Below are 57671 nucleotides of genomic sequence, written 5' to 3' on the forward strand. Positions count from 1 at the left end.
CCGGTAATACCTGCATCTCTTACTCTTTTTAAAGCTTCTTCTTTTGTGCATGTAAAAGGATCGAGGGGCGGCATAAATTCTTCTCTGTTTTCTTCATCTATTTCGATTAAAAAACAAAGATTTTCCGTATTGCCCGTAACAAGATGCGGCTCTATCTTTTTTACTTTTCCTGATACGGAAGAATGCACAGGAGCCGACATAAATTTATCCGTTTCTGCTATTTTTTGTCCGCGCGCTACTTGATCACCTATTTGTACAAGAGGTGTATTAGGCACTCCTCCCTGAGTAACAGGAATCCAAACCGTATTATTTGCAGGTTTAACGGCGATAACTTCATCGCTCGATAAGACTGCTTTTCGCTCAGGCGGATGAACTCCGCCTTTAAATGATTTTATACCCATGTAATCATTTTATACATAAGTAATGAAACTTTCAAGAGGATAACAATTAAATTCCTCTTTCAAAGATGATAGGTTCATCTCCTGTTGGAATTACATCGTTTATGCTTAATTTAATTTTTGTCCAAATCATTTTTTGTGCACCGTTTTTTTCGGTTAATTCAATCATGTAGAATTTATTTAGATCCTTATTCGATTTCATTTGCAGTATTATTTTATCATTTATTTCCAATATGTTAAAATATCCTGTTTCAATATCTTCCGATTTTTGAAAAGTATATGAATTTCCTAAAATGTCTAAAAGATTATTATTTACGGATTTCCATTGGTTTGAAGATTTCGATAAAAGTTTTTTTATCTTTTCCGCATTGTTTTCTTTTTGATTGGAATTATTTAAAAGCAAATTAGTATTTTTTTTGTAATTGCCGTTCCAAAGAGAAGCTGTTCCGAATTTAATTCTTAAAACGTCTTCAATTACGCGTACCTGTATTTCATCAACACCTTTAATTTCGACCTCGACACGTCTTATAATATTCGGAATGGATTTATTGTTTGTTGTAAAAAATAAACCGTATCTGCGCGGCAAGGTTGTTTTTATTTCGTATATTTCTTCTACGTTGTCTAAATTGAAAATAATATGGCTGTCGTTTTTATCAAAATAAACACTTCTGCCTGTTTCTTTGTTTTGATCTTGTTGAAACCATAATCCCGATAAAAAATCTATAAAAGATTCCATATTTCCGCTTTGAAGTTTTCTTAAAAGCTGAATTTCTATTTTTTCTCCCGGAATTGTTTTTTGTAAACCTTCTTCATATTTTTTTGTTTTGGCATTCCATGTATATTCCGTTTCAATCTGATTGAGAGTATTCGGTGCCGAAGGGTCGGAGTTGTAAGTGTATACACGATATGAAGATAGGCTTGATGTGTTTTCTTCCCTAAATTCGATTTCTTTGATTTGAATTTGCATATCCGCATGTAAATCCGCTATTTGTGAAAACAGAACTTTTCCGTTATCGTCTTTTTGAATTGTATGTATAGACAATATTTGTCTATTATCCGACGTCATTCCCGAATAAACAAGCGATTTAGGATCTTTTGCAAGATTCATAATATAAAATGTAAGCGATTTAGGTTGTGTAATTGCCGTTCTTATTTCTTCAATTCTGTCCCATTTTTGTGTTATTGGGTTTTGAATCGAAATAATTAGGTATAAAAACGGATCCAATAGTTTTTTTACTGCAATAATTTGGTCTTCAACACCGTCTTCGTTTAAATCATCAGAAATTGCATCAACGAAGGCTTCGTCATTGAATAATTCCAAAAATATTTTTGCTTCCGTATTTGGAGAATCAGTTTCCGTTTTGTTATCCCTATTATTTATTTGCGAAGAAACTATCGGAATTATCGTTTGTGTGACAATCCTTTCTTCGTTTTTTTTATTTGATTGTATGAATTTAAAATAAATTAAAAAACTCAATACAATCAAAATTATAAGAGCAGAAATAATATACGTTATCCGTTTAAACATATCGTGTTTAGATCCTTATTTTAATTATGATTACGGCTGATTTTTTTTGATTAATGCTTGGTTTTCGTCGGAGTGTACTCTGTCTTTATCTTTATTTTTTAAAATATCCGAAAAAAGAGCCTTGCTTGTTTTTACAACTCTGTCTTGAAGCCCCATATCTACCGTAATTTCATACCAGTTATCGTGCTTAATAATTCTCGACTCCACTAAGTAGGGGCTTGAGAATTTCTTTTGTTTGCCGCTGTATTTTGAAGTTATGGGGGCGTCTTGTTCAAGATCGGTGAGCATAAAAAGAACTTTGTATCTTCCGTTTTCGCCTCTTGTGCCTACAGCATCCTGCATTTTGTCTAAGGCTTTTCCGACATCGGTAAATCTTCCGTTAGGTTTTATTGCATTTATTGTTTTTATTATCCTGTTTGTATCTTCATTGTTTTTTACTTCAATCGAAAGCAAATGTTCCGGACTTTCATAAAACTGATAAATACTTACCCAGTCTCCGTTGATTATAATTTGCCCTACCAATTCATCAAGAACCCATTGTTTAAGGCTCTCAAATTTTCCGGGATCTTCCATGGACAATGATTTATCAATCATAATAATCATGTCGACCGGCATTGATCTTTCACCTGCATTTAAATTAAATAAAAGCCCTGTTAAAAGTAAAAATGTAAAAATAACCTTTTTAATTTTCATAAATACTCCTTTTTCCGTGTTTTATATGCATATTATATAACATATTCAAAAAAAAATCATCAACTTTAAATAAAAAGTCTTTACATTCTGCGAAATATGTTTATAATTATATAATAGTGATATATATTGTAATGTAACAAAATTGCTAAAAGTAAGGAGAGTTAGGAATGGCAAATTTAGATCTACCACAGAGCCCGAATGTATTCCATCCCGAGAAGCCCAGTGCTGTCGGTTCAAGGAACTCATTAGCTCAAGATTACCGTGATCAGCAGAAAGAAGTAAATCAGCTGATTGAAGAAGAAACAAACAAAGTGTTACACCACTTGACCACAAAGCTTCCCAAAGAAGTTCTTGAAAGATTGGACATCATGGGCGGTGTTAAGGAAAAGTTGTATAACTACTTTAACCAGAACTACCAAAACATGTTCAACCGATACATGGTAACGGCTGAAGATGAAATGCTCAAGAAAGTTCGAGGATTTATCGACCGAGAAGAAATGAAAGTTCTCGACCGCTATACTCCGAAAGAAATCGCTACCCTTCTTGATGCAGTTGGCGGTGCTGACAAGTTTAACACAGGCGAAATCGAAAAATCGATTGTAAACATGTACGGACACTTACAGGGCCATGTACAGCGCGGTGTTAATGATTTGGAAACCTTAACAAACTCATTGTTAAGACAGAAAACGGACGTAGGTGCTTTCGTTCGAGGTGAAAATGCATACTCAATTGTAAAATGTGCATTTAAAGACAACCTCTACAAGCCCAAGACCGTAACCGATGTTAAGCTTTCCGTAAACATTCTTGATACGGAGCTTATCAGCCCGATCTTCCAGTATCAATCAACGGTTGAATATCTTATCAAAGACCTCTTGTCAAATCACTATATGGATGTAATCGACAAGGAAATTGAAAAGATCAAAGACCGACGAATTGATCAGGGATTGGATGAATTGTCCGACGGCGAAATCATTTTTGCAAAAATCGATAAAGTAAGTGATATAACGGATGACGATGTCGAAAATCCCAAGAGTAAGAGATACGATGTAGTATCCAAGCTTCTTATGGAAAGAATCAACAACTTGAGAGCAGAAATTGATCCTGAAACATTTGATCAGCTCAATATTCGTGAAAACATCAAAAAGATTATCGACCTCGAAAACATCAGAAACCGCGGATTCAACACAGCTATCAACTCGATTACTTCAATCCTTGACACTTCAAAGATGGGATATCAGTACATCGAAAACTTAAAGAATGCTCGTGAATTGATCTTACGTGAATATGATGACACAGATATCGCTAATCTTCCCGATGAAAGATATCAAATCCGCCTCAAGTACTATGACAATGCTCAGTTACTTGCCGAAAGACAGGCTTATGAAGTAATGATGAGCTCCTTCGAAACTGAAATTCAGCATTTGTGGGATGTAGTACGGGCTACTTACGACAAATCCAAGTTTATGACCAAGATCACAGACTTTAGCGATTTGGCCGCCAACTATAAGAAATTCATCAAACGAAAGTACAAGGATCAATCCGGTGAACCCGTATACGAAGACACCGCCAAGGTTTGGGATGAAATCTCCTTTGTTAAGCCTCCCGAAACCGAAGTTGAAAAGATGAACCGAACCTATGTCTACGAAAAAGACAAGCTCCGCAAGAAGCTTATCATTATGCGCAAACGAATGAAGGATTTATATGATTATCAATATCCTATCGAAAGACGCGTTATCGAAGACAGACTTTCATTCATTGAAGCCGAATTTAATAAATTCGACTATTTGATCAATCCTTTCCATATTCAGCCCGGTCTCTTGCTCGATCTCGATATTACATCAATCAAGCGAAAGAAGGCTACATTGGACGGAATGGCTAACGTGCTTAACGAATTCTTGCATGGTGTATCAAAAGGCTTTGCAGATGCCGCTTTTGCTTCATTCAGCCGACGACGATCTACAGTTCGTGCCGATATCGCACAAAGCTTTGCTGCTGCCGATGAAGATCCCAAAGCCGGTGAAGTTGCAGGCCGTTCACAGTTTATCGATATGATTAACAGCACCCCCGCCATTGAAGCTCCCGCAGCCGAAGCTGTGAGCTCTCCGGCTAAACGCCGCGGACCCAAGAGAGGTGCTGCTAAAGCAAAGAAAACAGGCTCTGTTGATTCAGGACGAGGCCGAAGAAAGGCTAAATCAGGAATCAGAGAAATTTAATTTATAAATTTAGAGCTTAACTGATTAAAAATTAAGCCCCTGGAACAACCCCGTTTCGGGGGCTTTTGCTTAAAAAAGGAGTAATTATGGTTAATATGGCTAATTTTTTTGTTCCGCTTGCTAAAAAGACTGATTTTAATGCATCCGTTAAACATATTCAGTCTGTTATAGGAATTTTAGAGGATTGTAATCCCAAGGAAAACATTGCGGACAGAATAAATATGATGATAAGAGAACAAACGATAAAGCCTGAACAGGTTAGATCCATCTTGTCTGTTTCTCTGCTGGATAAATGGAATTATAAAGTTGTATCTGAAAATTTAAAATTTATCTTGGATGATGCATCATCCTTTGTAGCCGAAGTTTCTAAATGGGCAGGTATTGATTTGGTTTTCGGCTATGATCACCCCGATTTGGGCTTTATTGTTATAAACCCGAAAAATCCTGCTGCCGCTCAAGTTATTCAGGGCTTTAGAAAAAATGAGCTTCTCCTAATCTTTGTCGGAAAACAAGACAGAGGAGCTGTTGATAAAGGTCTTGCCGATTCGGTTGTTTCGGCTATACGCAAATTATTTGAAAAGAAAACTTGTTCTGTTCCTGCATCAGTAAAATCAGGTCCCTTCATATATGTTGAACCCAAAAAGACTGCTCCCGCAAAAGCTAAAAAAGCTGTTGCAAAGAAACCCGGTAGAAAAGTTGCAGTTTCGGCTGCTCCTGCGGCAAAAAAAGTGCAGCCAAGTTTCGTTCCTTCTCATTTGGAGCGTCCTTCTGCCGTATCTACAGGCCCGAAAAAAATGTCGCAGCTTGTTTCGGTTCCTGTTTCAAATGAACTTTTCCATAACGGAAATGTTGAAGCCTGGAAGAGAATCATTCGAAGTTATACTGCAAAATATCAAGATGCTGAAGTTATGGTATACTATGACGGAGAGCGTATTGTAGATATAAATACATTGTTTAAGTGGGGAAAGGTTAAACATGGAAGTACAATCCAGTTTGCCGTTTCTGCAGAAGAAATTAACGACCTTTCAAAGTTATCGAAATATTTTAGGCAAGGTGCCAGTCCTATGTTTGAAGCTTTTTTGCGAGGCTCGCCTGATACCGTTTTAAATTTATTTTAAGGAGTAAAAAGTGAAGATATCTAACAATATACATTTTTTTAACAGTAAAGAAACTGTCGGCAAAAAAGTTGATAAAAACTTATTGGGAATTCGAGGAAGACAGGCAAATGAATTTGCGGAATTAAAACTTCCTATATTGCCGGGTATCATAATCGATGCTTCCGTAATGCAGGATATCGGCGATACAAAAGTCTATTCCGAAATTACTCCATATTTAACCAAATTCGGAACGGAGGTAAAAAAGAAGTACGGCGATGATGAGTCTCCTTTACTTTTAAAATTGGTTATTTCGCCTAACATGCTTATTACAAGCTACCCGACTTTGCATAACTTCGGTCTTACCAAGGACACGGTAATAGGATTTCAGGAAAATGTAGGTGAAGACTTTGCCGCTAATGAAGCCCTCTTTTTGCTTAACGGTATTTTGACCGTTATTTTAAAGATAGCTGAGTTGGAGAAGAATGAAAAGAAAGCCGGCGAACTGGAAAAAGTCTTACACGAAATCAAAGAAACAATGAATTCGGGAAAAATCGAGTTAAAACCATGTGCAATCATGGATAAATATGCTAAATTTTTACCTGCTCACTTTTTTGATGATTGCAAAGTTCAGCTCGAAGAATCCATCCGCCTTATCGGCAGGCTTTTGGCTCTTGAAGAAGATACGGATCATGATGTTGCTCTTTTAATTCAGCCCATGGTTTACGGAAACTATGGTAAAGATTCATATTCAGGTTCATTCTTTAGCCGAAATATCGTAAACGGTGAAAAGAAATTGCAGGGCCGATTCTTCGCCGAAAAATTTAATGAAGCAAATGACGAAGGTAAGGATATCAATTCCATCAAGCCCGAATATTTAAAGCATTTACAGCAAATTGCATGGCAGCTTGAAGATTATACAAAGGATATCCGCAATATCCGCTTTACAATTGAAGCCGGAAGACTTTGGCTCATCGAGCAAAAATCCGTTGAAGCTAAAAGCACCATCTCCATGGTTCAGATTCTTCTTGATTTATATAACCGCAAAATCGTGGATGCCGAGTACGTTGTAAGAGCCGTTAAACCCGGCCAGTTAAATGAGATTTTGCATCCCGTTATCGATATTATGAGCACAAAGGGTATCAAATCTTCAAAGGGCGGTATTGCCGGAGCTCCTGGTGCTGCTGTAGGAAGAGTTTATTTTACGGCCGACTCCCTTATCGAAGCTCAAAGAGCTGCCAAACTCCAGGGCATGGATACAAGATGTATCTTGTGTATGCCCGCAACCTATGCAGGAGACGTAAAGGGTATCGAAGTTTCTACCGGTGTTATATCGAATGAGGGCGGTTATTCGGCTCATGCTTCAGTTGTTGCCAGACAGTACGGTAAAATATCCCTTGTACGCCCCGACATGAAAATAAGCGGAAAAAAAGCCGTTATTGAAGGTGTTACAATAAATGAAGGCGATTATATTACGCTCAATGTTCCCTATTACGGCGACTCTACCGTTTATTTTGGAGAGGCTAAACTGATTGAGCCGGATCCTAAAACTTCAGGTCTTTTGGATTTTATAAGCCTTGCAAAGAGCTTTTTATCCGATTTCCATGTAAGAGCCAATGCAGACAGCCCGCGTGATGCCCGTCTCGCCTTGGATTTCGGTGCTGAAGGTATAGGTCTTTGCCGAACGGAACACATGTTCTTCAACGAAAAACGTATCAATACCTTCCGCGAAATGATTTTGGCACCAAGCGAAAACGAAAGGAAAAAAGTTCTTGAAAAACTTAGAAAGGTTCAGACCGAGGATTTCTACGGTATTTTCAAGGCTATGGACGGCAAAGAGGTTACTATCCGCTTATTGGATGCTCCTTTACACGAGTTCCTGCCTCATAATGATGTTGAGCTTGACGGTTTTGTAAAGTACTTGACTGCTCAAAAGAAAAAGGTAAATAAAAAGGATTTAACCGCCGAAATTGAAAAACTTTCCGAAATAAACCCGATGTTGGGTCATAGGGGCTGCCGAATAGCAATAACCTATCCTGAAATTTATGCTATGCAGATAAGAGCTATCTTTGAAGCAGCTTATAAACTGAAAAAGGAAAAGGTTGATGTTCGTCCCGAAATAATGATTCCTCTTATAATGAACTTTAGAGAGCTAAAGCAGATTATTTACGGAAAGAAGATAGAAGGTCATACTTATCAGGGTATCGATGCCATTGCCGAAGAAGTTAGAACTGCCTTAAAAGGCGGAGATCTTGATTACAAGGTTGGAACCATGATTGAACTTCCGGCTTCTGCTTTAAGTGCCGATGAGATTGCAAAATATGCTCAGTTCTTCTCATTCGGAACAAACGATTTAACGCAGACAACATTGGGTCTTTCACGCGATGACTTTAACAGTTTTATGCCGGACTATACCATGTACGATTTGATTGACGGAAACCCCTTTGCCGTTCTTGACAGCAGGGTTCGCGATTTAATCGAAATTGCAATTCAACGCGGTAAACTTACCCGTCCCGACTTGCACTTGGGTCTTTGCGGTGAACATGGAGCCCGTCCCGAAAACGTACGCTTCTGCATGGAAGCCGGATTGGATTATGTTTCGTGTTCTTCTTATTCGGTTCCGATAGCCTTGCTTTCTATAGCTCAGGTTGAATTGGAAAATGCCGAAAAAGCAGGGATAAAGCTTGAGCCTAAAATCGGGCCTGCACGTAAAACTGCTGCAGCAAAACCGGCAGGCGCTCCTAAAGCTGCCGAGAAAAAAGAAAAGGCTGCAAAAGCAAAACCGGCTGCAAAAAAGCCCGCGGCAAAAAAAGCTGCATCCGTAAAAAAGGCTGCGCCTGCAAAAAAAGCCGCACCGGCAAAGAAAGCTGCTTCCGGCAAGAGGGGCAGACCTAAGGCAAAAAAATCTAAGTAGTTTCAATTTTAGACGGCTCCGAATTTTTGGAGCCGTTTTAAATTTATTTCAATCTTTCAAGTAAGGAGTTTTTTATGGAGTACAAAATAGTAGAAGATTCTTTTCCTGCCGTAGTATGTAAACTTAGGGCAGGGGAAAATTATTATTCAGACAATGCCTATTTATGCAGTTGCTCAAATACTGCGTCCGTTTTTTTCGGGAACTAAATCTTAAAAAATTACGGAATACGCCATAGTATTTTGTAACATTGCTGTGTATTTGTGTGTTTATATACGCTTAATTTGGAGAATCCTATGGCTAAAATGCAGATAATTAATTCCGAAGATTTCGGTTATGATTTTATTGATAGTAAATACTTACCTGCGGGTAAGGATGAATATTATATAAGACTTAATCAAACAAATCATAAAAAGAATAAGTACCGCCAATTGGATTCTGAAGAAATTGAACGTTTGATAAAAAACGGAAATTCCAGTACGGACTGGTCAAAAGTCTTGGTTGAAGATCCTTTTGATACCGATTTGATAACCAACAGCATGTTTGCAGGATTAGTCCGTATTTCTTCAATGCAAAATTTCTATTTAAAATATCATGATTTTACGGCTCCTGCCGGAATTACAAACAGTAAAATAATTTCGTGCGATATAGGAGAAAATTGCGCAATACATTATTGTGCCTATCTTTCACATTATATAATAGGCGACAGAGTTATCTTAAGCCGAATAGATGAAATGTGTACTACAGATCACTCCAAATTCGGTGAAGGCCTGGTAAAAGAAGGCGAAGATGAAAAAATCAGAGTAAAGATTGACGTAATAAATGAAGCTGGCGGAAGGGAAGTTTTCCCCTTCTATGATTTGATTACCTCTGATGCCTTTATGTGGGCGCGATACAGGGATGATGCAGCTTTAATAAAAAAATTTGAAGAGATTACCCAAAATTCTCAAGATTCAAGACGAGGTTATTACGGTGAAGTCGGTGAAGATTCGGCCATAAAAAGCTGCCGCATTATAAAAGACGTTAACTTCGGCTCATCGGTGTACGTAAAAGGTGCAAACAAACTAAAAAATTTAACGATAAAATCGACTGCCGATGAACCTTCACAAATAGGGGAGGGTGTAGAACTTGTAAACGGCATAATAGGTCTCGGCTCCCGTGTTTTTTACGGTGTAAAAGCTGTACGCTTTGTTATTGGAAATAATTGCGAATTAAAGTACGGAACCCGCCTTATTCACTCCATCGTCGGAGATAATTCTACAATTTCTTGTTGTGAAGTTTTAAATGCCCTTATCTTTCCTTATCATGAGCAGCATCACAACAATTCTTTTTTGGTAGCGGCCATGATTCAGGGACAGTCTAATATGGCGGCAGGTGCTACCGTAGGTTCCAATCATAACACAAGAGGAAATGACGGTGAAATTATTGCAGGCCGCGGATTTTGGCCGGGGCTTTCAACAACACTCAAACATAACAGCCGTTTTGCTTCATTTGTTCTTTTATCGAAGGCGAACTATCCGGCCGAACTTGATATTCCGTTCCCGTTTAGTTTAGTATTGAATGATGCTCATGAGGATAGGCTCGAAATTATACCCGCTTATTATTGGATGTACAACATGTATGCCATCGAGCGTAACAACAAAAAGTTTTTAAAAAGAGATAAGAGAAAAACAAAGACTCAGCACATCGAAACAAACTATCTTGCTCCCGACACTGTTGCAGAAATTTTGGAATCTTGTTCTCTCCTCGAAAAATGGATATGTTCTGCATGGGTTGAAGCGGGAAATCATCCTTTAGAAATAGACAATATTCTAAAAGATAAAAAAGATGAGGCAAAAAAACTTTTTGTAAAAGGCGAAAATATCGAAAGGTCAAAACGTACCGTAAAAATAATTAAGGCTGTAGAATCTTACGAGGCTTATCGGGATATGCTTATCTGGTACGGCGTTACCGCATTGGCAGAATATTTTGACAAAAATGATTTTGCCGATAAAATCGGAAACTCCATTGAAGACTTTAAACTTTCACAAGAGACCGATTTTAATTGGGTCAATATGGGCGGTCAGCTAATCCCCGAAAGAAAAATCGATTCCATTAAAACCGGGATAAAAAGCGGAAAGTTTAAAACTTGGAAAGATATTCACTCTGCGTATGATGCAGCCTATGATTCTTATAGGATTGATAAGGCCGAAAATGCCTATGCAGTTTTATGCAGGGTAATGAAGGTTAAAGCCGTCGATACGGCTCTATGGAATACTCTTTTAGATAAAGCGTGCAATATTCGTAAATACATTGAAGAGCAAATCTTTTATACAAAAAACAAAGATTACAATAATCATTTTAGGGATATTACTTACCGCAATCCTCAAGAAAGGAATGCCGTTTTAGGAAATGTAGAAGATAATGCCTTAATACGGGAATCGAAGGAAGACACAAAATATTATCTCAATCTTTTTAAAAGGCATAAGGCTTAAATAAAAATGAAAAAAGAAACCGAAAGTTTTAAAGACACAAACACGGCCGAAATGATTTTACTTTTGGACAAGGTGTATAAAGAAATTGAAGAAGCTGAAGTTGAATGGATGTCAAAATGCCCCATTAAATGTATAGAAGGCTGCGGAGAGTGCTGTATTCATTTTGAGCCTGAAATATATGAGGTTGAGGCTCTTTATCTTGCATCCTGGCTTCTTTTCCACCAAAGGGAAAGAGCCTTGCAAATCTTAGAAGGCAAATTTAATGAAAACGTTTTGGATAAAGAAAACGGATGCCTCCTATTCGATATAGATAATCCTTATCATTGTACCGTTTATGGCGGACGGTGTTTGATATGTCGTCTTTTCGGTTATTCGGGAGACAGGGGAAAAGATTTTTCGGTACGCTGGAGACCTTGTAAATACCTTGTTTCTGTAGATAAAGAACTTTCCGCTTCAAAAATTCGGCAATATTTGCAAAATGATTTACTTGATGCTTTTGGAATTTTGCCGCCGGTAATGAGCGATTTTTCTTCGCGCATATTATGTTTTATGACGGAAGGTTTATCTCAGCCTCTTCCGCTTCGAGAGGCCTTGCCTGCGGCAATTTCGAAAATTCTCATGCTTGAAAAATATTCGCATAATCCGGAATTTGAACCGGACACAGATCCGGAAACTCCGCCCCTTGCTTCATAAGACTTTTTAAGGCGTCTTCCCTTTTTTTTCTCTTTATGTTAGTATCCCGCTCATGGAAAATACACAATTAAACCGGGGCGTAAATGAATCGGATCCCATTAAGAAAACGAATTTCTTGCCGGTAATTTCCGGACTCTTTGTAGGCATTTTGGTTTTGTCGAACATTCTTGCGGCAAAAATGGTCGAAATCGGCCCCTTCGTTTTTGACGGAGGTACTCTTCTTTTTCCTTTTTCTTATATTTTTGGGGATGTTTTAGCGGAAGTTTACGGATATAAGGCTTCCCGAAAAGTTATTTGGACCGGTTTTTTTATGCTCCTTATTATGAGTCTGAATATTTGGCTTGTCAGCGTGCTTCCGGCTGAGGCTGAATGGGTATTTCAAAAAGATTTTGACAACATCCTTTTGCAGATGCCCCGTATTTCTGCGGGCAGCCTTTGCGGCTATTTTGTCGGAGAGTATTCCAACTCAGTTGTTTTATCCAAGTTAAAAGTAATAACAAAGGGTAAGCATTTATGGCTTAGAACAATAGGCTCCACATTAGTGGGGCAGCTTTTGGACAGCATAGTTTTTGTAGTGATTGCTTTTTTAGGCCTTTACAGTTTAAATGTTCTTATCGTGATGATTTTTTCAAACTATCTTTTTAAAACTTTTATAGAAGTTATATTTACTCCTCTAACCTATAAGGTAATTTCTTTTGTAAAAAAACATGAACAGATTGACGTTTATGACTACGATGTAAGTTATAATCCCCTTCCTGGAAAATAAAATTCCGCCTAAAGGCCGAATAATAAAATACCCATCCCTAAAAATTAGGGATGGGTTAAACTTATAACTTTTTTACTTTACTATTTGTTAAACTTTAAATTTCATTACTTCTTCTGCTAAACCTTCTATACTCTTTTTGTTCTTTTGGGTTATGCCCTGTACTTCTTGTACAGCATGATTTATTTGTAAGGCACCGGAAGCCATTTCGTTCATGCGGCTTGTAATTGTGCGTGTAAGGTCATCAAGTTTACTCATTTCGCGCGCAATGCCTTCGCCTCCTTTGAGCATCTCCGATGAGCCTTCTTTAACTTCCTGTGTTACGGTGTTGATATTGCGGATTGCCGTGAGAACTTCTTTACTGCCGTTTTCTTGTTCACTCATTGCCTCCATTATGGTGTTACTCATTTCTTTTACGTTTTCTGCAAGAGTGAATATCGAATTGAATTTTCCTTCTACGGTTTTAGCCGAATCTGCCAATAGTTCTATTTCGGCGGAGAGGTTTTTAAGGGTCGAAGTAATTGTTTTGCCTTGCGCGCTCGATTCTTCTGCAAGTTTTCTGATTTCGTCGGCAACTACTGCAAAACCTTTACCGGCTTCTCCTGCATGGGCGGCTTCAATCGCTGCATTCATTGCAAGAAGATTTGTTTGACTTGCAATGTGCTGTATAACATTTGAGGCTTCCATCAAACTTCCCGATTCTTCTGCAATTTTTTGGGTTACATCGTTTGCCGTAGAAACCTTGTCTTTACCCTCAGCTGTGGCATCGGCTAAATTTCTTATAATGTTGTCGCTTTTTCCCAAAGTTTGTGTAATCGATGCGATATTGGCTACCATTTCTTCAATAGATGAAGAAGATTCGGCAACACTCGCCGCCTGCGTTTCAATACTGCTGTTAAGCTGTTTTATGGTGCGTATAATTTCTTCGACTGTTGCCGCAGTTTCCGTTACACTCGCTGCCTGAGTCAGAGCTTGCTCCTTTATGCTGTCTATGTTTGAATTGATTTCGTCTACGGCGCTGGCTGTTTGTGTCATATTGCTTGCAAGTTCATCTCCGATGAACTGCATCGTATTTGTGTTTGTCTCTACCGATTTAATCGAGTTTCCTATTTTCTCGATTGTTTGATTAAAGTATTTTGAAAGGAGTGTAACTTCATCATTGTTTGTAACGGGGAGACGTACCGTTAAGTCTCCTTCGCCTTGGGCTATGTCCTTTAAAGCTAAGACGACTTTTTGCAATGGCAGAATCATCCTGCGGGTCGTAATAAAGGTTGATACCAGTGCAATTCCTAAAAGGGTAAAGCCTGTTGCAACCATCAGGTATTGCAGACTATGTACCGTATCCAAAAAATCTTCTACAGGAGCTCTTATGACTACCATCCAGCCCGTAGATTTCATTATGGCATAGGAACCGATATTTCCTTCTCCGTTAAATGTATAATATCCTATGGAAGGTTTCTCCGACTGCATGGCCTGCTTTGCAAAGTTCGCAATTGAAACTAATGCAGGATTTGTTTTGGCGTTTTCCTGAAAATTGTCTTGATTTAAAACCAAGGTTCTGTTGCGGTGTGCTACGGCATTACCGGTTTTTCCCAAAATAAAACAATATCCTGTTCTTCCGACTGTGATATGATCTATGTCATCCGAAAGTTCTGTTCCGGGAGTATCTGCTGCAAGGACTCCGATTATTTTATTGTCATAGTCGTATACGGGAACGGAAAGAGTATTTACAAGATTTCCGTCAGTCTTTGAACCATAGGGTTCGCTTACAAACTGTTCTCCTGCCAAAGCTCTCTTAAACCATTCCCTGTCATTGACGTTAAATACCCGTCCGTCAAGTGTGTGACAATTTCCGTTTACATCGGTTATCGAGAATTCGGTTATTCTCGGGTTAAAAGCCGCTTCTTTTTTTAAATAGGCTATTTTTTCCGAATAGGGTCTATTGATGTCCCGCAGTTCGGATGCTCTGGAAGCGCTGGAAACAAAGTTTAAAAAAGAGTAAACCATTGCATCTATCAGATCTGCCGTATCTGTAGCCTTATCGGTTAAATGTATTTCTATCTTTTGAAGAATTGCCTTTCGTGCCATGAGTGTTCCGATAATTCCTTGGGTTGACACCGAAATAATAACGATTGAAGCAAAAAGAATAAGAAGTTTTTTTCCTATAGAAAAAATTTTATCTTCCGGTATTCTTTCCCGAACGCTTACTTCTTTTTTTGCGGTATTTTCCGCAATAACCAATTCCCTGTTTTTCATTTTTCCTCCTCAAAATACACTTTTAATTATGCCCTGTATAAATAGTTTACACCCATATTTCGAATAATGCAAGATTTTGTATTTGAATTTTTACAAATTATTGAATATTTTGTTAAAAATTCTGGTAAAAAAAAGTCCCCGGCGGATGCGGAGTATCCGTTGGGGTTTTAATTTGATGAACCTAAAAACAGCCGATAATTCTACTCGACCATTATAAGAGTTTTAAGATCAAACTCATACTTTTGGTCAGCGCCTCCATCGAAATGAACAGTCCTATTACCGGCATCAGCTATATTATGTATTTTATTCAATGTGGCAGCGTTTGTTCCCGATGCATCTGATAATTTAATTTGTCTGGCTTTTCCACTTTCGATTAATTCGAACTTACCTTCTTCATCAATGTTATCAGTTGTGTTCTTTAATGCAAATGTTCCGGATAGGGGGCTGTGTTTAGTTATTTTAAAGTTTAATTTTGAGTTTGTGTCTCTACCTTGAATTTCAGGCAAAGTTATACCTGTGGGTTCAATATCAATTATTTTTGAAATAAGGTGTTGATGGTGTTTGTTTTTTGTGGGGACATCCCAAGAAAGCAAGCGACACTGCTAAAAGCATAACAGTTGCAAAAAATTTTTTCATTATAATCTCCATTCAGGCACTAATATTTTTAATAAAAGCTCCGCTCTTTTAAAAACTTGCCGGGTGCCTGTACGGACTATACTATACTATCTGTCAAGTACTTAAGTTCAGGGGAAATGCCGATTGCATAGTTTTTATCATGAGGCTGATTTAAAGTTTTTCTATTTCATCTTTGCTGAGACCTGTCATACGCATAATAAAATCTGGTTCGCAATTTTCTCTCTAGTTGACGAAAGTACTTAAATATGCAATAATAAGGGAAACTAGGAGGCTTTGAATGCTAGCACTTATTATTGGTATTGTTTTAATCGCTTTTACGGTTATTGCAGCTCTCCCCATGGGATTGGCTTGGGGGCAGGATATTCTTTTATTTTTAAGAGGCGGTTTACCCATTTTTGCGGCCTTTGTCGGTCTTATTTCCGTATTTATAGGAATTGCCGATATTAAAGATAAGCAGGATGCAAGAAAAGAAGAAGCCGCTATGAAGGCTGCCGAAAATAAAGCAGAGTAAAAGCTAATAGAATATATTTCGGCATAGTTTATGCCGATTAGTTTTTGATAAAATCTAATAGGTTATTGACATATATTCTATATTTAGTTATAATATCAGAACCCACATTATCTGCATATATTTTTGTAGAAGGTATACATTAAATGAAAACTATTTTTTTAAAAGAACATGAAGCGCCGCGCTCTTGGTACGTGATTGATGCCGCCGGGAAGCCGCTTGGACGCGTTGCTGCCAAGACTGCAGCTATGCTCAGAGGAAAACACAAAGTAGGGTTTGCTCCTCATCAGGAAATCGGTGATTATGTAGTAATTATTAATGCCGAAAAAGTAGCCGTAACAGGAAATAAGGCTAAAGATAAGATGTACTATACTCACTCCGGTTATGTAGGCGGTTTGAAATCCATCAATTTTAACGGATTAATCGCAAAAAAACCCGCTGAACCCTTGATGATAGCAATTAAAGGTATGCTTCCTAAGGGACCCCTTGGAAGAAAGCTTTTAACGAATGTGAAGGTCTATGCAGGCCCCGAACATCCTCACCAAGCACAGAACCCCATAGCGGTTGAAGTATAAGGAGAGTAAAGTGAAAAATATTGGAATGGGAACAGGCCGACGAAAAACTTCGGTGGCGCGGGTATACATTCGGGATGGAAAAGGTACGTTAATGATCAATGATAAAGACATTAACGAATATTTTGCTACTCCGGAACAAATCCAAAAAGCAAAAGAACCTTTAATGGTTACTGCAGGTGAATCTAAGTATGATATTATAATCACTGTCCGCGGCGGAGGTCTTACAGGCCAAGCCGGTGCGTGTTCACACGGAATTGCAAGAGCTTTAGCTCAGGTAGATGCTTCAAATCATGCATCTTTAAAGGCTAACGGGTTGCTTACTCGTGATTCACGAATGGTTGAACGAAAGAAATTCGGTCAGCGCGGTGCAAGACGAAGATTCCAGTTCAGCAAGCGTTAATCCTTTTTCTATTGCGGATATATGCAGCACTTCTTCAGATTTGGTGAAAGTCATCAATTCTGAAGGAGTGTCTTTTGTAACAAGGCGGGTGTATTTTGATGATGATGACTTTGATAGTCTTGTTTCGGAATGCGGCTGCCCGATAAGTGAAATATCGCTAGGAGCCTTGCTCAATGCTGTAAAGATTTATGCAGCTGAATGTGCAGCCATGGGATATCTGCATCGAGCCGAGCATTCCCGCTTTCAGCTGAGTTTAAAGCTTAGGAAAAAAGGTTTTTCAGCTTCCGAGATAGATCCTGCACTGGATTATCTTGAGGAAAAGAGATACCTTGATGACGGCAGATTTGCAAGAGCTTGGCTTAACACCAGAACTGTCAGTAAGAAAGAAGGCCGCAATAGATTGGCCTCCGAGTTGGCTTTAAGAGGTGTAGGGTTTAAGGTTATAGAAAATGCACTTGACGATTTTTTTTCAGAGCATTCTGAAGAAGATATTTGCCGAAGTGCTTTAAAAAAACAATTGGTAAATGGATTGGATAAGCCAAAGTTGATGCAAAGAATGCATAGGCTTGGTTTTTCGACTGGTATTGTAAATATATGTTTGGAGGGAATTGAAAACAAAACTCATTTTTTTTGAAGTTTGTTTTATTGTTACGCTATGGGAAAAAGTGAAAGTAGACGACGTGTTAAAATGTACTCAGCCCTTGAAGTCGCAAATATTTGCGGCGTTGTAAACCAGACTGCTATTAACTGGATTAGAAACGGTTATTTAAAAGCTTTTAATACGCCGGGCGGTCAGTATAGGGTATATTATGAAGATTTGCTTCTCTTTATAAAAGAACGCGGAATGAAGATTCCCCCCGAATTGCAGGATTCATCGGATGAGGCTCACTGGAATTCAGTTATTATTATAGACGATGATAAGGTTTTAAACGAGGCAATATCTTCTTTTTTAAATAAAAGCCTTCCTAACTTGACCGTGTATCAATCATTTGACGGATTTGATGCAGGAACCCAACTCGTAAAGAATAAACCGGGTTTTGTTGTTTTGGATATTGATCTTCCGGGAGTTAACGGTAAAGAAATATGTAAAAAAATAAAAACCGATCCTTTTTTCGGCCAGCCTTATATAATCGTTATTACGGGATTGGATGACGATAGTCTGGAAAAAGAAATGAAGGAGCTTGGAGCTGATTCTTTTTTTAGAAAACCGATAGATTTTAGCGCCATATTGAGTGAGATAAATGAGGTTGTAAGCTAGAAGGGATGACCGTTGATGAAGCAAAAAGTATTATAATAAAGACGGGAAAAAAACTTTTAACGTCTAATTTGACGGTGCGTACATGGGGTAATGTGAGTGTACGTATAGACTCCGAAACTTTTGCTATCACTCCTTCCGGATACGGGTACGAGAATTTAAAACCTGAACATATAGTTGTACTTAAAGTAAATAAGCCTGAAACTTCAGGTTCCGTTAAGCCTTCTTCAGAACGCTTTGTTCATTCAAGCCTTTACAAAGCTGATCAAAATATAAAATTTATAATTCACACACATCAAAAATTTGCTTCTGCCGTTTCAGGATGTTTTTCATGCATCCCTGTTGAAGACGAAAAACTTAGCTCTGTTTTAGGAGAGACTGTGCCGATTGCAAAATATGCGCCTGCAGGCACAAAAAAAATAGCACGCCATGCGGTAAAATGTTTGGCAAAATCTTCCGGAGCGATAATTATGGCACAGCACGGAGCTCTATGCTTTGGCGAAGATGAAGATTCTGCCTTTGACAAAGCTGAGGCTCTTGAAGAACTTTGCCGAAATCTGGTCTTTTCTGAAGAGCCGGCTTTGGCTCTTGCTTACCGGCGCCATGAAAGAAAAGCCTTACTGCCTTTGATTAATTTTTATTCCAGCTGCCGTGAAGGCGATTCTTGTACGGTTTACGATAAAAATACGAATATAACCGTTTGCAAGATGGATATAAAATCGGGAAATATAACTGAGGGGCTTTTTGACTTTCAAGCCGATTTACATAGGCGCATATACGGCTCCTATCCGGATGTTAATTTTATAGAACAAAGCTCTTTGCCCGCAGCTCTTTTTGTTTCGAAAAAGCTTAATATAGATAACTGCATACCTGCTTTTTTAGATGACTTTGCTCAAATTGCCGGAGAAAATATATTTTTATTTCCTTTCTATGAAAACAGAGCCGAAGAAATGAACGGCGGAATAGTGGAGGCTTTAAAAAAACGGTCTTGTGTTTTGATAAATGAAAGCGGAGCTCTTTGTTGTGTGTCCGATAAAGATGATATTACGGCCCTAAAAGAAATCTTAGAGAAGAATCTTTTGGCCCTTGTCCTTTCATGGAAATTTAAAAATTATTTTCCGATCAGCCGTAGGAGTGCTCAAAAAATGCGGAAAGGTTATATCGGAGAGTATTCCAAAATTAGTTTGAAAATTTAGAGGTTTACATAATATGAAAAATCTAAAGAAAATATTGCTTATAGTTTTTATTGCTCTTTTATTTGCCTGTAGACGAGAAACACCTTCAGAGCTTGAAAGAGAAGAAAAATTTAGTCTAAATTACGGTTTGTTTGAAAGTGAGTTAAATCTTTTTAATTTGAACAGTACCTATTCCCGTCCCGATACGCAGATTTTAATGAAGGAAGGTATATTTTATATAGTGAATTCGGGAGGGCAAAAAATTTTAAAGCTGTCTTCATTCGGGGATTTACTTACTTTTTTTTATAATCCCGACACCAATATTGAGCCTTCTTTTATGAAAAAAGATCCGCAAGATGTAAAGGCTACAACTCGAGCCGCTATTAAATATTCCTTTAATCATCCTGCTCTTTTAACCGTAACTTCTTCGAAGCATCTTTTTGTTGTCGATTCGGTTTTGGATGAAAGAATTGAATACGACCATGAAGAAAATCTGGCTTTACGGGATATAATTTTACGGTTTGACGAAAACGGAAACTTTGTAGATTATTTGGGCCAAGAAGGCTTCGGCGGAACGCCGTTTCCCTCTATCGAAGGAATTCATACAAATTCTTCAAACGATATAATTGTTGTTTGCCGAACACAGACGAGTTTAAAAATTTATTGGTATAACAGTCAAGGAGATCTATTATATAAGATACCCATATTTTTTAATGCAATTCCGAATCCATATGAGGGTTCCGATAAAATATTTTCTTCAATAGATAAAATAATTCCCGATTTTAATAATCTTTATTTGTATATTAAAATCGATTACTATCTTGAAGAAAAGGATGCTGCAACAAAGGCTAACCTTGGTGTAAGTTACGATAAAAGTTGTCTTTATTTTCTAAATATTAAAACCGGGAAATATGATAAAAAAACGGATATAGATGCCTATGAGGCAACTGAAGTATCCGGCAACGAAAGTCTCACTTTTAAAAAAGTTTATGAGATGATAGGCATTACCGAAAATGGTTGGTGTTATTTACTGACTCCTACAAGTAAAGGCTATGCACTTGAGATTATGAATTTAAAGTCTCAAAAAAAATATAAAAAAGATTTAATTGTTTCAAGCGGTGAGATGTTTTATAATACCTTCCATGTTTCTTCCAAAGGAATTATTTCGGCTCTGCTTGCCAGGGATGATAAGGCCTTGGTTGTGTGGTGGAGGGCCGACAAAATTATCGGAGACAAGTGATGAGTGATGATGATCTATTCGAAAAACGGGATTCATCTGCGCGCGAAGTTTTTACCCGCTACAATAGAGAAGATAGAATTAAAAATGCCTCCGAAAAGGTAAAACAATTACATGATCCGGATTTTGTGCGAAGAAGAAGTTTTATAAAAAGTGTAACCGAAAATAGAGGCTTGAGATCCGTTTTTTTTGTTATAGTTGTGCTTGCGGCTATAAACATTGTTTTGTTTGTTACCCGGACCGATAAAAATAAGGGTAAGATTTACGGAGTCAAAACGGAATTAAAATCCTTTATTTATCAAAATAGAATTTTAGTAAATTTACGCTTGAGTGAAAATCTTAATTTTTTTAAAAACTCAGGAGATAGTCAAGAAAAAGACGGAGCCTTGGTAAGAGTAAACTTTATTTTTTTGGATGATGCAGGAAGCAGGTTATCGTCTTCACTTCAAACCGGTATTTATACGGGCAGTGAACTTATCTTTTCTTCACAAACCGAATCCTCAGATACAAAAAAAGTACAAGCAGAAATTTATATAAAAGAAAAACTTTTGGTTTTATCGACAAGAATAAAATGAGTATAAACAAAAAATATAAGTGCCGATTATGTAATGTATGCGACGGCAAAGCCTGTATAGGCGAACTTCCCGGAATGGGCGGCGTCTTTGAAAACTTTAACTTTATTTTAAACTGTGCCGAGTGGAAAAACTATTATACCTCTCAATCCCATCCTCTGCCGAGGCTCCGCCTTGCTCCGATTACGGGAGCTGTAGAAAATATCGGCTATGAGGACGAAAGGCAATTTTACTTTGACCTTATAGGAGCTTCGGTTAAGGCTGATTTGGCTTTGAGCATAGGAGACGGCTATCCCGACTTAAAACTTTTTTCAGGTATTGAAGTTTTAAAAAATGCAAAAAAGAAGGGAGCTGTCTTTTTAAAGCCCTATCCTCAGATGAAGCTTTTTGAAAGGATCGAAGCCTCAAAAGAGGTTGCCGAAATTATCGGAGTGGACACAGATGCTTATAACATAGTAACGATGAGGAACCTTGTTAACCTTGAAAAAAAGAACGCAAAAGATTTGGCTGCCTTAAAAAAATATGCAAAACTCCCCTTTGCAGTTAAGGGTGTTTTTACCGCCTATGATATCGAAGTTATAAAGGAGCTGAAACCCGACATTGCTATAATTTCAAATCACGGAGGGCGTATTGAAACCGATAGAGGAAGTGTTGCGGCCTTTGCCGATAAGCATTTAAAGGAAATAAAAAAATATACGGGAGAGGTTTGGGCAGACGGCGGCTTACGAAAAAGAGCAGATTTTATGGCTGCTTCATCTTTAGGGATTGAAGAGGTTTTAATAGGCCGCCCCTGCATTACCGCCCTTCTTAGAGATAAGGAAAACGGTATAAAAAATTTTATCGATTCGATTTTAAGTGAAGATTTAAATCGAGAAGCCTCGCGGTCAAGTTAAGGAGCTTTGAGAAAAGTAGTGAAAACCCGTTTAGACAGAATATTGGCCTTGAGCGGTCTCGGCTCCAGAAACGATGTAAAAAAAATGATACGCAAAAAAAACTGCTGCGTGGACGGGGTGCGTATTGTTTCTCCTTCTTTTATTTTGGACACTGATATAAATAAAATCACAATAGACGGCGAACCTCTTGTGCTTAGAACAAATATTTATCTTATGTTTAATAAGCCTCAAGGCTGTGTAACTTCGACAAGCGATCCCGTGCATAAGACCGTAATGGATTATATAAAAGCTCCCTTTGACAAGATGAAGCTTTTCCCCATTGGGCGGCTTGATATAGATACTGAAGGTCTTTTGATTATTACCGATGACGGGGAAATTACCCACAAGATTACTTCGCCCAAGTCGAGAACCGTAAAAACTTATTACCTCGAATTTAGCCGAGAGCCCTCCGCCGAGGAATTTAAAAATTACTGCGAAGAATTTGAAAAGGGAATTGTTCTAAAAAACGGCTACAGATGTCTTCCCGCGAAATTTGAAAGATGTGAAAACAAAACTGGTTCTGCTAGAAGCGGATTTTTAATGCACATAACCGAGGGGAAATTTCATCAGGTAAAAAAAATGTGCTTAAGCGCAGGCAACGAACTTTGTTACCTTCGCCGCATTGCAGTCGGCTCAATCGTTTTGGATGAAAGTCTAAAAGGCGGAGAATACCGCGAACTTTCCGCCTGCGAAATAGACTCACTGAGAGATTATTTTTGATGAGTTTTAAAGCATCTGCTTTTGCTTTAGCTGAAGATTACCCTCATAAAGCGTTTTTTGCCGGCGCGTAAAATCATCTCGCCGTCCTTGTCGAGCCTTTCTTTTTTTATAAGGACCTTGATGTCGGATATCTTTTCTTCATTTATAAAAGCTCCTCCCTGCTCGACAAGGCGGCGGGCTTCGCTCTTGGTTGAGGCAAGTCCTGCTGCGGCAAAGAGGTCAAGAACTCCGATTCCTTCGTTTAACTTTGAAAGACTCAAATTCGCTGTGGGCATGGCGTCTTTATTTCCGCCGCCCGAAAAGGCTGCTCTTGCGCCTTCTAAGGCTTTTTCCGCTTCTTCTTTTCCGTGAATAAGAGCCGTAACTTCAAAGGCTAATCTTTCCTTAGCCTTGTTTATGTCTCCTGCACAAATAGTCTTTATTTCTTCTATCGGTAAGAAGGTAAAAAGAAGCATAAACTTTTCGGCATCGGCATCGGCCGTGTTTCTCCAATACTGGAAAAAGTCGTATGGCGAAACAAGGGCGGGATCCAAGAAGAGGGCTCCCTTTTCGCTCTTTCCCATTTTTTGACCGTCGGCTCTTGTAACAAGGGGGAAGGTAAGGGCAAACACTTCGCTTCCGCCTTTTCTGCGGATAAGGTCGCTTCCTGCAACCATGTTTCCCCACTGGTCATCTCCGCCTATTTGAAGTTCCACATTACGGGTTTGATTGAGCATTAAAAAGTCGTAGCTTTGCAAAAGCTGGTAGTTAAATTCCAAAAAAGAAAGCCCTGTTTCCATTCTTTTTTTGTAGGCTTCAAAACTAAGCATTTTGTTGACCGAAAAGTGAGAGCCTATATCGCGTAAAAAATCGATGTAGTTTAAATCGGCAAGCCAATCCTTATTGTTGACAAAACTCACGTTCTTAATATCTTCTGCCAAAAATTTTTCAATTTGTTTTTGAATTGAAGCCGCATTTTTATCGAGTTCATCATAAGAAAGCATCTTGCGCATTTCGGTTTTTCCTGACGGGTCGCCTATGCGGGAAGTTCCTCCGCCGACTAAAATGACTCCCTTGTGCCCCTCACGGCATAAATGCTTTAAGGCAAAAATCGGAACCATATGTCCTATGTGTAAACTGGGCCCTGTCGGGTCTGTGCCTGTGTAAAAAGCGATTTGTTCCTTGTCCATTCTATTGGAAAGGGCTTCCAAATCGGTGCATTGCTGAAGGAAGCCCCTTTCTTGTAATATTTTTAATGCTTTATTCATGTTTTGACTATACAATAATTTTCAGCTTGGGTCAACAGAGCAGGAATTTCAAATTATGATGACTATATTTTTATAAATTTATCTAAAATGCTAAATTTGGAATTGCTTTTTACAAAAAAGGAGTTTATAATATATGCAGAGCTTACAATGATAAATAAGTTTATGTAACCTCTAAAAAAAGGCAGGTAAATATGATGAATATGAAAAAAATAATATTTTTTGTTATTGGCTTTATTCTTATTACTATGGGATGTGCTACAAATATGAGTGGAAGACAAAGCTCTGTTCCTCATAGTATAGATTTTCAAAAAATAAAAAATATTTCAATTTTTACACAATTTTGTGATATTGAACTTATAGCCGATAATACCCCTTCTGAAAATAATAATATTTCTCTTGAATATACGGTCAGCAATATAAAAGAAAAATATGTGAGTGTTACTATTGAGGATGATACACTTATTTTTAAAGAAGAATCGTTTTTGACTTTTTTACCTCGTGCAAGATGGAATCCTCCGCTTATCAGTATTCGCATACCTAAAAATCATATACTGCAAACGCTTACTATTGAAACTGAAAATACAAGCATGATCAAAAATCTTACGGCTGCAATATGTTTTTTTCGTGTAAAGAACGGAAAATTTCAAATTGAAGATAGTACTATAACAGAAAAGGTTAAAATTCAAATGGAAAGCGGTTCCTTTGCAGTGCATAATTCTCATTTTGAAAACATTGATTTTAAAACTGATACCGGAAATATTTATTTTCAAGGTGAAATGTATGGGAACAATATTATTCAAAGTAAGTCAGGGAACGTATCTATGAATCTTAATGCAGAAGCTTCTTTGTATGCTCTGTATTTTTTTCAAAATATAAATAACACACAAGAAATAAAACAAAATCGCAGCCAAGTAAAACATAATCTAGTTATAAAAGGAAATGCCGATAAGATTGATCTATCTTTTGCAAAGAAGAATCAAAGCATTAATCTACATAATGGTAAATCTGTTATCTGCAATAATATTGAATGTAAGAATTTCGGTATTCATGGTGAATACGGAAACATTACCATGAGAAACTGTATTTTTGACAGTCCGGCTATTATTACCGATGGAAATATTTTGTTTGATGGTATCTTAAAAAATACGTGTACAATTGCATCCGATTTGGGATGGATAAAAATTAAAACTTCGGTATCGGAAAAACTTTTAAACCCTTCAGTCACAAGTAGTGTAGGGAAAGTAATAATTACCGGTTTTAATTCAAAAAATGCTTCGATTAAAAGCGGTATAGATTCTGTTTCAATTACCGATTCTATAATTGAATAGTAGATACTTTAGCTTTATCGTGTTTTATAATTAAAATTTGTAAAAAAATTCAACTTGACACCCTCTCTTTTTTCGGATAGAATATCCTGTTTTTGTTTATTTTAAGGGCATCTCTAAAAACCTTGTTGGATTTTTAGAGATGCCCGACGAGTTTTTCATAAGTCCTTATGTATCAATGACTTATGAAAAACATCGCAAATTAAATTTAAGGAACCCCTCTAAAAACTGATGTTTTTAGAGGCTCTCTTAAATGTTTTTAAGGAAGAAATTATGTCAAACGAAAAGAAATTATTGCATTGGGCAGATCAGACTGCCGAAAAAATCATAAGAGAGAGGGGTGATCTCGATGTTTACACTTGCGCATCCGGTATTACGCCTTCGGGAACAGTTCACGTAGGAAACTTCCGCGAAATTATTTCCGTAGATTTGGTTGTGAGAGCCTTGCGCTCCCGAGGAAAAAAGGTGCGCTTTATTTATTCTTGGGATGATTATGACGTATTCCGCAAGGTTCCTGCAAATATGCCTAAGCCTGAAGTTTTGGAAAAATATCTCCGCTATCCGATTACCATGGTTCCCGACACATTTGAGCGGGACGAAAACTACGCCCGCCACCACGAGCATGATGTAGAATCCGTATTGCCGAGAGTCGGTATTCACCCCGAATATCTTTATCAGGCTGAACGCTATCAAAAGGGAATGTATGCCGAAGGGATGAAAAAAGCCTTGGACAATAGGGAAGATCTTAAAGAAATTTTGAACACCTACCGAGATGAGGCCCATAAGATTACCGAGGAGTACTGGCCCGTTTCGGTTTTTTGTACCGCCTGTAACAAGGACACAACAAAGATAGAGTCCTGGGACAATGACTGGACCTTACGCTATTCTTGCGAATGCGGACATTGCGAAGACTTGGATTTGCGCAAGGCAAAGTCCGCAAAGCTGGGCTGGAGGGTTGACTGGCCGATGAGATGGGCCTTTGAGAGAACCGTCTTTGAGCCTGCCGGAAAGGACCATCACTCGCAAGGCGGCTCCTTTGATACGGCGAGCTTAGTTTCCACCCGCATTTATAACTGGCCTGCCCCTGTAAGTTTCCGCTATGACTTTATCGGCTTAAAGGGAGTGCCCGGAAAGATGGCCTCTTCCAAGGGAAAGGTTGTAAGCCTTGCCGAGGTGCTCGAAGTTTACCAGCCCGAAGTTGCCCGATATCTTTTTGCAGGCACAAGACCCAACACCGAATTCGTTATCAGCTTTGACCTTGATGTAATTAAAATTTACGAGGACTACGACAAGACCGAGCGTATTGCATGGAAGGCCGAAAAGGCCAAAAACGATGCGGTCTTCGAAAAAGAATATAGAATCTATGAGCTTTCTCAAATAGACGGAATGCCTGAGTGTATTTCCTATCAAATTCCTTTTAGGCACTTGTGCAATCTTTTGCAAATAAATTCCGGAGATATAGATGCGGTAATAAACAGCCTTCCCGATGTAAAGCCCGCTCAGCTTGACAGGCTGAAGGCAAGAGCCGAATGTGCATGGAATTGGATTACGGACGGAGGAGCTCCCGAAGAGTTTAAGTTTGCTTTAAGGACTGACGGCTCAAAGGCTGATTTGAACGAGGCCGAAACAAAGGCGGTTAAAACGATAAGGGATTCCCTTTTACCTAAAATGGACGTGATGGATGAAAAGGCATTTTCGACAGCCCTCTATGATGCTGCAAAGGAGTGCGGCTTAGAACCCAAGCAAATGTTTGTTGCCGTTTATCAAGCCCTTGTTTCAAAGGATCAGGGGCCTCGTCTAGCCGGCTTTATGAAAACCATCGGCAAGGAAAGGCTGGAGAAAATATTTAAAGATTATTAAAATTTTTATGGAGGCGCGATAAACAGATTGACGGTTACTAACTTTAATGCTAATAGAATTCATATAAATATATAATGGAAATCAAAGAATATGTCAATACTTAAATTAATACTATCGAAAAAAAAGGAATTATTGCTCATTACTTTTTTTATGATAATTGCGCAGCTGCTATCGCAGGGAATTCCGACGCTTATAAAATTTATATCCGACAATTTTATTGAAAGCTCGCCTGTAATAATTTTACTGCTTTCGGGGGGACTGATACTAGCCGGTTTTGTACAGTATTTTTCTGATTATTTTGCCGATAAATATTACTGGAAATTTACAAACGGTATCGGATTGGAATTATTGCGGGGATTTTTAATGATAGTTTTAAATAGCAGCAAACAAGTATTTTCTAACATGAACCCCGATGAATTATCTCGAATGGCAACAAGTGACATTCAACAACTCAAAGAAGCAATAATTAAACAGTATTTTATAGCAATCAGTACACTTATCAAAGTAATTACTTTATTGTCATTTGTTTTGCTTTTGGATTGCAAATTGGGAGCAATAACAATTCTATGGTATGTACTCTTTTATTTTATCAGTAAAAAACTTGTTGATAAGATCGCTAAGGATAGAACACGCGAAAGAACTAATTATACGGAAGTTATGGCTTTAGCAAAAGATGCAGTATACGGAAACTTTGATTTAAAATATTATGCGTCATATAACGGTTTTTTTAAACATTTGGAAAACATCAATAAAAGATATATTTCATCTCATATTTCTCTTATGCTGACCAGTTCTCAATCCCGTTATTTAAAATATATAGGAAATTTTACAAGCATTGCAATTATTATTTGTTACAAAACATTTATTTCAACCGATGTAAGTACGGGAACTGTATTGGCAATGTATATGTATTCAATGAATTATTCTGCTGTGTTTAACAGTATTTTAGCATTACGGACATATTCAAAAGACGTTAAAGCTTTAAAAGAACCCGTTGATAATTTTTTTAAAGCGGCAGAAGAAAAAGAAAATGAACATGCTGCGGTTTGTAAAAACATACAGACTATCAAACTCGATAATATTACTGTTACGTATGATAGTAAAAACATCTTTACCGATTTTAGCTGCGAATTTAAAAAAGATTCCGTTTATATAATAAACGGTAAAAGCGGCGCGGGAAAAACGAGTTTAATCAATGCAATGCTTGGAGAAATAGATTATCAAGGCACAATCTTTTTTAATGACAACCCTTATGAAAATATCGATAAAAACTCATTAAGAAGCAGAATAGGAATTGTACGGCAAAATATCTATTTAATTAACGGAAGCGTTAAAGAAAATATTTTGCTGTTTAACGAAAATTATTCTACGGAAGAAATTGAATATGCTGCAAAGGTTACGGGTATTAAAGATTTAACTCAACACATAGGCACAAGTGAAATCGATAAAGTTTCCGGCGGAGAAAGAAAACGGATTGCCTTAGCGCGTCTTATGCTCAATATAGATAATAAAGATGTAATTATTTTAGATGAAACATTTGCCAATTTAGACATACATGCTATTCAGTCAATTTTAACCGAAGTGCTTAACAAATCTAAAAACAAAATTGTAATTATCATTTCGCATGATGAAGCCGTACAAAGATTTTTAGGCGATAATACTAATGTAAATGTGCTAAATATTGGAAATGGGAACAATTACTAATTAATTGTATTACAGCAACGAAATGGTAGAAGAAACTTACAGAGTTTAAATATGAAGAGTTATCTAAATAAAGAATATGATTGAAAATCTTGATTTAATTGTAAAGGATTCTAAAAATGTTAATTTATGGAAGGGTTTCTAATACCCGCTTCAACGCTTACAAACGTGACTGAGCTCGTTTGTAAGTTAAGTGAATGTTCGGCAGGAATTCTGCCTCACTGTTTATCTGCCGAGTTTTTGGAGGAACCTTATGTTCAAATTTTTAAAGACATGGTATATGGTTTTATACCTTGTCTTGCAGGCCCTTTCCACTGCGTTGGAAGTAGGAGTTTCGTATGTGATGATGCTGGCAATAGACTATGCAACAAACGGAACTATCGAAAAGCTGCACTTGTACCTCATAGGCACAGCAGCCTATCTCCTTATCTCCTTTTTGGTCGATGTTGTGACTAAAAGGGTGCACGAAAAAGCAGGTGCACAAGCGGTTTTTTCATTGAGGGAAGCCTTGATGAAAAAAATATTAACCATGAGCACCGGCGAATACGCCTCGCGCAATTCGGGGAGCTATGTTGCCTTTCTTACAAAGAATGTCGAAAAACTGGAAGAATCTTACTTTTGGACAATCTTCCGAATTTATCCTTCATTTTTACAGCTGGTAGTTTCTGTTATTTGGCTTTCGATTATGGATTGGAGACTTTCCCTCTTTGTGCTTTTTACCGGTCTTATCCAGCTCATTGTGCCCAAATTTACGGTGAAGCCTGTAGCTGAAGCCGAAAGAGACTATATTGAAAGGGGCGAAAACTACACCATTACCCTAAAAGAAATATTTTCCGCCTTTGATCTGATTAAGTCCTATAACCTTCAGGAAAAAATCGAGATTCTTCACCGCAATGCGAACACCGGTTATAAAAAAGCTTCTTTTAAAGACATGTGCATGAACGGCTTTATGGGAAGCCTAGGAGACTTACTTTCCAACATAACCTACATAGGCGTTTTCTTTTTAGGCGCCGTTTTGGTTCTTTTGGGCTTTTTTAAAATCTCGGTAATAATAGCCGCAAGCCAGCTTGTTGTCTTTATCGTTTACCCTTTGAGTAACCTGACACGCTACATAACTTCGCTTTTAGCTTCAAAAGCGGTAATAAAAGACCTTGATGAAATTTTAAATATGGAAGAAAAGGACGGCTCTTTCAAAGATATAGAAGCAAAAACTTCCTTTGAAGATTCGATAAGTTTTGAAAATTTAAGTTTTAGCTATCCTCAAGATGGCGAGGATGAAGATTATGAAGAAAATCGAGGTGCTTTTCCTGCCTTAAAAAATATAAATCTTAGCGTAAAAAAAGGCGAAAAGGTTTTAATTGTCGGGGAAAGCGGTTCGGGAAAGTCCACTCTTTTAAGCCTTTTATATAAAAAATTTACCGGCTATGAGGGGCTTATAAAAATAGACGGAACGGACATCCGCAAGATTCCCGATGCCTCTTATTTTAAGCTTGTTTCGGTAGTGCATCAGTCTCCCTTTATCTTTGACGATACAATCAAAAACAATATTGCCCTTTATGAAGAAATAAGCGATGAAAGAATAAAAGAGGCTTGTAAAAAAGCCGGCTTGCAAAGGTTTATCGATGGCCTTCCTCTCGGACTTGAAACAAGGATAGGCGAGGGAGCCTCGAAAATTTCAGGCGGAGAAAAACAGCGCATAGCCATTGCAAGGGCATTGGTAAAGGATTCCCCAATTCTTTTGATGGATGAAGCAACCTCCGCCTTAGATAAGGAAACAAGTGCCGAAATAGAAAATACCGTGTTATCCCAAAAGGAACTAACCTGTATAATAATTTCGCACCATGTAAGCGAAGCCTTAAAGGCTAGGGCGGACAAGATTATTACCGTAAAAGACGGATCAGCCGATATTTAGAAGCGGAAAAGCGCTATTTGCAAAACTTAAAAATTCATTAGTGAAAAGGCTTTTATTTTTTTGCAAATTGTGCTAACATTCTTTTTATGGCTAATGATAACTTGTACACGCGCAAGATAGAACCTGCACCCGATAAGCCTGTCCAAAACGGAAAATCGAATTTCGGAACCTTTTCAGGCTGCTTTAAAAAATTCGATATAAAAGGGCTCTATCGGGTTTTCGGTAATTTGCCCCTCCCTAGGATAATTTCCAATGCCCGAATTTCGGGAACGATGAGGTTTTTGTTTTGCGATGATGAGATAATAGGCGAAATGGCCTTTTTTTCGTGCTATATCTTCTCCTTTATGGAAACAACCTTTTGGGTTCGTAAAACTCAGCAAAAATATGCTTACCGGCAGTACTTGCCGGGCGGTTTTATTCATATTCCTAAGCACATAAGCTACAGTGTTACAGCCTGCCGGAAACCTTATAGATATGCCCGTATCTTTTCCCGTCTTTCCCACGGGAAGCTTCATGCCGACTTTGACTTTTTGGCTCATGATTCCCGCCCCTCATGCGAGGGCCGCCTCGATTTGGATATTCGGGATAAGGATGCGGCTGATTTTTCCTGCGTAATTCCCAACTATGTAAGCCGGCGCTGTATGGCCATGTACATGCAGACCGGTACCGTAAAGGGCTGGATAAGTTTGGGTTATAACGAAGACATTCAGCTAAAAAAAGAGACAGCCGTAGGGGTTTTTGATGTAAGAAAGGCTTACACCGGGTTTAGGGCAAAGCGTACCCTTGTAAACGGTCTCGGCAAACTCGACGGCAAATCCTTGGTTTTTTATCTCGCAAATTCGATAGCTGCCGACAGTAATAAATACAACGACAACATAATGCTTTATGACGGGAAACGCACTCCGCTTCCGCCTGTTAAAATAACACGCCCCTTTGGAATTATGGGAAAGTGGATAATACAGGACACCGAAAGCATGGTAGACCTTGTGTTTCTTCCTATTTCAAAGAACTACAAGCGTGTAAATGCCGCCGTTTTTAGGACAGAGTACAGCACCGTTTACGGTCATTTTGAAGGAACCCTTTTGACTGCCGACGGAGAAGAGCTAAAGCTAAAGTCCTTTCCCGGCATTGCCAAAAAATACAATCTTAGAATATGATGATTAAAATAGAAGGGATCGAAATCGAATGGGCCGAATCCAAGGGGCGGAAACTCAGGCTTACCATATCGCCCAAAACGGCCATTCCCTGTATCCATGTTCCTAAAAACTATCCTCAAAGCAAGGCCCTGAACTTTGTTAAAGAAAACATCGCATGGATTAAAAAACATCAATCACGAATTGAGGAAAAGATTTTTAAGAAAAATGTAAAGGCCTCATTGAAGGACGGCTCTACTGTAAGTTTATGGGGGGCTGATTATAAGATCAAAATACTGCGTGCCAAAAAAAACGCAAGCGTTGCAGTCGATGACGATTTTATCTATTTAAAAGAACCTCCCGGAGCCGATCCCAAAAAACGCCCTTCAATTTTGAACCGCCTCTATAAAAAAGAGCTGGAGCTCTATGTTGAAGAAATCCTCCCGCTTTGGGAAGCCAAGATAAAAGAATCCGCCTCCCAGATAAAATACAGGGATATGAAAAGCAAGTGGGGCTCATGCAATTCTTATACCGGCATAATCACCTTAAACACAAAACTCGCCGCCCTCCCTTGCGAATGTGCCGAAATGGTGCTGGTTCACGAGTTTGTTCATTTTAAAGAAAGGCTCCACAACGACCGCTTTAAGCGCTACATGACCAAATACCTCCCCGATTGGAAGGAAAGGGTAAAGATGTTAAATTCGGAAGACTATTAGATTTTTATCATAGTTTAATTTAAGCATCATGCTTTGTGCTAATCGTTGAAGTCTTGTATTCCCTCTCTGATGAATTAAAAACAAAGTAACCTTATTTACTTATAATTTGTTTTACCCTTACTTTGCATCATTATTTTTAACTAACAATGGTGCAATTTAGGAGTCCCCTCATGAAAAAACTGACAAAACTTGCATTTATAGGTTTAATCCTCTTTTTATTTTTAACCGATTGTGATCATAAAACCCTTTCTAAACAAGAAGACATAAATAACGAGTTAAAAAAAGTTGTGCTTGAAATCAAAAACAAAGAAAACATAACGGCAGGAGAGCTAAGGCAAGAAGACATAAGGGCCTATGGTTTTAATGCCAATGTTTATGCAATAAATTACGAAAAAATAGAAGCTGACAGCGAAAAAAGAGAGGTCTACATTACCGTATCATTAAAAAAAGCGGGAACGGAGTCGGTATCAAAGGTTTTTACTATAATCGGATTTAAAGCTCCGGAGCAAAACCTAAGTGATCAAGAGCTTATAAACATTGAAGCCGATAAGGTAGTATTAAGCATTCCGGATATCGAAAAAATAAGCTTTGATGAGCTTACAACAGACAAGCTTATTGCATCGGGATATAAAAAACAATATTCTATACAATACATTGCAAAAAAATATAATTCACAAAAAAAAGAAGTAGAAATCACCTTTTATCTTACAAAGAATCATCTAAGATCTAAAATCAGAACCTTTACAATCAGCGGCTTTAAAGAATCTCTCCCTCCTCAAGGGCTTATCGACATAAAAGAAGAATATCTCTTTTCGGCCCTTTCCTTGACCGAAACAAAGATTACCGCCTCAGCCGCTGCAAAAAAAATTAAAGAAGCCTCAAATAAAACCATAGGTAATTTTATTTTTGAAGAAAATAAAATTCTTAACTATGACGATAAAAAAGGGATCTTTACGGTTTATATAAAGGGAACATACAAAGAAAAACCGTTCAGCAAAAAAATGAGAATAAGCGGCTTTTCTCATCCTTATGTTAATCCGCCCGAATCGGTTTATAAAAAAGATTTGGATTTTACCGCAGGTATTGAAGAAAATCTTTTAATTGATGACTACATTCAAAGAGCAAATTCCGATATTGAAAATTTCTTTAAAGAAAGCTTATCCTTTATGCTTCATAAAGGGAACCGATTATTCAACGAAATAATCATTTTAGGTGACCATGATTCATATAATATGACAGCCGAACTCGAAAAAATAGATAATACCACTTTAAAAATTATACCTATTTTTAACATAAAATATAAGCTAAAAACCGATACGGATAAAACGGAAAAAGAAGAAATAGAAACTTTCAGTCTGGCCGGGTTTTTACAGCCTGTAAAGTATTTTAGCGAAAATGATGTTTATATTCATATCTTAAATGAATTAAACAAACGTAATGACGTTGTAAAAGTTTATCCTCACCGCTTTGCATCGGAATTTTATGCAAACGCCGTTGTAACGGGCAGGCCACCCAAAGAATTATTTAACGATTCGGCAATAGAAAAATACCGAAAACTTTACACTGAAAAAAAACCGAATAAGTATTTAACTTTTGACGGGCTCAATATAGGAATTTCAGAACCTCGAAATGGAGGAATTGAAGTTGATGATTATGAAGGCTCTTTATCATTAACTTATTATGTTGCTTCAAACAAGATAATCGGTGATACAGATAATATAAATTTTGCATTAAGGCAAAATACCGTAAAAGTAACAGGCTTTAGACAGGTAAATGAAGAAACAATAAAAGATTTATTCGGTTTTTCTATCGTAAAAAGCAATGACAAAGACGGAAACCCGGGAACTCTTAATTCGTGGAGAAAAAAATACATACCGGAAAATATGTATCTCGTGCGGGAACAAGGAAATAAAGGGGAAAATGATTGGCTGACATTCTCCAATACGGCTTTGGACTATGAAAATAACAGCGGTTTTATTTTAAGCCTTAATGGGGATGCAAATTTACATGAACTTTTAGCAAATCCGATCAATAAGTTTTTATCGGTAGGACGAAGCGGTGAGCTGCTCCTTATTACACGCATAAACTTAAAAAAAGAACGCCAAAGTGACTATCTTGAAATAAAAATGAATTTTTTAGGTACCGGAGAACCTATTACCCTTATTAGAAATCCATATATCCCAAGAAATTAGCTTAGAATAAAGTTTTAAATTTGATATTGCTTCTAATTCCATATTTTGATATAATCCTCAACACCAATATATTAGAATAATTAAGGAGCCTAAATATATGAAAAAAGCGGAAGCATTGATGAAGTTCATCGACAAGAGCCCCTCAGTTTACCATGCAATCAAAAATGCAGGTGAATTCTTAGAAGCAAAGGGCTTTGTTCATTTAAACAGAGAAGACACCTTTGAGCTAAAACCTCAAGGAAGATATTTTGTAACAAATAACGGAAGTGCCTTGATTGCATGGCAGATGCCTAAGTCAGGTAATGCAGAAAACGGGTTTAGGATTGTAGGAAGCCACAGCGATTCTCCCACCTTCCGCATAAAGCCCAATCCCGAAATTAAGGTAAACAACCATTATTTAAAACTAAACACCGAAGGCTACGGAGGGGTTATCCTTTCAACCTGGTTTGACAGGCCCCTTTCGGCAGCAGGAAGGGTCGTAATAAAAACGGACGACCTTTTAAGGCCTGAAGTTAAGCTTATCAACTTCGATAAAAACCTTTTGACAATTCCGAGCCTAGCCATTCACATGAACAGGGAAGTAAATGACGGCTATAAATACAATAAGCAAAAGGACACCCTTCCATTAGTTGCTTTGATAAACGAAAAGCTTGAAGAAAAGGGCTTTTTGATGAACCTTATCGCCGAAGAAGCAGGCGTAAGTGTGGACAAGATTTTGGACTTTGATCTCTACCTTTACGACAGACAGCCGGGCTGTTTTGTCGGAGCAAACAACGAATTCTTCTCGGTCGGAAGAATCGACAACCTCGGAATGGCCTGTGCCTCCATCGATGCCCTAGGCGATGCCCTTCCTTCAAACTTTGTGCAGGTTGCAGCCATTTTCGACAACGAAGAGGTCGGCTCAAGGACAGCTCAGGGAGCAGGCAGCCCCTTCCTCCACGACACATTGCAAAGAATAATAGTTGCAACCTCAAAGGGAAATGCCTTCGAAGAATTGCAAAAGGCCTTGGCCAAGTCCTTCTTGGTTTCAGCCGATCAGGCCCATGCCCTTCATCCCAACTACACGGAGAAAAACGATATTACAAACTTCCCCCTGATGAATAAGGGGCCGGCCGTTAAGGTCGCCGCTTCCATGAGCTATACAACGGACGGAATATCGGGCGGAATCTTTAAAGATATCTGTGCAAGGGCAGGAGTTCCCTGTCAAAACTATGTAAACCGCTCGGATGTTGCAGGAGGCTCGACCATAGGCCCGATTTCTCTTTCTAACCTTAACATAAAGAGCGTCGATATCGGAAACCCCATCCTCGGTATGCATTCCGTGCGCGAACTTGGAGGCACCGAAGATCAAGAATACATTACAAAGGCCTTTGCAGAGTTTTATAAATAGATTTTGATAAATTAAGAGATTGATGAGTAAATGTATAGATTTTCCGATTATGACGTAATCGTCGTAGGAGCAGGGCACGCAGGCATTGAAGCCGCCTTAGCTTCCGCCAGAATGGGGGAAGCAACCCTGCTCATTACCCAAACCCTTGACAGCGCAGGCCGCCTTTCGTGTAATCCTTCGATAGGCGGTATCTCCAAGGGAAACATAGTCCGCGAGATAGATGCTCTGGGCGGAGAAATGGGTCGTCTCGCCGATGCCTCGATGATTCAGTACAGGCTTTTAAACAAGAGCCGGGGCCCTGCAGTACAGGCTCCGCGAGTTCAAGCCGATAAATTCCTTTATTCTCAACTTGCAAAGCACGCGATTGAGCTTGAAAAGAACCTCCATGTTTTTCAGGATACCGTCATCGACATAATTTCTTCAAACACAAATGAGTCGGGCTATGTCGAAAGGGGGAGCGTTCAGTGTGTAAGGACGGAAAGGGGAAGAGAATTTTCCGCTAAGGCTGTAGTCCTTGCAACAGGCACATTTATGGAAGGGAAGATTTACATAGGCGAGTACGAATCCCCTGATGGAAGATTGGGAGAAAGGGCAGCCCTCGGCCTCGGCCCTGCCTTGGCAAAAAAAGGTTTTACCGTCGGGAGACTTAAAACGGGAACGCCCATGCGTATTCTCCGCCGCTCCTTTGATCCTTCCCTTACCGAAGAACAGGAGGCCGATGAGATTATGCGCCCCTTTTCTTTTGCAAATGCCGAAATACACAGACCCTATGCCAAGTGTTACATCACCCACACAAACAGCGAAACCCACGATATAATAAGGGAGAACCTTCACAGGGCAGCCCTTTTTTCGGGTAAGATCACGGGTACGGGAGCCCGCTACTGCCCTTCCATCGAAGATAAGATTAAAAAGTTCCCCGAACGGGACCGCCACCATGTCTACATAGAACCTGAAGGCCTAAACACGGAAGAGCTTTATATAAACGGGCTTTCTTCTTCCCTCCCTGAAGATGTTCAGGATAGGATGATAAGAACCATTCCCTGCTTTAAGGACGTAATAATTACGCGCCCGGCCTATGCCGTAGACTATGCCTATGTTTCGCCCATTCAGCTTTCATCGGACCTTCAAACCCGCCGTATCGAAGGCCTCTTTTTGGCAGGGCAAATTAACGGAACCTCAGGCTATGAAGAAGCCGGAGGGCAAGGCATAATAGCCGGTATAAATGCAGCCCTTTTTTCGCGTTCTCTAAAATTTAAGGATGAAAAATATGTTCCCTTTGTGCTAAAGAGGGATGAGGCCTATATAGGCGTTATGATAGATGACCTTGTAACCCAAGGTGTGGATGAGCCCTACCGAATGTTTACCGCCCGTGCGGAGTACAGGCTTAACCTAAGACACGACACAGCCGATGAAAGACTCACCGAAAGGGCCTACCAAATAGGCCTTCAAACCAAGGAGGCTTCCGGCCGCCTAAAGGAAAAGCTTTTAAAGAGAGAAAAAATAATCTCAGGTTGGCAGGATATAAAAATTACGAGGGAGCTTGTATCGGAGCATCCTGAGCTTAAAAACCATATCGGGAAGAGCCTTGCCGAAGCCCTCCATGACCCTCAAGTTTCCCTTGAATGTATCAGTGAAATAGATAAAAGCTCTCATACTTACAGTGCAGAACTTTTAGAATCGGCCGAGCTTGAAATAAGGTACGAGCACTACATAGCCGTTCAAAACAGGAAGATAGCTAAGGTTAAGCGTATGGAAAACACCAAGATTCCTCCCGATTTTGACTATGATGCAGTCTCAGGCCTTTCTACCGAATCAAGAAACCGCCTAAAAGAAGTCCGCCCCGAAACCATAGGTCAAGCAAGCAGGATTAGGGGGATTAGGCCTTCGGATGTTATGCTTTTGTCTATACTCTTGTAAATATGCGGGCATCTTCTGTGTTACTTCACCAAAAACAGTCCTCGACGTGCAAAAAGCACGCCTGCGGGTGTTTTTTGTTCATGCCTTGAATCTGCTCCGCCTATTTACAAGAGGCTAAAACAGCAAAGGTGTTTTAGTGAACTCGGCATTTGAATAAGGATTATACGGCTTGTGATTTTTATTTAAACATGATAGAATAAACTTCGGAGATAATTTATGGAAAATAATCGAATATTAAATAAAATACATATCAAACATGAAGATTTAGATTTGATTAAAAATGCCGTTGCAGAGGCGGAAAAAAATACAAACGGCGAGATTGCTTTGGCTGTTATTCCTCAAAGCGATTCTTACTCCTTTGTGGAAATGTTTGCAGCGTTCTGCCTTGCATTTGTTTCATTTTTTATAATGCTTTATTTTGGAGACAGCATTTGGAACCTGCTTGAAAAAAAACTTTGGTATCCTTCACCTAAGATTCTTACAGCAGTAATCGGTGCCGGCGTTTGGATTATAATGCTTTTTTTCTTTTTGCTGATAAATATTCCGGCCCTCGATAGACTAATAATTCCGAAGCGGATTAAAGAAGCAAGAGTTTATGCAAGAGCTTTGAAACATTTTGTAGAATGCGGAATTTATAAGACTGCCGAAAGAACCGGTGTTTTGATTTTTGTTTCCATTCTTGAAAGAAAGGTCTTTATTATTGCAGATTCCGGTATTGCTGCAAAGGTGGAGCAAAAAACATGGAACGGTATTTGCGGAATAATAACCGAAGGTTTAAAATCCAAGAATGCCGCAAAAAGTCTTTGTGCTGCAGTGGACGAATGCGGAAAAATTTTATCCGAATATTTTCCTAAAACTACGGGAAATCCTAATGAATACCCTGACGGGCTTGTTGTCTTGGAGAAATAAATGAAAAGAAATATTAAACACCTATTCATCTTTTGTTTTTTGTTTTTGCTCTTGTTTAAAATTTTTGGCCTCAATGTGCCTAACCTTAAAGGACCTGTAAACGATTTAGCCGGAGTCTTATCCGATAGTGAAAAAAACGAAATAGAGAATTTTCTTTTTGAAATTGAAAAAAATTCGGATGTGCAAATTGTTGTTCTTACTATTCCGTCTATTGAAGATGAAAACCTTGAAGATTATTCGTTGCGTGTTGTAGAAACGTGGCAGCTGGGCTCAAAAGAAAAAGACTCAGGTGTTTTGCTGCTTGTTGCCGTCAATGATAGAAAAATGCGTATCGAAGTCGGTTACGGACTTGAAGCATATCTTACGGATGCCGATGCCGGACGGATTATACGCAATATAATTGCACCTGAATTTAAATCCAAAAATTTCGGTGACGGAATATTTTTTGGTGTAAAGGCTATTGCAGGCCATGCATTACAGGATGAAAACTTTTTACCTGACACAGATTCTTCGGAAGAAGAACTTGATGGTTTTACCATCATTATTGGCTTCTTGCTTATGCTTGCCTTCTGGTTTATTATTTGCAGGCTTATTCCGTGTTTCTTTTGGATTTTGTTCCGCTTAGTAAGCTTGCAGGGCTTTACCGGCCGGGAAATAACGGAGAATTTGTTTACTTCAAGAAGTGTGTTTAAATTTTCCGGTTCCGATGGAGGAGACGGATATTCCGGAGGCGGCAGCAGCAGTTATTCAGGCGGCGGAGGCAGCTTCGGCGGCGGAGGTGCTTCGGGAAGCTGGTAACTGTTACAAGTAACCGTTACAAGTAACTATTACATTCAGGCTCGCAAAAATTTGTTTTAAATTTTAACTGAAATTTGAGTTTTGGGTCAAAAAAATCAAAAAATATGCTTTTTTGAGTGATTTGGTATTGACATTTATTTCAACCTGTGATACTATAGCCCCTGTTGCAAATACAAAATGGGCTATTAGCTCAGTAGGTAGAGCAACGCCCTTTTAAGGCGTGGGTCTCAGGTTCGAATCCTGAATAGCTCAAAGCGGAATCGGTTTATATCGGTTCCGTTTTTTTTTGCCCTGTGCCTGATGTATTGACAAAGGGGCTGCATAAGTGGTACTATTCTATTTTAAGTCTAAATTTACATTTTTAGAGGTTTATATGGCTAGTTCAAAAAAGATTGCTGCTTCCGTAGGGGGCATTATTGTTTTTGTTTTGGGTGTAATCGCCTTTGTTGTGGCTCCTATGGTAACGGACCGTGCTTCTCAAGGTTTTACCGTAGTCGGAAAATGGGGTAATGTCAGAATCGATAACGGTCCATCATCTCCTTTTATTGATCAGTATCACTTTTTGGCTAATTATGTTGAGCGCCAAAAAATGGAGCCCGAAGATGCACAAATGAGAGAATCCTTCTGGCAGCAAATTTCCTATTTGGCTTTTAGAGCAGCTGTTGTACAGGTTGCTATGGAAGATGAGGTTATAAATGCCGGATATAGGGTTCCGCAGTTCCGCATAAACAAGGATTTAATAAACTATTACTTGGATGAAAACGGTGTTTATTCCGAAACAAGATATCAGCAAACTCCCGAGACTACGAGAGTTGCCTACAGAAAAGAGATCGAAAAATATATTAAAGATAACAGATATATTGAAGACCTCTTCGGAAACGGAATAGGGTATGGACTTAAAACTTCTTCAAAAGAAACGGCCTTCATCGTCGATATGGCAAAAAAAGAAAGAAGTTTCAGATATGTTGTTTTTAATTTGAATTTATATCCTTCTTCCGAAATTATAAAATACGGAAAAGAACACAGCGATCTTTTTACAACTTATGATTTATCCTTATTGAGTTATCCTACCGAAGAAGAAGCAAAAAAGATGCTTGTCTCGCTTAAAAACGGAGATGTAAGTTTTGAAGATGCCGTCATTTTAAATGCAACAAAAACTCTTACTGATGATAACGGAAAAATTACTTCAAATTATAGAAACGACATAAATCGATATTTTCCCGACAATGAACACCTTAAATCTGTTTTGGCCTTAAAGCCTTCAGAATTGAGTCCCGTTGTTTCTATGCAAAACGGTATGTTCGGAATTGTAAGATGCAACGCCGAGCCTTCTCTTCCTGATTTTGAAAGTGAAATTCTTATTTCAAATATTAGAACTTACATGACTCGTAACGAGAAAGGCCTTCTTGAAGATTATGTTCTCCAGACTGCGGGTAAATTCGCGGAAAAAGCACGAACTTCAGGCTTTGAAAAAGCTGCCGAAGATTTTAAAGAAGCAGCTTTAACAATTGAAACTTCAAACAGCTTTGGAATAAATTATGGAAATGCAAGCTCTCTTCCGCCTCTTCCCGTTCAGGGTATTTTTGCAGCTCTTGAAAAAAATGAATCTTTTTTTAAAAAGGCTTTCAGACTAAAGAAAGGAGAAATTTCAGAGCCGATTCTTGCAGGTTCTCAAATTGCCGTTTTGACTCTTGAAGAAGAAAAAGAAATTGATGAATATACTCTTGACCGAACCAAAACCGATTATCAAAATCAGGCAGGTGCTTGGTTCCCTTATTATCACATAGCAGCTATTATGAGAATGCAGGGTATGAATTATCCTCTTCCGATTGCTCATAAAACCTTTATGGATTATATTTTTTCGAATTCCAAATTCCAAGATAATTTTGGGAACTTATTTAAATAATAATGACAACAAATAATGAAAAGCCTGAGCTCATTCCGATTGACTCAGGTTTTTCGGTTTTATATCAGGGAAAGTATTTATATTCAAAACGCTCACCGCAAAAAAATATTCTACAATTAATATCTTCTATTGTAATTCAAAGCGAAACATTGGTGCTTTGTGTATCACCTGTTTTAGGATACGGACTAAAAGAACTTTTAGAAAAACTTCCACACAATTCTTTTCTTCTCGGTTTAGAAGCCGATGAAGAGTTGATGAGTCTTTCAACATCACAGATCGATAAAACTATTTTAGAAGATACTAGATTTTTGTATTTAAGAACAGAATCGATAAATCTTTTATTAAGCCGGCTTGAAAATTTTATTAAAGGAAAAAAAATCAGGCGTGTTATAAGGATAGATTTTTCAGGCGGAGCTGCTTTAAATCAAACCTTTTATTCTCAAGCCTTTGATTTTATTTCTCAATATATTTCGCAAACATGGATTAACCGATTAACCTTAATTCAATTCGGCAGAAATTATGCCCGCAATTTTTTTAAAAATTATTATTCTATTGTAAAGACAAATTCTCATTTCGGCTCTTTAATCGAAAAATCGGTTAGAAAACCTATTATTGTCGTAGGGTCGGGACCTTCTCTTGATTCCTCGATCGAGTTTATAAAAGAAAATCGGGATAGTTTTTTTGTACTTGCAGTCGATGCCTCACTTTCAGGACTCTATCCCGAAATAAGGCCTGATGCTGTTGTTTTGCTTGAATCCCAATATTGGATCCAAAAGGCCTTTATCGGTATTGCAGATTTAGGTATTCCCATTATTGCAGACCTTACGGCAAATCCTACTTTGCTTGCAAAGTTAAACGGTGATAAAGTCTTTTTCTTTACCGATTATGCGGCTCAAGATAGCCTTGCCGATTATTTTTTTTCAAGTCTACAAGAAAAAAATATCTTACCTTTAAGGCTTGAGGCTATGGGTTCAGTTGGGCTTGCTGCCTTAGCCATTGCCGAAAGGTTGGCTTCTGACGGCCTTCCTATTTTTCACACAGGTCTTGATTTTTCGTGGGGATGCGGCTTTAGTCATTCAAAGCTGAGTTATCAGGTTAAAAATTTGTTCTCGGATCTTTCTAAAATAAAAGGGCTGTATTCGGGAGAATCTTTGTTCCCTGAAAAACTCATTTGTGAAAAAGGAAAGGACGAGGCTTCTGTTTTTACTTCTCCAAACTTAAAAAATTATGCCGAACTTTATAAAAAGTTTTTTGCTTTTAAAGAAAATTTTTTTGATGTAGGACAATCAGGTTTGGAAATAAATTCAAAAAAAATAAACCTTAATGAGGCAAAAAAAATAATCGATGATTTTTATTCGAGTTATGAAAAATCTTTTTTTGTAAATAAAAATGATGATAAAATAAATTTTATTGCCTTTGATTATAAAAACAAAGAAAAAGAAATTAAATATTTTTTAACTTACGAAAAAGAAAAACTCCTTAAACTTAAAAATATTTTTACGGGGAAGCTGAATTCTTCCGATGAAGAAATAAAAGAACTTCTTTTGTCTATGCCATATCTATATCTTCATTTTCCTGATTATAATTCTTTGTCCGAAACAATCTTGGATAAGCATTTTTTATCCCGTGTACGAATTGAGATAGAATATTTTTTAAAGACACATCTGATAAATGAAAATTTTATCGGTTAAGTGAAAAACCTACAGCTTTATTGGAATTTATATCATATAAGTTTCTTGTAATGCGGCTATTCATTTCATAGGCCCATTGAATTTTTTCTTTTGCTTCGTTTATCCAATTATTATTTTTTCCTAGTTTAATTGAGTCCGTTAAATACTTAATGGCCAGATAAAGAGCTTGAGATATTTTGATTACTATTTCATCACCAAAACCTTCAGACAAAGGATGTGCACAAAGATAATCTCGTGACCAAAATATTTTATCCAATCCCATTTTATATAGAAAAAGTGATTTGTCCAAAACATGTTCCGGTTTTTTGTCTCTGTTAATAAATGTATATTTTCCATTTACTTTCATTTTTTCATATTCGTCGGATGCTGTTTTAGTTTCGGTTTTGGAGTTTGTTTTTATATTTGAATACAAATGGTTTAAAATCATCATGTATTTATCGTATTGAGATTTATTGTTTGTGTACATATCGGGATGATATTTTTTTACAAGATTATAATATTCTTTTTTTATTTCCTCTCTTGAAATATTTTGTGATATACTAATAAAATTTTTTATATCATCCTTGAAGCTATCCTGTGATGTCATACAGAATGATTATAATAGCAGTTCTGAAAATAGTCAATTGGAGATTTAAAAATCTTTGTCCACATTTTCCTCTTCTTGATAATATTTTGCTTGACTGCTCCAAAGCTCATAGTATTTTCCTCGTGTATCTGAAACCAATTCATCATGATTTCCGTATTGGACAAGATTACCTTCATCCATAACTGCGATTTGGTCACAGAATTTACATGAAGAAAGCCGGTGCGAAATATAGATGGCATTATTTTTTGAGGTTATAGTATCAAAATGAGAATAAATTTCAGCTTCCGAAATAGGGTCGAGGGCTGCCGTCGGTTCATCCAAGATAAAAATCTTTCCTCCGTGATAGATTGCACGTGCCATTGCAATTTTTTGAGCTTCGCCTCCTGAAGCCTCAATACCTTCTGTTTCAAAATTTTGATAAAGGTATGCTTCGCTTCCGTGCTTTTTATAAAAATCTTCCATACCTGTTTTTGAAAGGGAATCGGAAACTTTTTCTTTATCGTATGTGCTTGAGGCCGCTACATTTTCTCCTAATTTAAGTGATAATAATTTAAAATCCTGAAAGACTATCGAGAAAATATCTATGTACTCATCATAGTCATAGTCTTTTATGTTTACACCGTTTAAAAGTATTTCGCCCTCAGTCGGCTCGTAAAGTCTTACAAGTAATTTGATGAGGGTTGTTTTTCCTGAGCCGTTTTTACCTACCATCGCAAGTTTTTGGTTCGCATCTATTTTTAGGTTTATATTTTTAAGAGCATATTTATCTTGATCGGGGTATTTAAAACTTAAATTCTTTAATTCAAATATAAGGGGAGCATCTTTTTTTATTGAAAGATTCCCTGAGTATTTTTTTTCGTCTATATCGAGGAAGTTTAATAATTTTTGGCGGGATTTATCTGAAGGAACGAGGGTGGTTAATCCATCCGCCGCCTCCCTTATTTGAGCAGAAAAAAGGTTTATAGCTCCTATGAAAAAGAATACCTCGCTTAATTGAATGGAACCGTAAATAGCTTTTAAGCCTACAAATAAAAAAACTAAGATTAAAAGAGCCCCTTCAAGGAGTCTTAGTGCACCGATGGTACGCGAAAAAAACTTTGCCATAAAATCATGAGAACTTTTTTGCATTGCGAGATAGGTTTTTGTATACTTTTCGGCTAAGTCCTTATCGTATAATCTGATATCTTTTCCTGTTCTATAATCATAAATTAAATCCATATAGGTTTTTAGATAGCGGGAATTTTTTTTGACTTCACCCGAAATATGCACTCCGAATTTTTCATAGATATATTTTGATACATAAAAAGAAATTATGTTAAAGGCTATCAAGAGAATTAAAAATGACCAATTTATAAATGCTGCGGAAAGCCCCATGAAACCTTGGGAGTTAAAAAGATCTATAAAAAAATATAAGGCAGTACCTGCTCCTATAAAACCTCCTACACAGGTTCCCGTTTTTCTCATAAAATCACTATTAGAAAAAACTATAAAACGTTCAAATTGCTTAATTGCATTTAACTCGTTTTGAAATTCGTTTTGTTCCGTAAGTTCAAAATTTAATCTTAAAACTTTAAGAGCTTTTTCCATAGTATGCTTTTTAGAAAAACATTTTAAGTGGTACATAAATCGTTTTTCTAAAACTCCTGCAATTATCGACAAAAGCATAAATGAGGTTAAAAGAATAATAGTTGATTTTAAAACTTCATTTATTGATTTTTGGCTGATTAGTGATTCAATTATTATCTTGGATAAATATAGGAGACACAAGGGCCTTACGGCTTCTATAATATAAAAAAAGATATTACTCCACATTGAACCTCTTTCTATTTTTTCAAAATAAGAAAACATTCTAAAAAATCTTTTAAGCCTATTCATTTTCATCTCCTTTATTTTCTTTATAATACTTACTTTGAATATCATACATTCTTTTATATGTCTTGTTTTGCTTCATAAGCTCATTATGAGTCCCTTCTTCTATTATTTTTCCGTGTTCGAGCAAAATAATTCTGCCGCAAAATTTTGTAGATGCGAGCCGGTGCGAAATAAAAATAGAAGTTTTTTCTTTACTCATCTTGTCGTATTCTTCATATATTTTACTTTCTGCAACCGGATCCAAGGCAGCCGTCGGTTCGTCCAATATATTTATTTTTGCATTTTTATAGAGAGCTCTCGCAAGAAGCATTCTTTGATTTTGTCCTCCCGATAAATCGATAGCCTCGTCATTACTTTCCTTTACTAAAACAGTTTCAAGTCCTCTGGGGAGTTTAGAAACCATTTCGTTTAAGCCGCTTAAAGCAACTGCATTTTCTAATTTCTCTTTGTCTATACTTTCCGTTCCGGCAACATTGGCTGCAAAACTTTCAGGAAAAATATTTATATCCTGAAATACGGGGGAAAATAAATTATAGTATTCTGCTTTTTTAAAATCGGAACTCTTTTTCCCGTCAATTAAAATATTTCCCTCTGTCGGTTCTAAAAGCCCCATTAAAAGATGCATGAGAGTTGTTTTTCCCGCTCCGTTGATTCCGACCAAAGCTAACTTTTCTCCCGGATTAATTTTTAAATTAAAGTCTTTAAAAATCCATGAAGTGTTTTCCGAGTACCTAAAGGAAAGATTTTGGAATTCGATCGATGGCTTTTCGGCAGTATCGTTTGCGGTCAAGTCCCCTTCTTTTTTTTCTTCAGGAGTATTTAAAAAAATTCTTATTTGGCTTAATTCGCTGTTAAATATAATCAGATTACTTATTTGAAGAACAACGGCGTCCATCCATTTTGAAAATTCCATGACCAAGCCTATAAGAAACACAAATTGAGAAACGGCAATGGTTCCCGCATTTAATTGATAAATTAAGTAAATGTAGGCAAAAATATCTCTTATAAAAATCATTAAGGCGTTTAATATTTTTCCTCCTGCCTGCACATTGGATTCTGCTTTTAAAAATTTTTTTACCCGCCTGTGATAGTGCTCAAAGTTTTCGATGAGCCAATCTTTCATTTTATAAAGCCGTATGTCCTTTGCAAAGCGTCTGTCTTCCGCAGTTGTAAGAATATATCCCTCTTTTTTTTCGTCATCGCCCCGCTCTTCCATATTTTTGTGAGTGTATTTTCCTATGTATATTCCATACAATAAATTCACGGTCCCTGAAGCCAAAACTATAAATAGAAGAATTAAGTCGATACTTATGATACCTGAGCTAAAGAAAAAGGCTCCGGCAATTGCAGTTAAAAGAAAGGATAGGTTGAGCCCAAAAAAATGAAAGGGGCCGCCTGAGCTTCCCGTCATAACTATGTTTTTTACCTTGGTTATCTTTGTCTGCATTTCGGGAGAAATTAGGGTTTGGTAATTAAGTTCAAAGATTTTTCTATTTACAGGTACCGAATAAATATAGAATAAGGGACGGGAACCTAGGGCCATCAGTTTTGTTTCAAGTACCTGTAAGATAACTTTACAGGCAGTTATCAAGAGTCCTGCCGTCAATATGGAAAGTAAAACTTCCTTAGCTTCTGCCCCCGTTTCAATACCCAGTATAATGGCTTTCGGAATAAGGATGGTTTGGTAAATCATAAAAATGCGGATAGGTATAGAGATAAGTATAAAGACGATACCTGCCGGGAAGGTTTTTAACCAGATACCCAAATAATAGAAGATGTTATTAAGAAAACTTAATTTTTTGACTCTTTTTTCCATAATTCCCTCTTTTTCTTTTAGCTTTTAAATAAGTTAACTCATTCTAACACGCTTGAATAAATCAGTCAAGTGTTTTACTGAAATATATAAAAAAAATATGATTTTTTTATATAAACTACTCAGGGCAACCGCACCAGATTGCTGAAGCGGTTGGCTTCCTTATTGAGCGAAATTTTAAACAAAATTTCGCTCTTTTGTTCAAAAAAACAGGGTAACCGCATCATAGGGGGAACAAAATAGCAAAAAAATAGGCTGTGAATACCCCTCTTGCAGCCGCATAGCGGCGAAAGGCGGGTTGAACAGCCTATGTTTTTTGCGAAGATGAAACTCTGGTGCGGTTACCCTGATAAACTACTGTAGTAGTATTGACAAGTTTGATTATTTTTATTAAAATAAACTGAAACTACCGGAGTAGTATATGGAAATAAAACTGTTTGATTCTGAATTAAAAGTGATGAATATTCTTTGGGATAGGGGAGCGATGACTGCAAAACAAATTTCTATGATATTGAATGAAGAAATTGGATGGAATGTGAATACTACCTATACCTTGATAAACCGCTGTATTAAAAAGGGTGCAATTGAGCGTGTTGAGCCTAATTTTATGTGTAAGGCTCTGATTTCAAAACAAAAAGTTCAAGAAGTTGAGACAAAAAATTTAATAGACAAAATTTATGACGGATCTGCAGATTTACTTTTTTCGGCACTTTTGGGCAGAAAAAAACTGTCGAAGGCTCAGATAAATAAATTAAAGCAAATAGTTAAAGATTTTGATGATGAGGCTTGATATGATTTTAATGGAAAAAAGTATAACCGGTATTTTTTTAATTTTTGTTATTATGCTCATCCGCTTATTTATGCCGGATAAAATTCCTAAAAGAACCTTTGTAATTTTATGGTTTATAAGCATTATTCACCTTTTATTACCCTTTTCAATTCCTTTTAGGTTTAGTATCTATTCTGTTTTTAATTCTAATAAGAACATACTCTCAGCTCTTAGTTTTTTAACTCAAAATGATTCGGTTTTAAGTATTTCGGATTTAAAAATGCTGCTTTATGAAAAAGAATCGATTTTTCCTTTTTTTAAAAACTTACCGCCGTGGTTTATTTGGGTTTGGATTGCGGGTTCTCTTATTTGTGCCTTATTTTTTTTACATTCATATCTTCGTTTTATAATTAAATCAAGATCATCGATGGTTCTTTCTCAGAAAGAGACTGAAGCTATACTTAATTTTGATACTTTACGAAGAAAAATTAAAATACTCATATCCGATAAAATAGACATACCGCTGACATATGGACTTTTTAATCCTGTTATAATTATCCCTGAACATTATAACTTAATCAATGATAAAGATATCCGATATATCGCATATCATGAGTATGTACATATTAAAAATTTTGATTCCGCTATAAAAATAATTGCAACAATTTCGGTTGCCGTTCATTGGTTTAATCCATTTGTCTGGATTTTATATATTTTGCTTTCCCGAGATATCGAATTATCTTGCGATGAATCGGTTATCAAATATTTCGGCAGGAAATCAAAAAAAGAATACGCCAATGCTTTAATTAGAATGGAAGAAATAAAGAGCTCTTTTATACCTGTTTGTAATTTTTTTAATAAAAGTTTAATAGAGAAGAGAATTTTATCTATTATGAGAATAAAAAAGAAGTCTAAGATTATCACGGTTTTTTCTTGTCTATTAGTATTGAGTGTAAGCTTTCTTTTTGCAGCCTCCGAAAAAAAATCTTTTAAAACAGCCGGCTCTAAACCTAGAGTTTATATGATAAACGGCAATGGAGAAATAACTAGTTATGATATTAAAAATTTACCCGGCAAAATAAAAGAAAGAAAGATTATTTCGGTAATTAAAATTGATAAAAACAATAATTCAGAATAAATTTTATATTTTAAGGAGTATTAAAATGAAAAGAAGTCAATGTAAATTAATTAAAATATTAAGCTTTTTCTTAATATTTTTATTTGTTTTTAGCAGCGTATTTGCACAAACTGAAACTGAATGCGAAAAAATTGTACAAATAGCAATGGATTGCTGTAATGAAAAATCTTTAACTAAGATACTGCCGTATTTATCTGAAGATTTTTCAGTTGCAGGACATAGCGGTAATTTGGCAGAGACTATATTTAAGCAATTAGTATCGGCTGTAGGATCAATAGTTTCATATCATAAAAAAGAAAGCCGGCTTGAAGCCGATAAATTGATTTTGGAGTATTCGATTGAATATTCACAAGTGGGAAAAAAAGATTCCGTGTTTATTTTTAATAAGGATAATTTACTTATTGGAGCTGAACTTATGAAAATAAGGGTAAAAACCTTATCACCGGAAGAAAGAACCATAGAGTATAATAAAGCTAATCTTATATCCGTTCCAATAATTCTTGCAGGAAATATTCCTCTTGTTGAGGTATTCTTGAACGGTGAAAACCGATTATTTTTATTGGACAGCGGAGCTTCGTTTTCTATTTTGAATTCAAAATATGTTGAAGGTTTGGATAAAAGCAAAAAAAAATTAGGCAGCTTACAGGATGTCAGCGGTAATGCTTCAATTTCAAATATGGATGTAGTTACCGTAAAAGAACTGGAATTTGCCGGCAGCAAAATAAAAAATCAAAAAACGGTAATTCTTGATATGAGTCATCTTGAAGAAACTTTAGAAACGGACGGTATATACGGATTAATCGGGTATGATATGTTAAAAGAATATGATTTCTTTTTAGATTATTCAAAAAAAACTTTAGCACTCATTAATCCTGAGCATATTGATGATTTTATAAAAAATAATAAGTTAAAAACGAATTCTAAACTTTCTTGTAAAATGATAGGTCATATTCCTATGATTGAAGTTTTAATCGGAAATAAAGCATATCAAATGGGTATAGATACCGGAGCAGAGACTAACCTGATAGACAGCTCTTATTTTAATGATTTGGAATATCTTTTGCAAAATAAACAAAAAGATGTGCTTGGAGGGGCCGCAGGCATTAAAAAAGAAATATATACAGGAGAATTAAAAAAGCTAATAGTTGGTAAAAATGTATATAAAAATTTAAGGACTTCTTTTTCGGATATTTCTCATTTAAGAAAAAGACCTGAGAGTTATGATGGACTTTTAGGCTATCCCTTTTTGTCTTCACAGCCGGTTCTTATAAGTTATAAACGAGGAGAGGTTATTTTGTTTAAATAAATTTTAAACTTTGCTTATGTTGTAAATTTCTTTTTTTTTTGATATAATTTAACTATGAGTACGATACGAAAGATGCCCATAGGTGTTCAAAGTTTTGAAGATTTACGTTCAAAAGATTTTATCTATATCGATAAAACCGAATTTATTTGGAAGCTGGTTGACAGCAGTAAAGTTCACTTTTTAAGCCGTCCGCGCCGCTTTGGGAAGAGCCTTTTGCTTTCAACTTTAAAGGCTTATTTTCTCGGTCAAAAAGAACTCTTTAAGGGTTTAGCGATTGAGAAACTTGAAGAGACCGAAAAGGACAAAAGAGAAATTTGGCAGAAATATCCCGTATTCTACTTGGACTTTAACGCCGAAAGCTATATGGATATCAAAAGCCTTGAAGCCGTTTTAAACACTCATCTTTCTTTATGGGAAAAAGAATATGGGACTGAAACTGCAGAGACTACTTTTCCAAGCCGTTTTGCCGGCCTTATCCGCCGAGCTTATGAAAAAACCGGTAAGCAGGTTGTCGTTCTCATAGATGAATACGATAAACCCTTGCTTCAAACCATGTGGAAGGATGAAGCCCTAAACGAAACCTACCGTACAATCCTTAAAGGCTTTTTCGGAGTTATCAAAAGTGCAGATCAGTATCTCCGTTTTGCTTTTTTAACCGGAGTTACAAAATTCAGTAAGGTCAGCATATTCAGCGATTTAAACAATTTGCGGGATTTAAGCCTATTGTCCGATTATTCGGCAATCTGCGGTATTTCGCAAGAAGAACTTGAAGCCGGGTTTGAACCTGAAATTAAATCTCTTGCAGAAAAAAATGACATAAACTATGAAGAAGCTCTTACAAATTTAAAGCAAAGATATGACGGTTACCTTTTTGCAAGAAAAGGAAAGCCAATGTATAATCCATTTAGTCTTATCAGTGTTTTTGCTTCCGGAGAATTTTCAAGCTATTGGTTTGCAACAGGCACTCCGACTTTTTTGGTGGACTACTTAAAAAGGGCTTATTACAATATTCCCGACCTTGACGGAAACGTAAAAATGAATGAGGCAGGTTTAGAAACCTATAGAGCTGAGGCCGTAAACCCGTTACCAATCTTGTTTCAATCGGGTTATCTTACGATTAAAGATTATGATAAGGAATTTGAACTTTACCGCTTAGGCTTTCCCAATGATGAGGTGCGCTACGGCTTTTTACATAATTTACTTCCTGCCTATACTTCGATCACTTACGATAAAACAGGTTTTTCCGTTATGGAATTTACCAAGGCTGTAAGAGAAGGGAATGTAGATTTATTTATGGAAAAGATGAAGGGCATAATATCGGGAATTCCTTATGATAACTTAACCGAAAAAGATTTAGCCCTGCGTGAACAAAACTATCAGACAGCTGTCTATCTTATATTCGCTTTGATGAACCGGTTTGTACACACGGAAGTATATTGTGCAACCGGAAGGGCTGATTGTATTGTAGAATTAAAAGACAAGGTTTATATCTTTGAGTTTAAACTTACCTCAAATGCAAACGCCGAAGATGCTCTTAAACAAATCAAAGAAAAAAATTATGCAGATAAGTATTCGGGAAGCGGTAAACAAATTATTCTTATCGGTGCAAGCTTTGATGAAGAAAAAAGAACTATCAAAGATTGGAAAATAATATGAGCCCAATTTGTGAGCATAAATGCGAAGACTGTAATTTAAAAAATAGGAAACTTTATGGCAAAAAAGAAAACAGGAAACCTTGCACACCGCTGTAGTAATTGCGGTTATACTCAAGCCAAATGGCTGGGGCGCTGTCCCGAATGCGGCGAGTGGAATACATTTGAAGAAGTTACAATCAATGAAAATTATTCCGCAGCCGAAAGGAACCTTGCAGAAAAATTTGTAAAAGAAGCTCACTCCGTTCCTCTCGATGCTATTGAGGCTAATGATGCAGTCCGCATTTCGACGGGGATTGCGGAATTTGACAGGGTGCTGGGAGGAGGAGCCGTAAAGCGTTCTGCAATTTTAATCGGAGGAGAGCCGGGCATAGGAAAATCGACCCTTCTCTTACAGGCCGCCTCAGCCGCTTCTTCGGGCTCGGTAAAAAAAGTGCTCTATGTTTCGGGAGAAGAGTCGGGTGGTCAGATCCGTTCCAGAGCCGACAGGCTGAATCTTCCTTTAAAAAATATCGAGCTTTTATGCACCTGTAGACTTGAAGATGCGGAGAGGGTATTAAACAAGGTTAATCCTGTTTTTGTAATAATCGATTCAATTCAAACCATGTACTCCGCAGATGCAGGAGCTGTTCCCGGTACGGTCAATCAGTTAAAGCTATGCGCTCACGAGCTTGTGTCTTGGGTTAAGGAGAGAGACAGCGTTTTGTTTTTAACTGCCCATGTAACCAAGGACGGAAACATAGCGGGCCCCAAGGTGCTTGAACACTTAGTCGATACCGTTATTTCTTTTGAAAGAACTGAAGACGATGTACGCTTTTTGCGTGCATTAAAAAACCGTTTCGGTTCAGTAGATGAGCTTGGAATTTTTTCGATGGACGAGGGCGGCTTAAAGGCCATAGATGATCCTTCCTCTCTATTTATTACAAACAGATCGGGCTCTCTTCCGGCCGGCTCTGCAGCAGTTCCGGTCTGCGAGGGAAGCCGCGTTTTTATGGTAGAAATACAGGCCCTTACGGTTCCTGCCAAGGGTGCGGTTACAAGAGTCTTTTCGGACAAGATAGATTCTGCCCGAGTCAGCCGCATCGCCGCCGTTTTGGAAAAAAGAATAGGCCTGCAATTTTCGGATCAGGATATTTATGTAAACGTTGCAGGAGGTATAAGGCTTAAAGAACCCGCCGCCGATCTCGCCATAGCACTTGCTCTTTATTCCGCCCGTGCAAATATTCCTGCCCAAAAAGAAGGAGCCTACATTGGCGAATTGAGCCTTGCAGGAGAAATCCGAAGCGTCAAAAAATTAAAGCAAAGAATCAAAACCGCCCAAAGCATGGGCTTTACAAAGGTAGTGTCGCCGCCTCCTTCCGATTCCGAGACAGGAGATATAAATACCTCACAGCTTTTTAAGGCAGAAGATTTAAGCTCGGCAATAAAGAAGGTTTTTGGGTAAATTTGTGCGTGAACAAAATTTATCTTAATCTTGTTTCTTTAGATTTTTTTGATTGGTTCATGATTTGGTATTGTAATTGGGTTGTATCCATAATTATATATGCTTGTATATTTGATGTCAATATAAAATTTTACATTGACAGAGGAAATGCAATGACATGTCGAATCGAAAAAGTTGACATTGCCAATATATTTATTTATAATATACAAAAAGGAGTTACTACTATGGCACAGACAAACATAAATATCCGCATAGATGAGGACTTAAAAAAACAGTTTGAAGCTTTTTGTTCCGATATTGGAATGACAATGACAACAGCATTTTGCGTGTTTGCAAAAGCGGCGGTTAGGAAACAAAAAATACCGTTTGAAATATCAACAGATCCATTCTACAGTGAAAGTAACATGGCTCACTTACGCCGCGGAATTGAAGCTCTGAACGCCGGAAAATGGGTAGAACATGAGCTTATCGAGGCGGGCGAATGAAAAAAATATGGTTTGATGAAGCTTGGGAAGATTATGTGTATTGGCAAACACAAGATAAGAAAACAATAAAGCGTATCAACATGCTGGTTAAAGATATTGAACGTAGAAACTTTGACGGTATAGGAAAACCGGAACCCCTAAAAGGCGAGTTGAGCGGGTTTTGGAGCCGTCGTATTGATGAAGTGAACAGGCTTGTGTACCGTGTAAGCAAAAATACTCTAGAAATTCTATCCTGCCGTGGACATTACGAGGATTAATCGAAATGAGGTTATATATAAATACAAAAAAATATCTATAGATGAATTTATTTACCGAATTAAAAGGCTGCCCCATTTGGGGACAGCCGACAGTTCATTCGGCCCTTGTGTTATCGGTTATTTTAAATTGGTTTTGAACCATTCAAACGGTTGATATTTGTGTGGAAACGTGTTACACTGTACCGTAATGATAGACAAATGCACCGCCGGCAGTTAAATTAAAAATTAACTTTGACAGGAGGAACCTATGATAAAGTTTAAAACAAACAAAAACAAGAAAGCAAGAGCCTTCACAGTTAAGGGAGCCGCGGCGCTCATCACAGCCGCAATATTGGCACTGGTCTTTACAGGCTGCCCGAATAATGCGGGCGGAAGCGGTTCGGGCAGTTCCGGCGGAGGAGGCGCAACACCGCCCACACCGCCCGCACAGCCCGATGTAGGCTCTTTTGAAGACGCAGGCGACTTTATAAAAATAATCCCTCCTGCAAAAGGCATTGTAGGCGTTGACCCTGACTACACCTTACCCGGAACTGGGGCTTATTGGAAAGGCGTATTTATTAAAGACCGGAAGGTAAAATTAAGCCCCTATAAGCTAGGCAAAACAGAGGTAACGTACAAACTTTGGAAAGAAGTTTACGATTGGGCGGTAAAACCTGAACATGGGTATGTATTTGCCAATGCAGGAGTAAAAGGCAGTTCCGGAAGCGGAACTGACGATGAGCCTGTAACGACTATAAGCTGGCGGGACTGCATAGTATGGTGTAATGCGTATACTCAAATAAAGCTGGGCTCCGATGAGCAATGCGTCTACCGCAAAAAAGACGATCATACGGTTGTATTAAAAAACGCGACTGATACAGCTGCTTGCGATGCCGCATACGCCGATATGAGTAAAAAAGGCTTTAGACTTCCTACCGAAGCCGAGTGGGAATATGCGGCCCGCTGGCAGGGAAGCAATACAACAAATGCGGCACAATACGGGGAAGTATGGCTGACCAAATTAAACAGTGCAAGCGGAGCCAAAGATAAATGGGATACGGCTGAAACAGGAGAGGTTGCGTGGTATGATGGTAATTCAGGAAGCAAAACTCATCCTGTTGGAAAAAAGCAGGAGAATGCACTTAAATTACACGATATGAGCGGGAATGTCTTGGAATGGTGTTTTGATTGGTGGAATTATTCCCCTGCTTCAAATGATGGTGCTTATATGCAAGGTGATATTGTTACCGATCCTCAAGGGGCCGCGGCGGGTACTGACCGTGTTGAACGCGGCGGCAGTTGGGACAACGACGCGTACGGCTGCACTGTAGGCCTACGGTTCAGCTTCAGTCCTGACGGCAGGGACGGCTATCTTGGCTTCCGCTTGGCTTGTCGGCCCTGAGTTCACACATTTTGCCGGAGAGGTACTCAAAATCGGACATCCGTGTCCGATTTTGAGTTTCGAGTTTTGCCTTTCGGCAAAACATCGCAAGAATGGAACTACCGCCGTCCTTGGCGGTAAAGCGGTGAAACCGAACAGGCAAAATGTGTTTTGTGGTGCAGTGTATTTTTGAAAATAAAACTGCACTGTGTCAGCCGCTTTAGCGGCTCGAAAATTTTTTGACTAAAAACGGTATGGATCTTATTTGGTGCCGCGTCAGCTGGATAGCATCCTAAACCCTACTTATCTCTCCCATATACCATTTCCCCAAAATAATGTATAATTGGTCTAGCCTAAAAATCTAATTCGATTTTTAGGCTAGACCGTCGAGTTTTTCATAAGTCTTAAAGACTTATAAAAAACATCGCAAACAAATTTAGGAGGGTTTATACTTATGAAATTATTGATTATTTCGGACGGGCATGGGGATCTTGAAAAACTAAAAAAAATAAAACCTGTTGCCGATGGGGTTGATGCCCTTATTTTCGGAGGGGACTTTGCTGCTTTTAAAAAGATTGAAACGGGGGCGCCTTTTTTAAACGAGCTTTTAAAGATTCATAAAAATATTTTTGCCGTGTTGGGGAATTGCGATGAACCTGAGTTTGAAAAAAAATTAAAAGATGCCGGTGTTTCGATTACGGGCGAGGTAAAAAATTTTGAAGGGCTTATCTTTGCAGGTTCAGGGGGCGGGAGCAAATTTACAGGCATGACCCCCTACGAAAGAACCGATGAAGAACTTGTAAAAGATCTGACCGATGCCTTTGAAAAAGCAAATATTACTGAGGCCGATAATTTAGTTTTGGTTTGTCATAATCCTCCGCATGGGGCAAAGGTGGATAAGGTGGCTCCAATGGTGCATGTGGGTTCAAAGGGGATCACGGCTTTAATCGAAAAGCATAAACCTCTTTTGGTTGTGTCGGGCCATATTCACGAGTCCTTTGCAGTCGATAAAATCGGAGAAACCGTTTTAGTAAATCCCGGTGCCTTGATGGAAGGCCGCTATGCCCTTGCCGAAATTACAAAGAAAGAAAAAGGCTTCGAAGTTTCGGTAGAATTAAAAAACTTGGATTAATTAAAGAATCTTATATTAATGAAAAGCCTTAAACTTAAGGTTTTTCGATTATGAGGAGCCGGCGCTCCCTGTTCAAAAAAGGAACATGGAGATCTTCTATTTTATAGTTTAGATTTTCTTTTTTAAT

48 protein-coding genes, 1 tRNA gene and 1 pseudogene (2 of these 50 only partly in view) are annotated in these 57671 nt (G+C 37.8%); 40 read left to right on the top strand and 10 right to left on the bottom strand.

The window, feature by feature from the left end; all coding sequences use genetic code 11:
- The 3 genes in view from rsxC to E4O01_RS01385 are tightly spaced (at most 46 nt apart) and all read right to left on the bottom strand, a layout consistent with a single transcriptional unit that may run on beyond the window.
- Positions 1-401 carry the beginning of an electron transport complex subunit RsxC gene (rsxC, locus tag E4O01_RS01375; protein WP_253693535.1) on the bottom strand. It extends 1033 nt beyond the left edge of the window, so the window shows 401 of its 1434 coding nt (coding positions 1-401); its start codon is at positions 399-401; its stop codon lies beyond the left edge, outside the window.
- A gap of 46 nt (positions 402-447) precedes the next feature.
- Positions 448-1926, bottom strand: a complete 1479-nt coding sequence (locus tag E4O01_RS01380; protein ID WP_253693538.1) for a pallilysin-related adhesin — start codon at positions 1924-1926, stop codon at positions 448-450.
- Between the two features lie 30 nt (positions 1927-1956).
- Positions 1957-2619: a vWA domain-containing protein gene (locus E4O01_RS01385; RefSeq protein WP_253693541.1), complete on the bottom strand. Its 663-nt coding sequence runs from the start codon at positions 2617-2619 to the stop codon at positions 1957-1959.
- A 167-nt stretch (positions 2620-2786) separates the two neighbouring features.
- Here E4O01_RS01385 and cfpA point away from each other — a divergent pair, with 167 nt between their 5' ends.
- From cfpA to E4O01_RS01415, 7 genes and pseudogenes are all read left to right on the top strand, one after another.
- Complete coding sequence (cfpA, locus tag E4O01_RS01390; protein WP_253693544.1) at positions 2787-4832, top strand: cytoplasmic filament protein CfpA; 2046 nt, start codon at positions 2787-2789, stop codon at positions 4830-4832.
- Between the two features lie 86 nt (positions 4833-4918).
- On the top strand, positions 4919-5950 hold the full coding sequence (locus tag E4O01_RS01395) for a hypothetical protein (RefSeq protein ID WP_253693547.1): 1032 nt from the start codon (positions 4919-4921) through the stop codon (positions 5948-5950).
- A gap of 10 nt (positions 5951-5960) precedes the next feature.
- A pseudogene (locus E4O01_RS01400) lies at positions 5961-8771 on the top strand (putative PEP-binding protein); the annotation flags it as partial.
- A 143-nt stretch (positions 8772-8914) separates the two neighbouring features.
- Positions 8915-9046, top strand: coding sequence for a hypothetical protein (locus tag E4O01_RS14650; RefSeq protein ID WP_256484082.1), 132 nt, complete (start codon positions 8915-8917; stop codon positions 9044-9046).
- Positions 9047-9133: 87 nt separating this feature from the next.
- On the top strand, positions 9134-11311 hold the full coding sequence (locus tag E4O01_RS01405) for a DUF4954 family protein (protein WP_253693548.1): 2178 nt from the start codon (positions 9134-9136) through the stop codon (positions 11309-11311).
- 6 nt (positions 11312-11317) lie between these two features.
- Positions 11318-12004 carry a YkgJ family cysteine cluster protein gene (locus tag E4O01_RS01410; protein WP_253693550.1) on the top strand — a complete coding sequence of 229 codons (687 nt, stop codon included), beginning with the start codon at positions 11318-11320 and terminating at the stop codon, positions 12002-12004.
- 52 nt (positions 12005-12056) lie between these two features.
- Positions 12057-12770, top strand: a complete 714-nt coding sequence (locus tag E4O01_RS01415) for a queuosine precursor transporter (RefSeq protein WP_253693553.1) — start codon at positions 12057-12059, stop codon at positions 12768-12770.
- 87 nt (positions 12771-12857) lie between these two features.
- Here E4O01_RS01415 and E4O01_RS01420 read toward each other — a convergent pair whose 3' ends face one another.
- Both E4O01_RS01420 and E4O01_RS01425 read right to left on the bottom strand, forming a co-directional pair.
- Entirely contained in the window at positions 12858-15023 is a 2166-nt protein-coding gene (locus E4O01_RS01420; protein WP_253693555.1) for a methyl-accepting chemotaxis protein, read from the bottom strand.
- A 200-nt stretch (positions 15024-15223) separates the two neighbouring features.
- Complete coding sequence (locus E4O01_RS01425; RefSeq protein ID WP_253693558.1) at positions 15224-15616, bottom strand: hypothetical protein; 393 nt, start codon at positions 15614-15616, stop codon at positions 15224-15226.
- 320 nt (positions 15617-15936) lie between these two features.
- Here E4O01_RS01425 and E4O01_RS01430 point away from each other — a divergent pair, with 320 nt between their 5' ends.
- The 10 genes from E4O01_RS01430 (at position 15937) to E4O01_RS01475 (ending at position 23033) form a co-directional block, all read left to right on the top strand.
- The gene (locus E4O01_RS01430; protein ID WP_002670146.1) at positions 15937-16170 is read left to right on the top strand and encodes a hypothetical protein; all 234 of its coding nucleotides are present in this window, start codon (positions 15937-15939) and stop codon (positions 16168-16170) included.
- A gap of 143 nt (positions 16171-16313) precedes the next feature.
- Positions 16314-16742, top strand: a complete 429-nt coding sequence (gene rplM / locus E4O01_RS01435) for a 50S ribosomal protein L13 (protein ID WP_002672109.1) — start codon at positions 16314-16316, stop codon at positions 16740-16742.
- Positions 16743-16752: 10 nt separating this feature from the next.
- Positions 16753-17142, top strand: coding sequence for a 30S ribosomal protein S9 (gene rpsI, locus E4O01_RS01440; protein ID WP_253693560.1), 390 nt, complete (start codon positions 16753-16755; stop codon positions 17140-17142).
- Positions 17066-17776, top strand: coding sequence for a regulatory protein RecX (locus E4O01_RS01445; RefSeq protein WP_253693563.1), 711 nt, complete (start codon positions 17066-17068; stop codon positions 17774-17776). Before rpsI ends, E4O01_RS01445 begins: the two co-directional genes overlap by 77 nt.
- Before the next feature lie 54 nt (positions 17777-17830).
- Positions 17831-18400 carry a response regulator gene (locus tag E4O01_RS01450; RefSeq protein WP_253695152.1) on the top strand — a complete coding sequence of 190 codons (570 nt, stop codon included), beginning with the start codon at positions 17831-17833 and terminating at the stop codon, positions 18398-18400.
- A 5-nt stretch (positions 18401-18405) separates the two neighbouring features.
- Positions 18406-19593 (top strand): class II aldolase/adducin family protein, encoded by a 1188-nt coding sequence (locus E4O01_RS01455; protein ID WP_253693565.1) that lies wholly within the window; start codon positions 18406-18408, stop codon positions 19591-19593.
- A 13-nt stretch (positions 19594-19606) separates the two neighbouring features.
- On the top strand, positions 19607-20812 hold the full coding sequence (locus tag E4O01_RS01460; protein WP_253693568.1) for an LIC_12708 family protein: 1206 nt from the start codon (positions 19607-19609) through the stop codon (positions 20810-20812).
- Positions 20812-21384 carry a hypothetical protein gene (locus tag E4O01_RS01465; protein ID WP_253693570.1) on the top strand — a complete coding sequence of 191 codons (573 nt, stop codon included), beginning with the start codon at positions 20812-20814 and terminating at the stop codon, positions 21382-21384. Before E4O01_RS01460 ends, E4O01_RS01465 begins: the two co-directional genes overlap by 1 nt.
- The gene (locus tag E4O01_RS01470; RefSeq protein WP_253693571.1) at positions 21381-22274 is read left to right on the top strand and encodes an alpha-hydroxy-acid oxidizing protein; all 894 of its coding nucleotides are present in this window, start codon (positions 21381-21383) and stop codon (positions 22272-22274) included. Before E4O01_RS01465 ends, E4O01_RS01470 begins: the two co-directional genes overlap by 4 nt.
- Before the next feature lie 18 nt (positions 22275-22292).
- Positions 22293-23033 (top strand): 16S rRNA pseudouridine(516) synthase, encoded by a 741-nt coding sequence (locus E4O01_RS01475; RefSeq protein WP_371819626.1) that lies wholly within the window; start codon positions 22293-22295, stop codon positions 23031-23033.
- Positions 23034-23059: 26 nt separating this feature from the next.
- Here E4O01_RS01475 and tyrS read toward each other — a convergent pair whose 3' ends face one another.
- A complete protein-coding gene (gene tyrS, locus E4O01_RS01480) occupies positions 23060-24280 on the bottom strand; it encodes a tyrosine--tRNA ligase (protein ID WP_253719309.1) in 1221 nt (406 codons plus the stop codon).
- A gap of 191 nt (positions 24281-24471) precedes the next feature.
- On the opposite strand from tyrS, the gene E4O01_RS01485 reads away from it, so the two are divergent.
- The 14 genes from E4O01_RS01485 (at position 24472) to E4O01_RS01550 (ending at position 43730) form a co-directional block, all read left to right on the top strand.
- Positions 24472-25608: a DUF4097 family beta strand repeat-containing protein gene (locus tag E4O01_RS01485; RefSeq protein ID WP_253693574.1), complete on the top strand. Its 1137-nt coding sequence runs from the start codon at positions 24472-24474 to the stop codon at positions 25606-25608.
- 270 nt (positions 25609-25878) lie between these two features.
- On the top strand, positions 25879-27465 hold the full coding sequence (gene lysS, locus E4O01_RS01490; protein WP_253693576.1) for a lysine--tRNA ligase: 1587 nt from the start codon (positions 25879-25881) through the stop codon (positions 27463-27465).
- 90 nt (positions 27466-27555) lie between these two features.
- On the top strand, positions 27556-29169 hold the full coding sequence (locus E4O01_RS01495) for an ATP-binding cassette domain-containing protein (RefSeq protein WP_253693578.1): 1614 nt from the start codon (positions 27556-27558) through the stop codon (positions 29167-29169).
- A gap of 250 nt (positions 29170-29419) precedes the next feature.
- Positions 29420-31078: an ABC transporter ATP-binding protein gene (locus E4O01_RS01500; protein WP_253693579.1), complete on the top strand. Its 1659-nt coding sequence runs from the start codon at positions 29420-29422 to the stop codon at positions 31076-31078.
- An 86-nt stretch (positions 31079-31164) separates the two neighbouring features.
- A complete protein-coding gene (locus E4O01_RS01505) occupies positions 31165-32235 on the top strand; it encodes a DUF2804 domain-containing protein (RefSeq protein WP_253693580.1) in 1071 nt (356 codons plus the stop codon).
- Positions 32232-32927: a YgjP family zinc-dependent metalloprotease gene (locus E4O01_RS01510; protein WP_253719310.1), complete on the top strand. Its 696-nt coding sequence runs from the start codon at positions 32232-32234 to the stop codon at positions 32925-32927. The genes E4O01_RS01505 and E4O01_RS01510 overlap by 4 nt, the downstream gene beginning before the upstream one ends.
- Positions 32928-33097: 170 nt before the next feature.
- Positions 33098-35119: a lipoprotein 17-related variable surface protein gene (locus E4O01_RS01515; protein ID WP_253693586.1), complete on the top strand. Its 2022-nt coding sequence runs from the start codon at positions 33098-33100 to the stop codon at positions 35117-35119.
- Positions 35120-35216: 97 nt separating this feature from the next.
- Positions 35217-36509, top strand: coding sequence for a M18 family aminopeptidase (locus E4O01_RS01520; RefSeq protein ID WP_253693588.1), 1293 nt, complete (start codon positions 35217-35219; stop codon positions 36507-36509).
- 30 nt (positions 36510-36539) lie between these two features.
- A complete protein-coding gene (gene mnmG / locus E4O01_RS01525; RefSeq protein ID WP_253693591.1) occupies positions 36540-38426 on the top strand; it encodes a tRNA uridine-5-carboxymethylaminomethyl(34) synthesis enzyme MnmG in 1887 nt (628 codons plus the stop codon).
- 216 nt (positions 38427-38642) lie between these two features.
- Complete coding sequence (locus tag E4O01_RS01530) at positions 38643-39335, top strand: TPM domain-containing protein (protein WP_253693593.1); 693 nt, start codon at positions 38643-38645, stop codon at positions 39333-39335.
- Positions 39336-40133, top strand: coding sequence for a TPM domain-containing protein (locus tag E4O01_RS01535; RefSeq protein ID WP_253693596.1), 798 nt, complete (start codon positions 39336-39338; stop codon positions 40131-40133). It begins immediately after the preceding gene.
- A gap of 179 nt (positions 40134-40312) precedes the next feature.
- Positions 40313-40385: transfer RNA gene (locus E4O01_RS01540), tRNA-Lys, on the top strand.
- A 121-nt stretch (positions 40386-40506) separates the two neighbouring features.
- Positions 40507-42039, top strand: coding sequence for a peptidyl-prolyl cis-trans isomerase (locus tag E4O01_RS01545; protein WP_253693598.1), 1533 nt, complete (start codon positions 40507-40509; stop codon positions 42037-42039).
- A 2-nt stretch (positions 42040-42041) separates the two neighbouring features.
- A complete protein-coding gene (locus tag E4O01_RS01550; RefSeq protein ID WP_253693601.1) occupies positions 42042-43730 on the top strand; it encodes a motility associated factor glycosyltransferase family protein in 1689 nt (562 codons plus the stop codon).
- On the opposite strand, the gene E4O01_RS01555 is transcribed toward E4O01_RS01550, so the two are convergent.
- Genes E4O01_RS01555 through E4O01_RS01565 form a run of 3 tightly spaced genes read right to left on the bottom strand, consistent with a single transcriptional unit; the run spans position 43720 to position 48004 of the window.
- Entirely contained in the window at positions 43720-44316 is a 597-nt protein-coding gene (locus tag E4O01_RS01555) for a J domain-containing protein (protein ID WP_253693603.1), read from the bottom strand. The two genes, E4O01_RS01550 and E4O01_RS01555, sit on opposite strands and share 11 nt — an antisense overlap.
- A 45-nt stretch (positions 44317-44361) precedes the next feature.
- Positions 44362-46191, bottom strand: a complete 1830-nt coding sequence (locus E4O01_RS01560) for an ABC transporter ATP-binding protein (RefSeq protein WP_253693605.1) — start codon at positions 46189-46191, stop codon at positions 44362-44364.
- Positions 46184-48004 (bottom strand): ABC transporter ATP-binding protein, encoded by a 1821-nt coding sequence (locus E4O01_RS01565; RefSeq protein ID WP_253693607.1) that lies wholly within the window; start codon positions 48002-48004, stop codon positions 46184-46186. Before E4O01_RS01565 ends, E4O01_RS01560 begins: the two co-directional genes overlap by 8 nt.
- 418 nt (positions 48005-48422) lie before the next feature.
- Here E4O01_RS01565 and E4O01_RS01570 point away from each other — a divergent pair, with 418 nt between their 5' ends.
- From E4O01_RS01570 to E4O01_RS01610, 9 genes are all read left to right on the top strand, one after another.
- Entirely contained in the window at positions 48423-48791 is a 369-nt protein-coding gene (locus tag E4O01_RS01570) for a BlaI/MecI/CopY family transcriptional regulator (RefSeq protein ID WP_253693608.1), read from the top strand.
- Position 48792: 1 nt separating this feature from the next.
- Entirely contained in the window at positions 48793-49908 is a 1116-nt protein-coding gene (locus E4O01_RS01575; protein WP_253693612.1) for a M56 family metallopeptidase, read from the top strand.
- 25 nt (positions 49909-49933) lie between these two features.
- The gene (locus E4O01_RS01580) at positions 49934-51214 is read left to right on the top strand and encodes a retroviral-like aspartic protease family protein (RefSeq protein ID WP_253693615.1); all 1281 of its coding nucleotides are present in this window, start codon (positions 49934-49936) and stop codon (positions 51212-51214) included.
- Positions 51215-51268: 54 nt separating this feature from the next.
- On the top strand, positions 51269-52870 hold the full coding sequence (locus E4O01_RS01585) for an ATP-binding protein (RefSeq protein WP_253693618.1): 1602 nt from the start codon (positions 51269-51271) through the stop codon (positions 52868-52870).
- Positions 52871-52924: 54 nt separating this feature from the next.
- Positions 52925-54310, top strand: coding sequence for a DNA repair protein RadA (radA, locus tag E4O01_RS01590; RefSeq protein WP_253693621.1), 1386 nt, complete (start codon positions 52925-52927; stop codon positions 54308-54310).
- A gap of 224 nt (positions 54311-54534) precedes the next feature.
- Positions 54535-54795, top strand: coding sequence for a type II toxin-antitoxin system RelB/DinJ family antitoxin (locus tag E4O01_RS01595; protein WP_010699744.1), 261 nt, complete (start codon positions 54535-54537; stop codon positions 54793-54795).
- Positions 54792-55052, top strand: a complete 261-nt coding sequence (locus E4O01_RS01600) for a Txe/YoeB family addiction module toxin (RefSeq protein WP_010694945.1) — start codon at positions 54792-54794, stop codon at positions 55050-55052. The genes E4O01_RS01595 and E4O01_RS01600 overlap by 4 nt, the downstream gene beginning before the upstream one ends.
- A 247-nt stretch (positions 55053-55299) precedes the next feature.
- A complete protein-coding gene (locus E4O01_RS01605) occupies positions 55300-56433 on the top strand; it encodes a formylglycine-generating enzyme family protein (protein ID WP_253693625.1) in 1134 nt (377 codons plus the stop codon).
- Positions 56434-56866: 433 nt separating this feature from the next.
- Complete coding sequence (locus tag E4O01_RS01610) at positions 56867-57544, top strand: metallophosphoesterase family protein (protein ID WP_253693628.1); 678 nt, start codon at positions 56867-56869, stop codon at positions 57542-57544.
- Positions 57545-57578: 34 nt separating this feature from the next.
- On the opposite strand, the gene rsmG is transcribed toward E4O01_RS01610, so the two are convergent.
- Positions 57579-57671 carry the final stretch of a 16S rRNA (guanine(527)-N(7))-methyltransferase RsmG gene (rsmG, locus tag E4O01_RS01615; protein ID WP_253693631.1) on the bottom strand. 621 nt of this gene lie beyond the right edge of the window, so 93 of the gene's 714 nt are visible here — the last part of the coding sequence; its start codon lies off the right edge, out of view; the stop codon is at positions 57579-57581.

The sequence above is a fragment of the Treponema sp. OMZ 790 genome (assembly GCF_024181285.1).
Lineage (GTDB): Bacteria > Spirochaetota > Spirochaetia > Treponematales > Treponemataceae > Treponema_B.

What these genes read in the sequence shown, in the direction of transcription:
- E4O01_RS01575 (WP_253693612.1), top strand. Translation starts at nt 48,793, where the DNA reads ATGATTTTAATGGAAAAAAGTATAACCGGTATTTTTTTAATTTTTGTT.
- E4O01_RS01555 (WP_253693603.1), bottom strand. Translation starts at nt 44,316, where the DNA reads ATGACATCACAGGATAGCTTCAAGGATGATATAAAAAATTTTATTAGT.
- E4O01_RS01530 (WP_253693593.1), top strand. Translation starts at nt 38,643, where the DNA reads ATGGAAAATAATCGAATATTAAATAAAATACATATCAAACATGAAGAT.
- E4O01_RS01415 (WP_253693553.1), top strand. Translation starts at nt 12,057, where the DNA reads ATGGAAAATACACAATTAAACCGGGGCGTAAATGAATCGGATCCCATT.
- E4O01_RS01395 (WP_253693547.1), top strand. Translation starts at nt 4,919, where the DNA reads ATGGTTAATATGGCTAATTTTTTTGTTCCGCTTGCTAAAAAGACTGAT.
- E4O01_RS01550 (WP_253693601.1), top strand. Translation starts at nt 42,042, where the DNA reads ATGACAACAAATAATGAAAAGCCTGAGCTCATTCCGATTGACTCAGGT.
- radA (WP_253693621.1), top strand. Translation starts at nt 52,925, where the DNA reads ATGGCAAAAAAGAAAACAGGAAACCTTGCACACCGCTGTAGTAATTGC.
- E4O01_RS01455 (WP_253693565.1), top strand. Translation starts at nt 18,406, where the DNA reads ATGACCGTTGATGAAGCAAAAAGTATTATAATAAAGACGGGAAAAAAA.
- E4O01_RS01495 (WP_253693578.1), top strand. Translation starts at nt 27,556, where the DNA reads ATGTCAATACTTAAATTAATACTATCGAAAAAAAAGGAATTATTGCTC.
- E4O01_RS01420 (WP_253693555.1), bottom strand. Translation starts at nt 15,023, where the DNA reads ATGAAAAACAGGGAATTGGTTATTGCGGAAAATACCGCAAAAAAAGAA.
- E4O01_RS01500 (WP_253693579.1), top strand. Translation starts at nt 29,420, where the DNA reads ATGTTCAAATTTTTAAAGACATGGTATATGGTTTTATACCTTGTCTTG.
- E4O01_RS01580 (WP_253693615.1), top strand. Translation starts at nt 49,934, where the DNA reads ATGAAAAGAAGTCAATGTAAATTAATTAAAATATTAAGCTTTTTCTTA.
- E4O01_RS01585 (WP_253693618.1), top strand. Translation starts at nt 51,269, where the DNA reads ATGAGTACGATACGAAAGATGCCCATAGGTGTTCAAAGTTTTGAAGAT.
- E4O01_RS01470 (WP_253693571.1), top strand. Translation starts at nt 21,381, where the DNA reads ATGAGTATAAACAAAAAATATAAGTGCCGATTATGTAATGTATGCGAC.
- rplM (WP_002672109.1), top strand. Translation starts at nt 16,314, where the DNA reads ATGAAAACTATTTTTTTAAAAGAACATGAAGCGCCGCGCTCTTGGTAC.
- E4O01_RS01545 (WP_253693598.1), top strand. Translation starts at nt 40,507, where the DNA reads ATGGCTAGTTCAAAAAAGATTGCTGCTTCCGTAGGGGGCATTATTGTT.
- E4O01_RS01610 (WP_253693628.1), top strand. Translation starts at nt 56,867, where the DNA reads ATGAAATTATTGATTATTTCGGACGGGCATGGGGATCTTGAAAAACTA.
- cfpA (WP_253693544.1), top strand. Translation starts at nt 2,787, where the DNA reads ATGGCAAATTTAGATCTACCACAGAGCCCGAATGTATTCCATCCCGAG.
- E4O01_RS01380 (WP_253693538.1), bottom strand. Translation starts at nt 1,926, where the DNA reads ATGTTTAAACGGATAACGTATATTATTTCTGCTCTTATAATTTTGATT.
- lysS (WP_253693576.1), top strand. Translation starts at nt 25,879, where the DNA reads ATGTCAAACGAAAAGAAATTATTGCATTGGGCAGATCAGACTGCCGAA.
- E4O01_RS01405 (WP_253693548.1), top strand. Translation starts at nt 9,134, where the DNA reads ATGGCTAAAATGCAGATAATTAATTCCGAAGATTTCGGTTATGATTTT.
- E4O01_RS01570 (WP_253693608.1), top strand. Translation starts at nt 48,423, where the DNA reads ATGGAAATAAAACTGTTTGATTCTGAATTAAAAGTGATGAATATTCTT.
- tyrS (WP_253719309.1), bottom strand. Translation starts at nt 24,280, where the DNA reads ATGAATAAAGCATTAAAAATATTACAAGAAAGGGGCTTCCTTCAGCAA.
- E4O01_RS01465 (WP_253693570.1), top strand. Translation starts at nt 20,812, where the DNA reads ATGAGTGATGATGATCTATTCGAAAAACGGGATTCATCTGCGCGCGAA.
- E4O01_RS01385 (WP_253693541.1), bottom strand. Translation starts at nt 2,619, where the DNA reads ATGAAAATTAAAAAGGTTATTTTTACATTTTTACTTTTAACAGGGCTT.
- E4O01_RS01600 (WP_010694945.1), top strand. Translation starts at nt 54,792, where the DNA reads ATGAAAAAAATATGGTTTGATGAAGCTTGGGAAGATTATGTGTATTGG.
- E4O01_RS01410 (WP_253693550.1), top strand. Translation starts at nt 11,318, where the DNA reads ATGAAAAAAGAAACCGAAAGTTTTAAAGACACAAACACGGCCGAAATG.
- E4O01_RS01595 (WP_010699744.1), top strand. Translation starts at nt 54,535, where the DNA reads ATGGCACAGACAAACATAAATATCCGCATAGATGAGGACTTAAAAAAA.
- E4O01_RS01560 (WP_253693605.1), bottom strand. Translation starts at nt 46,191, where the DNA reads ATGAATAGGCTTAAAAGATTTTTTAGAATGTTTTCTTATTTTGAAAAA.
- E4O01_RS01510 (WP_253719310.1), top strand. Translation starts at nt 32,232, where the DNA reads ATGATGATTAAAATAGAAGGGATCGAAATCGAATGGGCCGAATCCAAG.
- E4O01_RS01535 (WP_253693596.1), top strand. Translation starts at nt 39,336, where the DNA reads ATGAAAAGAAATATTAAACACCTATTCATCTTTTGTTTTTTGTTTTTG.
- E4O01_RS01520 (WP_253693588.1), top strand. Translation starts at nt 35,217, where the DNA reads ATGAAAAAAGCGGAAGCATTGATGAAGTTCATCGACAAGAGCCCCTCA.
- E4O01_RS01565 (WP_253693607.1), bottom strand. Translation starts at nt 48,004, where the DNA reads ATGGAAAAAAGAGTCAAAAAATTAAGTTTTCTTAATAACATCTTCTAT.
- mnmG (WP_253693591.1), top strand. Translation starts at nt 36,540, where the DNA reads ATGTATAGATTTTCCGATTATGACGTAATCGTCGTAGGAGCAGGGCAC.
- E4O01_RS01605 (WP_253693625.1), top strand. Translation starts at nt 55,300, where the DNA reads ATGATAAAGTTTAAAACAAACAAAAACAAGAAAGCAAGAGCCTTCACA.
- E4O01_RS01460 (WP_253693568.1), top strand. Translation starts at nt 19,607, where the DNA reads ATGAAAAATCTAAAGAAAATATTGCTTATAGTTTTTATTGCTCTTTTA.
- E4O01_RS01450 (WP_253695152.1), top strand. Translation starts at nt 17,831, where the DNA reads ATGTACTCAGCCCTTGAAGTCGCAAATATTTGCGGCGTTGTAAACCAG.
- E4O01_RS01505 (WP_253693580.1), top strand. Translation starts at nt 31,165, where the DNA reads ATGGCTAATGATAACTTGTACACGCGCAAGATAGAACCTGCACCCGAT.
- E4O01_RS14650 (WP_256484082.1), top strand. Translation starts at nt 8,915, where the DNA reads ATGGAGTACAAAATAGTAGAAGATTCTTTTCCTGCCGTAGTATGTAAA.
- E4O01_RS01485 (WP_253693574.1), top strand. Translation starts at nt 24,472, where the DNA reads ATGATGAATATGAAAAAAATAATATTTTTTGTTATTGGCTTTATTCTT.
- E4O01_RS01515 (WP_253693586.1), top strand. Translation starts at nt 33,098, where the DNA reads ATGAAAAAACTGACAAAACTTGCATTTATAGGTTTAATCCTCTTTTTA.
- E4O01_RS01430 (WP_002670146.1), top strand. Translation starts at nt 15,937, where the DNA reads ATGCTAGCACTTATTATTGGTATTGTTTTAATCGCTTTTACGGTTATT.